Consider the following 54,824-nt stretch of genomic DNA (forward strand, 5'->3'; position numbering starts at 1 on the left):
CGCAGCAGCTCTCCATAGTGGACGGACGTCTTGGGCGCTCGGCGCGGCAGGCTGAAGCGCAGCGCCACGGCCAGGACCGCCATCAGTCCGGCGGAGATGAGGAACACGACCCGCCAGGTCGTGACTTCCGCCAGCAGGCTCGCCGCGACGCGCGAGAGCAGGATGCCGAACAGCAGCCCGCTCATGACGCGGCCGACGATGCGCCCACGCACCGCGTCGGGGGAGAGGTCGGCCGTGAGCGGGATCAGGATCTGCACCACCACCGACGTGGACCCGGCGATGAGCGAGGCGATGAGCAGCACGGAGAACTGCGGTGCCAGCCCCGTCGCCACCAGTCCGGCGCACGCGATGGCCAGCAGCAACGACACCAGGCTGCGGTTCTCGACGCGGTCGCCGAGCGGCACGATCAGCAGCATGCCGGCCGCGTACCCGATCTGCGTGGCGGTGACCACACCACCGGCCGCCGCCTCGCCCACGCCGAAGGTGCCGCGCAGTTCGTTGAGCAAGGGCTGGGCGTAGTACAGGTTCGCCACCGTCAGCCCGCACGACACGGCGAGCAACAGCACGAGCCACGAGGGCGGCGCCTGCTTCGGCACGGCGGGGGACGCGGTCTCGGCTTCGGGCTGGGTCACGGGTACCTCGTTCTCGACAACCGGAACAACCGGTTTCGAGCCTAACAGCGGGTCAGCGGGTGGCCGGGGTGATCTTCACGACCCGGCCACGGTGGCGGTACGCCGGATTTCGGGCGGGGTGTCGGGGTCATCCGGAGCCTGGTCCGGCCACTGTGGACAGTGTGTCTCCCGCGCGGCCGGTACGGCGACTCGCCAGCGGTCCGCCTCAACCATGCCGACCGGAAAAGAAAAGCTCCGTGGGGGACAGGAATTCCCCCACGGAGCCACCAGCGCGGCGGGGCCTCAGGCTCCGGCCTCACCACGGCAACCGAAGCGGCGGCAGGAAAGCGCCCCCGCTCCGGCGAGCTCAGGCGAGTGCCGCGTCCATCGTGATCGTGGTGCCGGCCAGCGCCTTGGTGACCGGGCAGGTCTTCTCGGCGGTCTCGGCGAGCTCCGCGAACTGCTCGGGCGTCACGCCGTCGAGCTTGGCGCGCAGCGTGATCGCGATGCCGCTGATCTCGAAGCCGCCGCCCTTCGCCGGGCCGAGGGTGACCTCGGCGGAGACGTCGATGGACTCCGCCTCGAGCTGCTGGGCCTCGAGCACACCCGAGAGGTTCATCGCGAGGCACGAGGAGTGCGCGGCGGCGATGAGCTCTTCGGGGCTGGTCTGGCCGTCGGGGTTGCCCGAGCGGGTCGGGAACGACACGTCGAACGTGCCGGCGTTGGACGAGTCGAGCGTGACCTCGCCCTTGCCCTTCTGCAATCCGCCGGTCCAGTGGGTCGTCGCGTCACGGCTGGGCACAACTGCCTCCTCGGTGCTGGATCCCCGGGGGCGGGGATCGCTTCTGAGGACAAACATAGTGCGCAATGAGATTGCGCGCAACCTATCTGCGAAAAAAGTTGCCGGGTGCGGAAGGCTGCCCCCATGACGACCCCGCCCGAACGCCCCGAACCGCCCAAGGACGCCGACGAGCGCACGCAACTCACGACGTTCCTCGACTTCCTGCGCGCCAGTGTCGTCTGGAAGTGCGGTGGCCTCACCGACGAGCAGGCCCGCCGCCGGCATCTGCCCAGTGAGCTCACCACCATCGCCGGGCTGCTCGGGCACCTCGTGCTCGTGGAGAACTTCTGGTTCCGCGTGGTCCTCGACGGCCGGCCCGACGTGTGGGAGGAGGCTCTGGAGCTCGACCCCGACGCCGAGTTCCGCGCGGCGCTGACCACACCGATCGAGCAGCTCATCGCCGACTACGAGGCCGAGGTCGCGCTCTGCCGCGAGGTCGTGGCGGCGCGCGAGTTCACCGACACCGCGCCCTACAGGGACGGGCGGATCACCGTGCGCTGGGTCGTCGCGCACATGATCGAGGAGACCGCCCGCCACCTCGGCCACCTCGACCTGCTGCGCGAGCTGACCGACGGCCTCACCGGCGAGTGAGCCGCTTCGGCGGCAGCGGCACGAACCCGCTCGTGCGCTCCACGTACGTGGCGTAGCCCGGCCGCGTGCGCGCCATGCCCTTCTCCAGCATGGGTTTCCCGGTGCCGCGCGCGAGGGTGTAGGTCATGGCGACGGGCGACAGGATCGTCGCGGCGCCGGGCCACGTCGAGCAGGCCAGCAGGTACAGGCCCCACCACACGCAGGCGTCGCCGAAGTAGTTCGGGTGCCGCGTATAGCGCCAGAGCCCGGTGTCGAGCACCTTGCCGTGGTTGTCCGGGTCGGCGCGGAAGCGGCTGAGCTGGGCGTCGCCGACGGACTCGAACGTGAAGCCGAGCAGCCACACGGCGACGCCGATCCAGCCGAGCACGCCGAGCCCGGTGCCGTACATCGCGAATTGCACCGGCAGCGACACGAACCACAGGATCACGGCCTGGACCAGGTAGACGCGCACGAAGATCCGCGCGCCGGGATTGTCCCCGGCGCGGTCGACCATCCGCTGGTAGCGCGGGTCCTCCGGCTTGCCGTGGTTGCGCACGTGCAGGTGGACGGCCAGCCGCACGCCCCACACCACCGTGAGCGCCGCGGTGACCAGGCGCAGTGACAGCGGCCCGGAACCGAAGGGGAACGCGACCACGGCGACGAGCGCGAAACCGAGTCCCCAGAACGTGTCGATGGTGTCGTAGCGGCCGCGCAACCGGGCGATCCCGAACGTCGCCGTCACTGCCACCAGCACGGCCCCCGCGGTGAGCCCGACGAGCGGGCCGAGGCCGATCACGCCCACTCCCGCGTGGCCGGCAGCCCGGAGGCGCCGCCCTCGGCCGGCCGCACGGCCAGGACCTGGTCCACACCCATGCGGTTCTCCTCGAACGCCAGCGCCCCGCCGACCAGGTAGAGCCGCCACACGCGAGCCTCGGCCTCGCCGACCAGCGCGACGGCCTCGGCCCAGTGGAACTCCAGCGTCTCGGCCCACTCGCGCACGGTCGTCACGTAGTGCTCGCGCAGCGCGTGCACGTCGCGGATCTCGAACCCGGCCGTCTCGAGGTGCCCGAGCGTGCGGCTCAGCGGCCGCATCGTCATGTCCGGCGCGATGTAGCGCTCGATGAACGGCCCGCCGCCGGGCGCGGTGTCGCCCGCGCGCCCGCGTGACATCTGTTGCAGCACGAGCCGGCCGGCCGGGTGGAGCATGCGGAAGAGCGTAGCGGCGTACGTCGGATAGTTCTCCTCGCCGACGTGCTCGCCCATCTCGACGGACGCGACGGCGTCGAACGGCGCGTCGGCCAGCTCCCGGTAGTCCTGCCGGCGCACCTCGACGCGGTCCTCGAGATCGTGCTGCTTCAGCCGGGCCCGCACGTGCTGCACTTGCTGGGCCGAGAGTGTGACCCCGACCGCGTGCACGCCGTGGTGCTTCGCCGCGTGCACCAGCAGCGACCCCCAGCCGCAGCCGACGTCGAGCAGCCGCAAGCCGGGGCGCAGGCCGAGCTTGCGGCAGATCAGCTCGAGCTTGTCGTGCTGGGCCTGCGCGAGACCGTAACCCTTGGCGTCGGAGGTCCAGTACGCCGACGAGTAGGCCATCGAGTCGTCGAGCAGCAGCTGGTAGAACGCGTTGGACAGGTCGTAGTGGTGGGCGATGGCCGAGCGGTCGCGCCGCTTGCTGTGCAGCGCGCCGGTCAGCCGCGCCTCCTCGGCGGGCGGTTTCGGCGGCGGTCCCAGCACACCCAGCCGCGCGGCCAGCGACGCCGCTTCGGCCCAATCCCGCGGGCCGAGTTTCACCCCGCTCAGCTCACCGGAGCGGGTCAGCGCCCAGATCCGCCGGAACCCGTCGGCGAGGTCGCCTTCCACGTCGAGGTCGCCCGACACGTACGCGCGCGCCAAGCCGAGCTCGCCCGGTGCGTAGAGCAGCCGGCGCAGTGCACGGCGGTTGTTCAGGACGACGGTCGGGCCCTCGGGCCCCACGCGGTCGCCGTCCCACGTGCGGACGGCGATCGGCAGCGGCGCGCCGAGGAGGCGTTCGACGAAGGTGGCCAGGCGGCCGGCGGTGGTGTTCGGCATGACCGGTGTTCGGAGCCGGTGCGGCGGCGGATGGGTCTCGTCAATTCCCCCTTCCGCCCGTTCGCCCGCACGAGCGACCAATCCGGGTCGGAAGCGGTGCCGAATCCCCGCCGTGCACCAGACCACGGGACACCACCCCAGCCGGCACCGCATCGCCGTCATCGGCAGCGGTGTCGCCGGCCTCACCGCCGCCTACCTGCTGCAGCGCCGCCACGAAGTGCTGCTGTTCGAAGCCGACTCGCGGCTCGGCGGGCACGCCCACACCCACGACGTGCCGAGCGCGCACGGCGGCACGATCGGCGTGGACTCCGGCTTCATCGTCCACAACGAACGGACCTACCCGACGCTGCTGCGCTTGTTCGGCGAGCTCGGCGTGCGCACGCGCGAGACCGAGATGTCGATGAGCATCCACTGCGAGGGCTGCGGCCTCGAGTACGCCGGGGCGAAGGGGCTGAGCGGCCTGTTCGCGCAGTGGCGCAACGCCACCGACCACCGCTACCTGCGGATGCTCGCCGAGGTCAAGCGCTTCCACCGGCACGCGGGCCGGCTGCTGCAGCGTGAGGAAGCCGGCGACGTCGGGCTCGGCGCGTTCCTCGCCATCGGCGGTTACTCGCGCTACTTCGTGGACCACTTCGTGCTGCCGCTCGTGTCCACGGTCTGGTCGGCCGACCGCACGGACACCTTGAAGTACCCCGCGCGCTACCTGTTCGAGTTCCTGCGCAACCACGGCATGCTCACGGTGAAGAACTCGCCGGTCTGGCGGACGGTCGAAGGCGGCTCGCGCGAGTACGTGGAGCGGGCCGCCAAGCAGCTCACCGCCGTGCACCTGTCGACCCCGGTCCGTTCGGTGCGGCGGACCGCGCGCGGCGCCGAGGTCCGCGACGACGCCGACACCCCCCACCGCGTCGACCGGGTCGTGATCGCCACCCACGCCGACCAGGCGCTGCGCCTGCTGGCCGGCCCGACACCGGCCGAGCGCGAGGTGCTCGGCGCGTTCCGCTACTCCCGCAACGACGCCTGGCTGCACACCGACACGAGCGTGCTGCCCACGGCCGCGGCCGCGCGGTCCGGGTGGAACTACCGCACACCCGTGTGCGGCGCCGGCAGCGACGCCGTGCAGGTCAGCTACGACATGAACCGCCTGATGCGCCTGGCAGAGCCCACTGGTTACGTCGTCACGCTCAACCCGCGCGACGAGCCCGACGCCGCGTCCGTGGTGGCGAAGATGACCTACGAGCACCCGGTGTACACGCCGGAATCCGTGGCCGCGCAACGGAAACTGGCGACGCTCAACGACGGGGTCATGGCCTACGCCGGCGCCTACCACGGCTGGGGTTTCCACGAGGACGGCTGCTCGTCGGGCGTCCGCGCGGCCGAGAGCTTCGGGGTGAGCTGGTGACCGCCGCCCTGTACGACGCCACGGTCGGCCACGTGCGCCGCGCCGATCCGCCGCACGCGTTCGTGCACAAGCTCTACGTGTGGGTCACGGAGCTGCCGCGGGACGGCGAGGCCCCGCGGCTGCCGTGGTGGCTGCGGCCGTTCGCGGGTTTCGACGGCCGCGACCACTTCGAGCCCGGCGTCGCCGGTCCCATCCGGTCCAAACTGGACCGCTGGCTCGCGCACCGCGGAGTGGATCTGCGCGGCGGGCCGGTGACGATGCTCGCCTCGGCGCGCGTGCTCGGGTACGTGTTCAACCCGATCACGGTCTACTGGTGCCACACCCCCGACGGCGCGCTCGACTGCGTGGTCGCCGAAGTCCACAACACCTACGGCGGGCGGCACGCGTACCTGCTGCGCCCCGACGAGGCCGGTCGGTCGCGGGCCGAGAAGGAGTTCTACGTGTCGCCGTTCCAGGAGATGACGGGGGAGTACCGCATGCGGCTGCCGCGCCCGGACGCGCTGCTCGACCTCACCGTCGTCCTGCACCACGGCGCCGGCCGGGATGCCGGTCCGGATGTCGCGGTGCCGCTGCTCGCTACGCTGAGGGGAGTCCGGCGGCCGGCGGGAGCACGGTCGTTCGCACGGCTCGTGCTCGGCCGGCCGCTGCAGCCGCAGCGGGTGGCTGCGCTGATCCGCCGCCACGGCGTGGCGCTGTGGCTGCGCAAGGCCCCCGTCGCGGCCCGGACCCCGCAGAACTCGTCAGGAGCGCTCCATGGATGAGACCGCCCGGCCCCGCCCCGTCGCGGCCGTTCCGGTGGGCGACGAGCACGCGCCGCCCACGGCCGAGGATCTCATGGCCCAGGTGGCCAAGGGCGACGAGCGTGCGTTCGAGCTGCTCTACGACCAGCTCGCCGGCCCCGTCTACGGCCTGGTGCGGCGCATCGTGCGCGACGCGGCGCAGTCGGAGGAGGTGGCGCAGGAGGTGCTCGTGGAGCTGTGGCGCACCGCCACGCGCTACTCGCCGGAGAAGGGCAGTGCGCTCAACTGGGCGATGACGCTGGCCCACCGCCGGGCCGTCGACCGCGTGCGGTCCGCGCGGGCCGGCACCGAGCGCGAGCGCAAGGCGACCTTCGAGGCCGCGCGCGGCCGGCCGTTCGACGAGGTGGCCGAATCGGTCACCGCCCGGCTGGAGCGCTCGCAGGTGCGCCGCTGCCTCAAGACGCTCACGGAGCTGCAGCGCGAATCGGTGCTGCTGGCCTACTACCAGGGCTACACCTACCGCGAGGTCGCCGACGTGCTGGCGACCCCGCAGGGGACGATCAAGACGAGAGTGCGCGACGGGTTGATCCGGCTGCGTGACTGCCTGGGGGTGACCGCGTGAACTCACCGGAGATGCACACGTTGACGGGTGCGTACGCGCTGGACGCCCTGTCGGAGACCGAGCGCGCCCTGTTCCGCCGGCACCTCGAGCAGTGCGAGGCCTGCGCCCAGGAGGTCCGCGAGCTGCGGGCCACCGCGGCCCGGCTCGGCGTGGCGATGGGCGAGGAGCCACCTGAATCGCTGAAGCAGCGCGTGCTGGCCGAGATGCGCTCGACGCGGCAGCTGCCGCCGCTGACCGGACCCGAGCCGGGCGAACGCTCGCGCGGCCGGCGCCGCTGGCCGCTGATCGTGACCTCGGCCGCCGCGGTGGTGGGCCTCGCGCTCGCCGGTGTGTTCGGCGGCCTCGCCTCGACCACGCAGGGCCGGCTCGACGCTGCGCAGTCGCAGCTGGACCAGGCCCGCCTGCGCTACCAGCCCGTGGCCGACATCCTGGCCGCGCCCGACGCGCAGGCGATCCACGGCACCGCCCCCGGCGGGGGCGGCGGCACGGTGGTCGTGTCGAAGCAGCTCGACCGCATGATGTTCATGGAGTCGAACCTGCCGCCCTACCCGGCCGGGCACGTCTACCAGGCGTGGCTGATGGGACCGAACCTCCCGCCGCGCCCGGCCGGGCTGTTGCCGGGCGGGCCCGCGGGTTCGCTGGTGGTGGCCGACGGGCTGGCGGGCGCCGACCAGTTCGCGATCAGCGTCGAGCAGGCGGGCGGCTCGCCGACCGGAAAGCCTTCCGACGACGTGGTTCTCGTGATGTCGATGCCGGCCTGAGCGGCGGCACCGGTTCCTTCCTGGCGGGTTTTCCCAGCGTCATAGCAGACGATTGGATCACCGGGCGATCGGGTTCCCGCTCTTGCGCACGCGTTCGCGTTGTGGCAAAACACCTTTGCCGCACACGGCGTGGCTACTGGATTCGAGCCTGCCCGGTGCCTACCGTCCTGCTCTAACGCCGGTGGTTGACATAACTCTCATTCTCGGGTTGAGGGTGAGGGTTGCGGCCCCGGAGGGCAGCACGAGCACATCACGATCAGGAAGGCGGCCACGATGACGCCCCCGCACAACTACCTTGCGGTGATCAAGGTCGTCGGCATCGGCGGCGGCGGCGTGAACGCCGTGAACCGGATGATCGAGGTCGGCCTCAAGGGTGTCGAGTTCATCGCGGTGAACACCGACGCGCAGGCACTGCTCATGTCCGACGCCGACGTCAAGCTCGACATCGGCCGGGAGCTCACGCGAGGTCTCGGCGCCGGCGCCGCCCCCGAGGTGGGGCAGAAGGCGGCCGAGGACCACCGCGAAGAGATCGAAGAGGTCATCAAGGGCGCCGACATGGTGTTCGTGACCGCCGGCGAGGGTGGTGGCACCGGCACCGGTGGCGCCCCCGTGGTCGCGCAGATCGCCCGCAAGCTGGGCGCGCTGACCATCGGCGTGGTGACCCGCCCGTTCACCTTCGAGGGCAAGCGCCGCGGCAAGCAGGCCGAGGACGGGATCCAGCAGCTGCGCAACGAGTGCGACACGCTGATCGTGATCCCGAACGACCGGCTGCTGCAGCTCGGCGACATCGGCGTGTCCCTCATGGACGCGTTCCGCTCCGCCGACGAGGTGCTGCTGTCCGGTGTCCAGGGCATCACCGATCTGATCACGACCCCCGGTCTGATCAACCTCGACTTCGCCGACGTGAAGAGCGTGATGTCCGGCGCGGGCTCCGCGCTCATGGGCATCGGCTCGGCGCGCGGGGAGGGCCGGGCCATCCAGGCGGCGGAGAAGGCGATCAACTCGCCGCTGCTGGAGGCGTCGATGGACGGCGCCCACGGCGCGCTGCTCTCGATCGCGGGCGGGTCGGACCTCGGCCTGTTCGAGATCAACGAGGCCGCGTCCCTGGTGCAGGAGTCGGCGCACCCTGACGCCAACATCATCTTCGGCACGATCATCGACGACTCCCTCGGCGACGAGGTGCGGGTCACGGTGATCGCCGCCGGCTTCGACGCCGGCGCGCCCACGCACAAGAAGCTCGACCCGCCGGCCTTCGGCTCGCGCTCGGGGGGCACCACGGCTTCGGCCGCCGCCGGGCACGTCGGTGGCTCGCAGCCGTCGACGCCGACCGGAGGGGCCACGCCGGTGCCGCCGGCGAGCAGCTCGGGCTACCCGGTGGCGCCGCCGCGCACGCAGCCGCCGCTGCCGCAGCCCGGCACCCCGCCGGGCGGCCTGCCCCAGCCGGGCGGCGGCTCGCGCGGCTACTCGCCGATCGGCTCCGGGCCCACGACCGGCAGTCTGCCGAGCCGGCCCGCCACGGTGCACGACGACCCGTCGGACGACGAGGTCGACGTGCCGCCGTTCATGCGCCGCTAGCGGATCCGCTTCCGAAGGCCACCCCGACCCCGCTTGAGTTCACGGGGGTCGAGGTGGCCTTCGGCGTGTTTTCGCGGGTTTTGGAAGGATGGCCGGGTGCGAGTACGACGAGTCGTGACGACCAGGGCGGGCGGGGCTTCCCGGCCGCCGTACGACAGCTTCAACCTCGGTGACCACGTCGGGGACGAAGAAGGCAACGTCTTCGCGAACCGCAGGCGGCTGGCTTCCGAGCTCGGCCTCGCGGAAGAGCGGCTGGCGTGGATGGAGCAGGTGCACGGCCGCACGGCCACCGTGGTGGACGGCACCGAGACCCGGGCGGCCGAGGCCACCGACGCGCTGGTCACGGACAAGCCCGGCGTGGCGCTTGTGGTCCTCGTCGCCGACTGCGTGCCGCTGCTGATGGCCGACCCCGGGGCCGGCGTGGTCGCGGCGGTGCACGCCGGGCGCGTGGGCGCGCGCGTCGGCGTGGTGCCGGCGGCCGTGGCGGCCATGCGCGACCTGGGCGCCGAACCGGCCCGCATCGAGGCGCTGCTCGGCCCGGCGATCTGCGGCGAGTGTTACGAGGTGCCCGCCGCCATGGCGGCCGATGTCGAGAAGCATGTGCCCGGCAGCGCGTGCAAGACCCGCCAGGGCACGTCGGGGCTCGACCTGCGCGCCGGGCTCTGGCAGCAGCTCGCGGGGCTCGGTGTCGGGCGCATCGGCGTCGACCCGCGCTGCACGGCGGAGGACAAGACGTTGTTCAGCTACCGCCGCGACGGGACCACAGGCCGGCTCGCCGGGATCACGTGGCTGGAGCAGGAGTGAGCGACGAGCGGCGCGAAGAGCTGGCGGCCTCGCTCGCCGGGATCGAGGAGCGGATCGCCACGGCGTGCGCGGCCGCGGGGCGCGCGCGTGACGAGGTGCGGTTGCTGGGGGTCACCAAGACCTTCCCGGCGTCCGACGCCGCGCTCCTGGTCGATCTGGGGCTGGCGAACCTGGCGGAGAACCGCGACCAGGAGGCGGGCCCGAAGGCCGCGGAGGTGCCGGGCGCGCGCTGGCACATGGTCGGCAGCCTCCAGCGCAACAAGGCGCGTTCGGTCGTGCGCTGGGCGGCCGAGGTCCAGTCGGTCGACTCCGCGCGGCTGGCCGACGCGCTGGGCCGCGCCACCGGCGCCGCGCGGGAGGCGGGGGAGCGGGCCGAACCGCTCGACGTGCTGATCCAGGTGAGCCTCGACGGCGATCCGGCACGCGGCGGCACCCCACTGACCGAGGTGGCGGGGCTGGCCGAGCACATCACTCACGTGGGTGAGCTGAGGTTGCGTGGGGTGATGGCTGTCGCACCTCGGGAGGAAGAACCGGGCAGGGCCTTTGCCCTGCTTGCCCAGGTCGCGGAGCGTCTTCGCAAAGATCACCCGAATGCCGCAGAAGTCTCCGCCGGGATGAGCCATGATCTCGAACAGGCGATCACGCACGGCTCGACCTGTGTGCGTGTCGGAACCGCGCTGCTCGGCGGGCGCGGTTTAGCCTCGCCGTAGGGAGTCCGGTCGGCCGTCACGTTTCGTGTTCGGCCGGGTGGGGTAGCACGGTGCGGGAGCGGCTAGGGCTAGGGAGAGGCATGAGCGCGCTGCAGAAGCTGAAGGCCTACTTCGGGATGGTGCCCGCTGACGAAGACGGCTATGACGTCGAGGACGAGGACTACCGGCGTGACTACGACGACGAGTACGACTCCTACGAAGAGCCGCCGGCGCGTTCGCGCACACGGTACCGCGACGTGGACGACACGTACGACGAGCCCGCTCCGCGAGCCCGGTCACGGTCGGTCACCGCTGCGGAGCCGACCACGCACGGTGCACTCGCCGTGGACCGCCAGCCCGAGCCCGTCGCCCGGCTGCGGCCGGTCACCGAGCCCGTGCGCGCACCGTCTCGCGATCCGTTGAGCCGCATCACCACGCTCCACCCGACGAGCTACGTCGAGGCGCGGGCGATCGGCGAGCACTACCGCGAGGGCATCCCCGTGATCATCAACCTCACGGAGATGGAGAACGCGGACGCGAAGCGGCTCGTGGACTTCGCCGCGGGTCTGGCGTTCGCGCTGCGCGGGTCGATGGACAAGGTCACCAACAAGGTGTTCCTTCTCTCACCGCCCGATGTGGACGTGACCGCGGAGGACCGTCGGCGGATCGCCGAGGGCGGGCTTTTCCTCCGCGGCTGAAGTGCGGCCGAAGTCCGGCGGACCGCTGGGCGCAGCCAGACGTGATTTTGTCGACTCGGCGCCACGCCGGGCCTGCTGGCTGCGGCTTCCCCCGGCGTCCCCCGCTAGAGTGGTCGCGTGAATGCTGTGTGGCTGGTGATCTGGTACGTGCTGTTCGCCTTCTGGCTTCTGTTGACGGCGCGTATCGTGATCGAGCTCGTGCGGACCTTCGCACGGGAGTGGCGTCCCGCCGGAGGGGTTGCGGTGACGCTCGAGACCATCTACACAGTGACCGACCCGCCGGTTCGTCTGTTCAGACGAATGATCCCGATGGTTCGGATCGGCGGGATGGGACTGGACTTATCGATTATGGTGCTGCTGTTGGTTGTGTTCTTCGCGATGCAACTGGCAACTCCCAGGTGATCGGGGAAACTTGGGTGGACCCTGCAGGCCATGGAGTGCGTGAGGTGATCTGATGTCGTTGACCCCCGCTGACGTGCACAACGTCGCGTTCAGCAAGCCGCCCATCGGCAAGAGGGGCTACAACGAGGACGAGGTGGACGCGTTCCTCGACCTGGTGGAGACCGAGCTTGCCCGGTTGATCGAGGACAACAACGAGCTGCGTCAGCAGGTCGAACAGCTCGACAACGAGCTCGAGTCGACCCGCGGTGAGCTCGAGAACGCGAAGGTGAGCGGTCCTCCGCCGGTGCGGGACGAGCCGTCCCGCCGCCTGGCGCCCGTGCCGCCGCCGGCCTCGGCGATGGAGCAGACGCAGGCTCACTCGATGGTCGGTGACAGTGGCGAGCCGAACGTGCAGGCCGCCAAGGTCCTCGGCCTGGCCCAGGAGATGGCCGACCGGCTCACCGCCGAGGCCAAGACCGAGTCCGACGGCATGCTGGCGGAGGCGCGGACCAAGTCCGAGCAGCTGCTTTCCGACGCCCGGGCGAAGTCCGACTCCATGGTCAACGAGGCGCGCACGCGTGCCGAGACCATGCTGAACGACGCGCGCACGCGTGCCGAGACGCTCGAGCGCCAGGCCCGCGACAAGGCGACCACCATGGAACGCGAGTCGCAGCGCAAGTACACCGAGACGATGAACAACCTGAATGCCGAGAAGGGTTCGCTGGGCAAGAAGATCGAAGAACTGCGCACCATCGAGCGCGAGTACCGCACTCGCCTGCGCGGCTTCCTCGAGTCCCAGCTGCGCGAACTCGACGACCGCGGCTCCGCGGCTCCGGCCTCGGCGTCGTCGAACACGAGCCAGTCCTCCGCCTCCACCGGCGGCCAGGGCTACTCCTTCGGTCCGCGCGCCGAAGCCGGCTGAGGTTCTTCGCTCGGCTCTTCGTGGCTCTGACGCCCCGCCGGATCCTCTCCCCGAGGATCCGGCGGGGCGTCGTCATGCCCGATTGCGGAGTAGGGCTTGCTGCGGTTTTCGCAGTTTCTGTAGTCGGGCGGTGGCAATTCGTGATCGGTTTATCGGCCGAGTGGGTAATGGCCCCTTCGCATTCGGTGAGGGAATGCGCACGGAATGTCGTGGTGGGGAATTCGGTAGTGGGTGATCGGGCCGTGAAAGTGCCCGTTCGGGCCGATCTGGATCACGAGTTTTTCCTGAGGTGGCCTGGTGATGTTCCGGCTGCTGCCGGGGGTGGTGCACACGGAGCGCGCCCGGCTGCTCGCGGACTGCGAGGACCATGACGGCTGCCGTCTGGTGAGGTGAGGCCGCGCGCCGGCCGGTCTTGCCGTCGGAGTCAGGTGCCTGCGTGATCGCTCGTGGCCGATGGGGGTGCGTGGCTTCGGGGTGACCCCCGGAGGGCTCCATCGCCGGGCAGTGCCGAAGGCCGGTCGCGGGTGCGATGGGGGTGTGCCGGGTCGGCCTGAGTGGTCGTGGCTCGAAGTGGCCGGAGTGTGTCGGGTCTTGGGGGAGTGAGTGGTCGATTTGGGTGTTTCGGCGCAGTGATCGACCGCTCGGCGATGTGCCCCGGAGCCGGGCCGGCCGGTGGGTTGATCTTCGGCGGCGGACCCCGAGGGAAGTGGCCACGGAATGCAGCCGGTGCGGTACCCGGCGTGGGCGGGTCGTGACCCGGGATCCGGGTTTCACGTGCTGTAATTCAGCGTGCTCTACATCGTCCTCGTACTGGTGGTGGCGGCGCTCGCGCTGCTCGTCACCGCGCTCATCACGGCCGGCCCGCTGTGGGCGTGGGTCTCGATCGGTCTATCGGTGGTCGCCGGCCTGATCCTGCTCGTGGATTGGCTGCGGAGGCGGAACCGGCCGGACGCTGGGGAAGCCAAGCCGGCCGGTGGGGAAGCCGCGGGCGCGGCGACGGCCGAGGAGCTCGACGCCGAGCAGACCGCTCTGCTGCCGTCGAGGGGGGAGCTCGGGGATCCGGCCGACGTGCCCGAGCCGGAGATCGAGCCGGAACCCGCGGCCGGGACCGAAACGAAGACCGAGGCCGGCACCGCCGCGGCGAAGGAGTCGCCGGCGGGCGGCACCGTCGTGGCTGCCGGTGCCGGGCAGGCCGCGGACAAAGCCGTTACCACCGAATCCGCGGAGAAGGCCCCGCCCGTCAGGGAGACGCCGCCGGCGGAGGAGGAGACGAGCGCGGAGGACCTGGCGGTCGTCAAGGAACTCGACGACCAGGTGGTCGTGGTCGACGAGTACCCGCGCTACCACCTGGTCGATTGCCCCTGGCTCTCCGGGCGCGACACGATCCCCATCGGGGTCGGCGAGGCGCGCCAGCTCGGCTTCACGCCGTGCGCGCGCTGCGGGCCCGACGCCGTGCTCGCCGCGGCGCACCGCTAGAGCCCGAGGACCTCGCCCAGCGCCGCGCGCCCCGAGTCGGTCAAGCGCACGGCGCGGTGGGCGCGGGCGCGGCGGCGCAACCAGCCGGCGTCGAGAAAACTGCTGGTGACGGCCGCGCCGAGCGCCTCCGCCAAGTGGTGGCGCTGCTCGCTCCACTCGAGACGGAAGCGCAGCAACGGCCGGCGCGCCGAGGACACCGCGGCCAGGTCGACGCCCAGCGCCGCGAACACCCGTGGCGGCGGGGCCCAGCGCGTACGGATGATCCTGCAGCTGCGCGGAAATCCGGTCACCGGGGCGGCGCGCGGTGGTCGGGTCACCGTCCACAGTGATCAGTGCGCCGCGGGAAACGAGGGCGGCGGTGACGGCGACGCCGAGCTGTCCGGCGACGTGGTCGTACTGTGCCGATCGTTCTGTGCCGATCGTTGCCAATTCGACCACAGTCACGGCCGAATGAACTTCGCGGCAACGGTCACTTGCCAGGTGGGGGTCGGCCTGCTTTTGGTCGGATTGGCCGCATGTGCGCGCCGTACACAGGGCTTCCGCGCGCGTGCCTTCGCGCAGCGAACGGACCGGTTGCGCCGGGGAGAACCGCGCGAGCGTCTCCAGCAGCTCGGGCGCCGCGCCGGCGAGGCGGTAGAAGCGGTGCCGTCCGGAGCTTTCCGCGGTGACGACGCCCGCCGCCGGCAGCTTGGCCAGGTGCGCACTCGTGCCCTGCGCCGAAAGACCCGCCTCGGCGGCCGGCACCGAGGCCGCCGGCGCCCGGCCGTCGCCGAGGGCCATCAGCACCCGCACGCGCGCCGGATCGGCGAACAGGGCCGCGGTCGCGGCGATGTCGGCGTCGCCCTTCGGACCGCCCACGCCGTCGGGGGTGCACCCACCACACTTCCACCGCGACCGAACCGTCCCCGGGGTTCACTGGGGACCATGAGACCGGCCCTCCTGATCACCCTGTGCACCGGGATGTTCCTGGTACAGCTCGACGTGACCGTCGTGAACGTCGCCCTGCCCACGCTCGGCACCCAGCTGCACGCGGGCCTCACCGCGCTGCAGTGGGTCGTCGACGGCTACTCGGTCGTCCTCGCCGCGCTGCTGCTGGCGGGTGGCGCGCTCGGTGATGTCCTCGGCCACCGCGGTGTGGTGCTCACCGGGCTGGCCGTGTTCGGCGCCGCGTCCGCCGCGTGCGGCCTCGCGCAGACGGCGAGCTGGCTGAGCGCCGCCCGTGCGGCGCAGGGGATCGGCGCCGCGCTGCTGCTGCCCGGCACGCTCGCCGTGATCAACCGGCAGTGCCCCGACCCCGCCACCCGCGCCCGTGCGCTGGGCGTGTGGGCCGGGGTGTCGGCGCTCGCGCTGCCGGCCGGCCCGTTGCTCGGCGGGCTGCTCGTGTCCTTCGCCGGCTGGCGGCCGGTGTTCCTGCTCAACGTCCCAGTCACCCTCGTCGCCGCGGTCGCGATCCACCGGCTCCTCGGCCCGAGCCTCCGCACCCCCGGCCGGGTCGACCTGCCCGGCGCCGCCACCGCCGCGCTCGCCCTCGGCGCCGGTGTCTACGCCGTGATCGGGCGCCAGCCCCTCGTCGCGCTGCTCGCCGCGGCGGCCGCGGTGGCGTTCGTGGTGATCGAGCACCGCGCCGCCGACCCGATGCTGCCGCTGTCGGTGCTGTGCCGTCGGCGCACCGCCGGTGCCACCGTGATCTGCGCGGTCATGAACTTCGCCGGCCTCGGCTCGGTGCTCGTGTTCACGCTCTACCTGCAGGGTGTGCTCCACCTGTCACCGCTGGAAGCCGGCCTGGCGATGCTGCCGCTGTTCCTGCCCCTGGTCCTGCTGAGCCCGCTCAGCGGCCGCCTCGCCGCGCGCCGCCCGCGGCCGCCGATCCTCGCCGGGCTGCTGCTCGGCGCGCTGGGCCTGACCGGGCTCCTGCGGGTGGACGCGACCACGGGCTACGCGACCCTGCTGCCCGCGTTCCTCGTGTTCGGCACCGGCATGGGCCTGCTCACCGCCGCCGTCGTCACGGCCGCGGTCGCCGACGCGCCGCCGGAGCGCGCGGGCATCGCCGGCGGCGTCAACAACGCCGCGCGCCAGGCCGCCGGCGCGCTCGGTGTCGCGGTTTTCGGTGCTGTGGCAGGGGATCCGGCCCAGCGCGACGGTTTCGTCCACGGCCTGCACACGCTCGGTCTCGTCGCAGCGGGGCTGTGGGTCGCGGCCGCGGCCCTCGCCGTCGTCACGACGGGTCGCCGGGTCACCGCGAACTCGGTTGCGCACCCGGGCTAACCTGGTACCAGCAAGGCGTCGATCCGGCCATCACCGGGGAGCCTCCGGAAGAACAGGGCGCGTGCGTCCCCAGTAGACCCGGACGGGGCGGCCCGTCACAGCCGACGAACGAGTGGCCCGGCGAGCACCAAGCCGGGCAAGCGGGGTGGTACCGCGTGACGCGCGAGCGTCTCGTCCCCGTGTGGGTGACCGGTAGGCGCCGGTCGTCCGTACGCGAGCGACGAACGCAAGGAGCGCACCCCGATGTACCCGAAGGCCCAGGTGGACGGCGAGGAGTCAGTCCCCGCCCAGCCGTCGTTCCCCGCGCTGGAGCAGCGCGTGCTCGAGTACTGGGAGACCGACCGGACGTTCCAGGCCTCGATCGACGCGCGCCCGGCCGGGGCGAACGGCGACAACGAGTACGTGTTCTACGACGGCCCGCCGTTCGCCAACGGCCTGCCGCACTACGGGCACCTGCTCACCGGGTACGTGAAGGACATCGTCCCGCGCTACCAGACGATGAAGGGCAAGCACGTCGAGCGCCGGTTCGGGTGGGACACCCACGGCCTGCCCGCGGAGCTCGAGGCGATGCGCCAGCTCGGCATCACGGAGAAGGAAGAGATCGAGGCGATGGGGGTCGCCAAGTTCAACGAGGCCTCCCGCGAATCCGTGCTGCGCTACACCAAGGAGTGGGAGGAGTACGTCACCCGCCAGGCGCGCTGGGTCGACTTCGACCACGACTACAAGACGCTCGACCTGTCCTACATGGAGTCGGTCATCTGGGCGTTCAAGCAGCTGTGGGACAAGGGCCTGGTGTACGAGGGCTACCGCGTGCTGCCCTACTGCTGGCGTGACGAGACGCCGCTGTCCAACCACGAGCTGCGGATGGACGACGATGTCTACCGCACGCGCCAGGACCCGGCCGTCACCGTCGGGTTCCGCTTGGAGGGCAACGGAACCGAGCTCGACGGCACGTACCTGCTCATCTGGACGACCACGCCGTGGACGCTGCCGTCGAACCTCGCCACGGCCGTGCACCCCGAGGTGCGCTACGTCGTGGTGGAGAGCGAGAACTTCCCCGGCAAGCGGTTCCTGCTCGCGGAAGCCCGCGTCGGCGCGTACGCGCGTGAGCTCGGCGAAGAGCCGACCGTCGTGGCGCACTACACGGGTGAGCAGCTGCTCGGAAACCGTTACGCCCCACCGTTCCCGTACTTCCTCGGCCGTGAGAACGCGCACCGGGTCCTCTCGGCCGACTACGTGACGACCGAGGACGGCACCGGCGTCGTGCACATCGCGCCCGCCTACGGTGAAGAGGACAAGGTCGTCACCGACGCCGCGGGCATCACGCCGGCCACCCCGGTCGACGCGCGCGGCCGCTTCGACGCGACCGTGCCCGACTACGAGGGCCAGCAGGTGTTCGAGGCCAACCCGAACATCATCCGCGACCTCAAGAACGGCACGGGTTCCGCCGCTCAGCAGGGTCCGATCCTGCTGCGCCACGAGACCTACGAGCACCCGTACCCGCACTGCTGGCGCTGCCGCAACCCGCTGATCTACCGCGCGGTGTCGTCGTGGTTCGTCGCGGTGACGCAGTTCAAGGACCGCATGGTCGAGCTCAACCAGCAGATCACGTGGTACCCGGACAACGTCAAGGACGGCCAGTTCGGCAAGTGGCTGGAGAACGCCCGCGACTGGTCGATCTCCCGCAACCGCTACTGGGGTTCGCCGATCCCGGTGTGGCAGTCGGACGACCCGACCTACCCGCGCACGGACGTCTACGGTTCGCTCGACGAGCTGGAGCGCGATTTCGGCGTGCGGCTGGACAACCTGCACCGCCCCTACATCGATGAGCTGACCCGGCCGAACCCGGACGACCCGACCGGCAAGTCGGTGATGCGCCGCGTGCCCGAGGTGCTCGACGTGTGGTTCGACTCGGGCTCGATGCCGTACGCCCAGGTGCACTACCCGTTCGAGAACGCCGAGTGGTTCGAGCACCACTACCCGAGCGACTTCATCGTGGAGTACATCGGGCAGACGCGCGGCTGGTTCTACCTGCTGCACGTGCTCGCGACGGCGCTGTTCGACCGGCCGGCGTTCCGCACCTGCATCAGCCACGGCATCGTGCTCGGCTCCGACGGGCAGAAGATGTCGAAGTCGCTGCGGAACTACCCGGACGTGACCGAGGTGTTCGACCGCGACGGGTCCGACGCCATGCGGTGGTACCTCATGGCGAGCCCGATCCTGCGCGGCGGCAACCTCGTCGTCACCGACCGGGGCATCCGCGACGCCGTGCGCCAGGCCGTGCTGCCGCTGTGGAACTCGTACTACTTCCTCGCCCTCTACGCCAACGCCGAGGGCGTGGAAGGCAAGTGGCGTACGGATTCGCGGCACCTGCTCGACCGGTACGTGCTCGCGAAGACCCACGAGCTCGTGACCGACGTCGAGTACGGGCTGGACAACTACGACATCGCCGGCGCGTGCCAGACCGTGCGCGACTTCCTCGAGGTCCTCACGAACTGGTACGTGCGCCGGTCGCGCGACCGCTTCTGGGCGGGTGACCAGGACGCGATCGACACGCTGCACACGGTGCTGGAGGTGACCTCGCGCGTCGTCGCGCCGCTGCTGCCGCTCACGACCGAGACGGTGTGGCGTGGCCTCACGGGCGGCCGTTCGGTGCACCTGACCGACTGGCCGAGCTCGCTCGACCTGCCGGCCGACGCGGCGCTGGTCACGGCCATGGACCGGGTGCGGCAGGTGGCGTCGACGGCGCTGTCGCTGCGCAAGGCCAACAAGCTGCGCGTTCGCCTGCCGCTCGCGAAGCTGCTGGTGGCGGCCGAGGACGTGGAGGCACTGCGCGAGTTCACCGACATCCTGCGCGACGAGGTGAACGTGAAGTCGGTGGAGCTGACCACCGACGTCGCGGCGCACGGCTCGTTCGAGGTCGCGGTGAACGCACGGGCGGCCGGGCCGCGGTTGGGCAAGGACGTGCAGAAGGTCATCAAGGCCGTGAAGGCCGGCGACTGGACCACGAACCCGGGCGGGGTCGTGGTGGCGGCGGGCGTGGAGCTGCTCGACGGCGAGTACGAGCGGCGCCTCGTGGCCAAGGACGGCGGCGCGGCGGCCGAGCTGCCGGGCGGGTCCGGGCTGGTGCAGCTCGACACCGAGGTCACCGACGACCTCAACGACGAGGGTGTGGCCCGGGACCTGGTGCGCGTGGTGCAGCAGGCCCGGCGCGAGGCCGGACTCGACGTGTCCGACCGGATCGCGCTGACGGTCGACGCGCCGGAGAACGTGGTGGCGGCGGTGAAGAAGTTCGAGGAGTTCGTGGCCTCGGAGACGCTGGCCACGTCGGTGGCCTACGGCTCCGTGAGCGCGGGCTTCGAGGGCACGGTCGGCGACGGCGTGAAGGTCCGCGCGGCGGTCGAGAAGGCGTAGTGCTCCGGCCGTCCCGGCGTTGAGCACGAATCGGCGTCGGGACGGCCGCTTTCTCACGTGTAACGCTCCTTGTCCGTCAGCGATGGGCAAGCTGGGCCGAGTGCGCGCACGCCGCACAGGCCTGGGGGAGAGTCGCAAGTGAGTCCTGCCGGTAAGAGAGCCGTTCTGATCGGGGGCGCGGTCGCGATGGTCGCGATCGTCGCGGCGGCGGTGGTGCTGCTGACCGGCGGTTCCGCGCCCGTGGCGAAGGCGGACGATCCGATCCAGACCACGGTCGCCGCGGGACCGACCGCTCCCGACCCGACGTCGGCGGCGCAGCTGTACCTGAACGACTTCGCGGGCCACAACACCGACGACGCGAGCCTGATCACCGACGACCCGCACGGCTCGGCCGCCGCGCTGCGCGACGCCTGGAACACGCTCAAGCCGGTCGGGCTGCAGGCCAAGCTGGGCAAGGTCGCCGACCCGGCCGCGACCGGGTCGAAGACGACCGCCGCGTACACCCTGACCTGGGACCTCGGCCCCGGACACGTGTGGTCCTACGACGGCAGCCTCGACCTCGTGCACGCCGGCGACAGCTGGCGGGTGCACTGGGTGCCGACCGCGCTGCACCCGAAGCTGCAAGCCGGCCAGCGGCTCGTGATCGCGACCGCCGCGGCCGACGAGGCGGCGGTGGTCGACCGCGACGGCAAACCGGTGGTCATCGCCGGCCCCGGCGGCACCCACCTCGACCCGGCCGCGAAGTTCCCGCTGCTCACGCAGGCGCTGACCGGACAGGGCACCGCGAAGCCGTCCGACACCTTCGCCGTGCAGCGCGTGGACACCGCCGGCAAGGTGCTCGAAACGCTCTTCGGCAAGGTCGAGGACGGGCAGGCGGCGGTGAAGTCCACGGTGAGCATCGCCGTGCAGAACGCGGCCCAGTCGGCCGTCGACTCCTACCGCGGCAAGGCCGTGATCGTGGCGGTCCAGCCGTCGACGGGCGGGGTGCTCGCGGTGGCGCAGAACGCGGCGGCGGGCACCAGCCCCTCGGCCCTCAACGGCCTGTACGCGCCGGGCTCGACGTTCAAGATCGTGACCGCGACCGCGGCGCTGGAAGCCGGCGTCGTGACCAAGGATTCGCAGGTGCCGTGCCCGCTCACCGCGCGGATCGGCACCCGCACGATCTCCAACGAGGGGTTCGACCTCGGCACCACCACCGTGCACCGGGCGTTCGCGCACTCGTGCAACACCTCGTTCGGCCGGCTCGCTTCGCAGCTGCCGCCCGACGCGCTCGCGAACGCCGCCAACCAGTACGGCCTCAACGCCGACTTCGAGATCCCCGGCCTGACCACCGAACTGGGCAAGGTCGGCCCCGCCGGCAGCGCCGACGAGCAGGTGGAGGACGGCATCGGCCAGGGCACCGTGCAGGTGAGCCCGTTCGGCGAGGCGCTGATGGCCGCGACGGTGGCCGCGGGCAAGGCGGTGACGCCGAAGCTGTGGCAGGGCGACGACGGCGCGACCACGGTGAACTACGGCTACCACGCGCCGTCGGCGAGTGTGCTGGCCTCGCTGCGCACGATGATGCGCGAGGTCGTCACCGGAGGCACCGCCACCGGACTGGCGCGCTCGGGCACCGTGTTCGGCAAGACCGGCACCGCGCAGTTCGGCGACGGCGCCGAGGCGCACGGCTGGTTCGTGGGCTACCGCGGTGACGTCGCGTTCTGCGTGTTCCTGGAAGGCGGCAACGACTCCGGCCCGGCCGTGACGCTCGGGGCGAAGTTCCTCGCCGGCGTGAAGTAGCACTTCGGGCGTGACGTTTCGGCGGCGGCCGAAGCTTCGGGCTCCTACCGTGGAGGCATGGAGACCGTCGCGCTGGCCGAGGTGGCCGCGGTGCTCGCCGACCCGAGCCGGGCGACGATGTGCCTCGCCCTGCTGGACGGGCGCGCCTGGACGGTCGGCGAGCTGGCCGCGGCGGCGCGGGTCGCGGTGTCGACCGCGAGCGAGCACGTGACGAAGCTGCACGACGCGGGGTTCGTCGCGCGGGTGAAGCAGGGCCGTCACGCGTACGTCCGCATCGCCGACCCGCGCGTGGCCGAGCTGATCGAGCGCCTGGCGCAGCACGCCGAGCACCGCGAACCGGTGGGGCTGAAGGCGTCCCTGCGCACGCAGCGCCTGAGTTTCGCGCGCAGCTGCTACGACCACCTCGCCGGCACCGTCGGCGTCGCGCTGCGCGAAGGCCTGATCGCGAGCGGGATCGTCGGCACCGGCGACGGGCTCACGCTCACCCCGGCCGGGCGCGAGGTGCTCGGCGAGCTCGGCGTCGCCGTGCCGGAGCACGGCCGGCGCCCGCTACTGCGCGACTGTCTGGATTGGACGGAGCGGCGCGACCACCTCGCCGGCGCCGTGCCCGCCGCGATCCTGGCGCGCGCGGTCGACGCGGGATGGGTCACGCGTGATCGGCAACGCGCGGTGCGCCTGCGGCCTTCGGCGGCGCGGCCGTTTGCCGCGCTCGGTGTCGATCTGGCAACCCTGGGTGGCTCTCCCGCGGCCTAACACACCTCTTTGCCCGAGTTGTCCGGTGGTGCACGAACGAGTGAGCGCCTCCGTTTCTCTATTCTGGAAGCCCACGGTGACCGGAGGGGGGCGGAGATGGACCAGCTTCCCCTGCTGCTCGGGATCGGCGGAGTGGTGCTGCTCGCGTCGGTGGTCGCCGTGCGCGTGTCGATCCGGCTGGGCCTGCCCTCGCTGCTGCTGTACCTCGGCATCGGCGTGGCGCTGGGCGAATCGGGCTTCGGCATCCGGTTCGACAACCCCGGCCTCACCCAGTCACTCGGGCTGGCCGCGCTCGTCATGATCCTCACCGAAGGCGGGCTCACGACGCGGTGGCAGGCCGTGAAACCCGCGCTGGGGCTGGGGATCCTTTTGTCCACAGTGGCCGTGGCCGTGAGCATCGCGGTCACCGGCGCGGCGCTGCACTGGCTGCTCGGCCTCGACTGGCGGCTCGCGCTGCTGTGGGGTTCGGTGCTCGCCTCGACCGACGCCGCGGCGGTGTTCTCGGTGCTGCGGAGGGTGGGGGTGCGGCCGAAGCTCGTCGGCGCGCTCGAGCTGGAGTCGGGCATCAACGACGCGCCCGCGTACATCGCGGTGATCGTGCTCGCGTCGACCGATGCGGTGGACTGGACCCTGCCGCTGTTGGTCGTTTACGAACTCGCCGCCGGCCTGGCGATCGGCCTGCTCTTCGGCTGGCTGGGCGCGATGGCGCTGCGCCGGGCCGCGCTGCCGGCCACCGGTCTCTACCCCCTGGCGACGGTGGCGGTGTGCATCCTCGCGTACTCCTCGGGGCAGCTGGCGCACGCGTCGGGGCTGCTCGCCACCTACGTCGCCGGGCTGGTGCTGGGCAACTCGAAGCTGCCGCACCGGTCCGACACGCTCTCGTTCGCCGAAGGCCTCGGCTGGATCGCGCAGATCGGACTGTTCGTGCTGCTCGGGCTCTTCGCCTCGCCGAGCCGGCTGCTGGAGACGGTGGTGCCCGGCCTCGTCGCGGGCGCGGTGGTGCTGCTGCTCGCGCGGCCGCTGTCGGTGGTGATCGCCCTGCTGCCGTTCCGGCTGCCCTGGCGCGAACAGACGTTCCTCTCGTGGGCGGGCCTGCGCGGGGCCGTGCCGATCGTGCTCGCGATGATCCCGCTCTCGCAGGGCCTGCCGGGCGCGGGGCAGCTGGTCGACGCCGTGTTCGTGCTGGTCATCGTGCTCACGCTGCTGCAGGGGGCCACGCTCGGGCCGTTCGCGCGGCTTCTGGGCCTCGCGAAGACCTCCGAGGCCCAGGAGATCGAGGTGGACGCCGCGCCGCTGGACGAGCTGGGCGCCGAGCTGCTGCAGGTGCGGATCCAGAAGGGCTCGAAGCTGCACGGCGTGTACATCTCCGAGCTCGGCCTGCCCCCAGGCGCCACCGTGAGCCTCGTGGTCCGCCGCGGCGCCGGCTTCACCCCGCAGAAGACCAGCCGGCTCCAGGAGGACGACCAGCTGCTGGTCGTCACCACGGCGCGGGACCGCGACGCGACCGAACGCCGCCTCCGCGCGGTCGACCGGGCCGGGCGGCTGGCCCGGTGGCGGGGCGAGCTGGGTCGCTGACGTTCGCCGGCGGCGGGGCGTCATGCTGTGAGCGCCGTCTCAGATCACGGGACGGGGGTTTCTCCCGGGGCCCGGAATCGGTTACCTTCGAGCACAGGTCATGAGTGCCAGCGCGAAGCCCCGGCTTGCTGGCCGGCAACCCTCCTACCGCGGTGGGGTGCCCCGGGTGAGGACCGGGCCGGTCGCGATGTGCGGCGGGCAAGCGCGGGCCCCTCGCCGGGGGTCCCCCGGACTGCCGAGGAGGCACCGCCATGACTCTCGCCCTGGATCGTACCGAAACCCCCGCCGAAACCCTTGCCGCGCAAGAAGTTCCGGCGGTCGCGGGGGCGGCGCTGCACGTGCCGCTGGTGACCGGTGACGAGATCGGCTACGCGAACCTCGACCACGCGGCGAGCGCGCCCTGTCTCGACGCGGTGCGTTCGGCCGTCGACGAGTTCCTGCCCTGGTACGCGAGCGTGCACCGTGGCGCCGGCTTCGCGTCGCAGGTGTCCACCCGGCTTTACGAGCGCACGCGCGACATCCTGCGCCGGTTCGTCGACGCGCGTACCACCGACACCGTCGTGTTCACCCGCAACACCACCGATTCCTTCAACCTGCTGGCCCGCTCGCTGCCGCGGCGCACGTCGGTGGTCGTGTTCGACACCGAGCACCACGCCGCACTTTTGCCGTGGCGGGGCCCGAACGTGCGGCGCGTGCAGCTGCCGCGCACGCGCCTGGCCGCGGTGTCCGTTGTGGACGAAGCGCTCGCCGCCTGCCCGGAAGGTCCGCGGCTGGTGGTGGTCGCCGGCGCGTCGAACGTGACCGGCGAGCTGCTGCCCGTGGCCGAGATCGCCGCCGTGGCGCGGAAACACGGCGCGCGCGTGGCGCTGGACGCCGCGCAGCTCGCGCCGCACCGCCGGATTTCGCTGCGGGAGCTGGACGTCGACTACGTCGCGCTCTCGGGGCACAAGCTGTACGCGCCCTTCGGCGCCGGTGCGCTGATCGGCCGGTCCGACTGGCTGCGCGCCTCCGAGCCGTACCTCGCCGGCGGGGGCGCGACGAAGCTCGTGACCGAGGAAGCCGTCGTGTGGAACACGGGTGCCGAACGGCACGAGGCCGGTTCGCCCAACACTGTCGGCGTGTACGCGCTCGGCGTGGCGTGCGAGCGGCTGGCCGCGAACTGGACCGCGATCGGCGAGCACGAGGCCGCGCTGCTGGAGCGCCTGCGCAAGGGCCTGGCCGGCATCCCGGGCTGCGCCGAGCTGCGCCTGTTCGACGCGCCGGTCGACCGCGTCGGCACGGTGAGCTTCGTCGTCGACGGTTTCGAACCCGGCTGGCTCGCCGCGGTCCTCTCGGCCGAGTACGGCATCGGCGTGCGCGACGGCGCGTTCTGCGCCCACGTCGCCACCAAGCGCCTCATCGGCACGACCGGCCGCGAAGGACAGCAGGCCGTGCGCGTGAGCCTCGGCCTGGGCAGCACCGAAGAGCACGTGGACCGCGTCGTGCTGGCGCTGCGCCAGATCGTCGCCCGGGGTGCGCGCTGGGAGTACACGAAGGTCGACGGCCGCTGGGCGCCGGTCGGGGACCCGCGGGAGCTTCCGCCGTTCTGCGCCTGATCGCTGTGTTGGGCGTGTGGGAAGATCTTGGGGTTTCCGGGTTCCGCCGGCACTGCTGGGCTTCGCCGAACTGATCCTGGCCGCCGTTGCGGCTCGCGGCGGGGTCCGGCTCGGCGGCCGGTGAGTTCGTGAACCTCTCGGCGGTGCCGATGAAGCACGTCTACCTGGACTACTTCGGCACGACCGTGGGCGGCGAGCAGTTCCTGAGCCGGGACCCGCCGACCTGCACCTCGGCTCTGGACCGGCCCATCGCGCTCGCAGTGGTGGTGGCGATCGTCGTCGCCGGCTACGCCCGCGCCGGCGCGAAACCCGCGCGTCTCGCCCTGGCCCTCGCTGGTGGTGTGCCGGGAGTGCCGGTGCTCGACTTGGCCGGGTACGCGCAGTTCGGCCTGGCCGCCGAGACCCGCGGTCGCGTGCCGCCCGCGGTGGGGCTGGTGGTGCTCGCGGGGTACGAGCGCACCCTGCGGCTCCTCGCCGTCGGGGTGGTGTTCGTGGCGGCGGCGGTGCTGCTGCCCGGGCTCGCCGGGGTGGTTTCGTCGGCGGTGGTGCTGCTGGCGGTGGCGTTCGTGGTGGTGGCCGGGCCCGCGAAGGGACGCTCCCGGCCTGCCGCCGCGATCGGCTGAGACGCGGGCGTGGACAATGGGGGTGTGAGCACCGAGTCCTCCTCGTCCGAACACGATCTGTCCGAACACGATCTGTCCGAGCCCGGTTCGCCCGAACCCGGCCGGCCCGAAGGCACGCCCGCCGTCGAACCGGTGGCGGCCGGCGACGCGGCCCCCGCGGCCTCGGACGAGCCCGAAGCACCCGTCCGGTTGCCGAAGCGCCGGGTCGGCCTGGTGTTCGCGGTCGCGGCGCTGATCTGGGTGATCGACCTCGTGTCGAAGAACCTCGTGGCGGCCAACCTCGAGGGCAAGGAGCCGGTGCGCATCCTCGGCGGGCTCATCTACCTGCAGGTGATCCGCAACCCCGGCGCGGCCTTCTCGATGGCCACCGGCATGACGTGGGTGCTCGCGCTGGTCGCGGCGGCCGTGGCGGTCGCGATCATCTGGCTGTCGCGGCGACTGCGCAGCGTGGGCTGGGCCATCGGCCTCGGCCTGGTGCTCGCGGGCGCCCTCGGCAACCTCACCGATCGCATCTTCCGCGCCCCCGGTCCGCTGCGCGGCCACGTCATCGACTTCATCTCGGCGTTCGCTCCCAACGGCGAGGGGTTCGCGATCTTCAACATCGCCGACTCCGCGATCTGCGTCGGCGGTGTGCTCATCGTGCTGCTGTCGCTGCTGGGCAAGGACTACGACGGCACGTCCACGCGCGACAAGAAGGAGAAGGCCGCGTGACCGGACGCCTGCTGCCCGTCCCCGACGGGCTCGACGGCATGCGCGTCGACGCCGGCCTCGCCAAACTGCTGGGCCTGTCGCGCACGGTCGTGGCCGAGCTGGCCGAGGCCGGCGACGTGCTGGTGGACGGCCGGCCCGCGGGCAAGTCCGACCGCCTCACCGCCGGCGGCCTGCTCGAAGTCACGCTGCCGGAGCCGGCGTCACCGGTGCAGATCGTCGCCGAGCCGGTGGCGGGCATGAAGATCCTCCACGACGACGACGACATCGTGGTGATCTCCAAGCCCGTGGGCGTCGCCGTGCACCCGAGCCCGGGCTGGACCGGGCCCACGGTCGTCGGTGGCCTCGCCGCCGCGGGCCTGCGCATCTCGACGTCGGGCGCGGCCGAGCGCCAGGGTGTGGTGCACCGGCTCGACGCCGGCACCACCGGCGTGATGGTCGTGGCCAAGAGCGAGCACGCGTACACGGTCCTGAAGCGGGCGTTCAAGGAGCGCACCGTGGACAAGGGCTACCACGCCGTGGTGCAGGGCCATCCCGACCCGACGCGAGGCACCATCGACGCACCGATCGACCGCCACCCGCGCCACGACTACAAGTTCGCCGTGGTCGCGGGCGGGCGCCCGAGCGTGACGCACTACGAGGTGGTGGAGGCGTTCCGCGCCGCGTCACTGGCGCACGTGAAGCTGGAGACCGGCCGTACGCACCAGATCCGCGTGCACTTCTCGGCGCTGCGCCACCCGTGCGTGGGTGACCTGACCTACGGCGCCGACCCGGTGCTGGCACGCCACCTCGGCCTCACACGGCAGTGGCTGCACGCCCGCACGCTCGGTTTCGCGCACCCGGCCGACGGCCGCTGGGTCGAGTTCGAGGCGGAGTACCCCGACGACCTCGCCCGCGCGCTGGAGATCCTGCGCGAGGAGAGCTACTAGCCCTCGACCGTCCAGGTCAGCGTGCGGTCGTCCGGCTCCGGGCGTGGGCTCCAGCGGACCGAGACCACCCGCGTCGTGTCCGGGAGGACGTAGACGGTGTGGCCGCCGAGCGTCTCGCCGGGCCGCACGCCGATCCTGTGCGGCGGTCGCGAGGTCAACGACACGGGTGCCTTGGCGACCGTCGTGCCGTCGGCCGTCACGAGCTCGAGGTAGTTGTCGGGCAGCGACGCGAACGGCACGGCGCCGCGGTTGGTGATCTCGGTGTGCACGACCACGGCCCGCTCGCCCGCGTCGAGGCGGTAGCCGGCGGCGCCGAACAGGTAGTCGGCCGGGTCCTGCACCTCGAGCAGCTGCACGGTGAGCTGCTCGCCTTCGAGTCCTTGCGTCGCCATCGTCTCGCCGATGCGACCGTGCCGGCCGCCGTCGGCGCCCTGGCGGCGGGGCTCGTCGCCGCGGGCCCAGGACGCCGTCTGCGGCACGCCCCAGGTGCTCAGCACGGGGTCGAGCGGCGGCGGTCCCGGATGGGCGCCCGAGGGCACGCCGTAGGCACCCGAGGGCACTCCGTACGCTCCGGACGGTCCACCGTGGACGGACGGCGCGCCCGGCCCGGGTGGCATTCCGGGCGCGTTTCCGGGGCGCGGAACGGGTGCGCTCGGCGGGCCGGCGGCCGGAAACCCTTGTCCCGTCGGCATCCCCGCCGCCACGCCCGGCCCCGGCCGGCCGGGCGGCACGGCGACGGGCATCGGCCCCGACGGCGGCTGAGCGGGCTGCTGCTGCCACGACGGCGGTGCCGCCGCGATCGCCGCGCGCAGGCCGGCGGGGTCGCTCTCCACGCCCACGAGCAGCGGCAACCCGCTGCCGGACAAGGCAACCAGCCGGTAGGCGACCTCACGCGGGTCCATGCCCACTTTGGCCGCGAGGTCGTGGACGGCCGTTTTGCCCAGCTCGGCGAGGGCGGCGAGCAGGCGGACATCGGCGGGATCGGTCACGGCCACTCGGGCAACGCTACCGTCCGGGCCGCGGCTGACGCGGCAAGGCCGGGACCGCGTCGCCCGGTCCGGTGGCGCGCAGGCGCTCCGGTGGCGCTGCGTACTGGTTCCGGCGAGAAATGACCGTTCACAGTGGGTGAACGGGACGCTCGTGCCGGAACGCCACTCGCGGCCCCGGATCTCCATTAGGGTCGGCAGCACACGGCACCACCGAACCCCGGGAGTCCGCACCCATGACCGTCGTCACCGATCTCGCCGACGAGCTCGTCGGCGAGATGTTCGGCTTCGAACCGCTCTCCGCCGCGATCCTGGGCATCAAGCCCGACGCGCCGGGACTCGGCGACCCGAGCGCCGCCGCCGAGGCCGCGTACCGCGAGCGGCTCGCCGGGCTGCTGGCGCGGGCGCGGGAGGTCGAGCCGGCCGGTCTCGACGCCACCGACCGGGTCACCCGGCAGGTGGTGATCAGCTCGATCGAGGGCAAGCTCGACCTCATCGACAGCCGCTTCGGCGAGTTCACCGTGACCGACCTGTTCGTCGGGCCGGCCGCGGGCCTGCTCTCGGCGCTCCCGATGGTGCCCGTGCTGCCGGGTGAGAAGGCTCAGGTGCACCTCGACCGGCTCGCCGGGATCCCGGCGTACCTGCGCGCGGTCGCCGTGCGCCACCGCGAGGGCGTCGAAGCCGGGCTGGTGCCCGTCGAGCGGCTGGTGAAGGCCGCGATCGCCCACGTCGACCGCTACCTGGCCGCGCCGGGCAGCGACCCCCTGCTGCGCCAGCCGGCTCCCGACGAGGCGTTCGCGAGCCGGCGCGAGGAGCTGCTGCGCGACGTCGTGCGCCCGGCGTTCAAGGAGTACCGCGACTTCCTCGAAGCCGAGGTCCTCGCCCACGGCCGGCCCGACGACCGCGCCGGCGTGTCGTGGCTGCCCGGCGGCGACGAGATCTACGCCCGGCTCGCCCGCATGCACACGACCACGGACCGCACGCCCCAGGACCTGCACGACACGGGCCTGGCCGTGATCGCGGGCCAGGTCGAGCAGTACCGGGAGCTGGGCGAGCGCGTGTTCGGCACCCGCGATCTGCAGGAGATCTTCGAACGGCTGCGCACCGATGCGAAGCTGCGCTGGACGAGCGCCGAGGAGCTGCTCGACACCGCGCGCTCGGCCATCACCCGCGCGGCCGCCGAGGCGCCGAAGTGGTTCGGCACGATCCCCGAGCAGCCCTGGACCGTCGAAGCCGTGCCGGAGGACTCCGCGCCCGGCGCGCCGCCCGCGTACTTCATGCCGCCGGCCGCCGACGGCTCGCGCCCGGGCACCTACTTCGCCAACACCTACGAGGCCACCGAGCGGTTCCGGCACACAGCCGAGGTCACGGCGTTCCACGAGGCCATCCCCGGTCACCACTTCCAGCTCAGCACCGCGCTCGGGCTCACCGAGCTGCCGCTGCTGCGGCGCCTGGGCGATTTCAACGCCTACGTGGAGGGCTGGGGTCTCTACACCGAGCGCCTCGCCGACGAGATGGGCCTGTACTCCGACGACGTGGCGCTGCTCGGCATGCTCACGCTCGAGTCGATGCGGGCCGGGCGGCTCGTGGTCGACACCGGGCTGCACGCGCTGGGCTGGAGCCGGCAGCAGGCCATCGACTACCTCGTCGGGAACACGCCGATGGGCAAGCTGGAGATCGAGGCGGAGATCGACCGCTACATCGGCTACCCGGGCCAGGCGCTCGCGTACCTGGTGGGGCGCCTGGAGATCCAGCGGATCCGCGCGGTGGCCGAAACCCGGCTGGGCAGCGCGTTCGACATCCGCGCGTTCCACGACGTCGTGCTCTCGGGCGGGGCGCTGCCGCTGTCGGTGCTCGACTCGGTGGTCGGGGAGTGGATCGCCGGCCACGGCGATACCGTCGACGGGCTCGCCGCGGACCTGCTGGAGCTGGAGTTCGAGCGCGAGCCGCTCGAACGCACGATGCTGGGACTGCCGGGTGACCACGGCGCGCTGCCCGACCCGAGCCTGGCCGCGAAGGAGCGCTTCCGGGCCCGCTACACCGACTTGGCCGACCGCGCCGAGGCCATCGACCGGGCCGGGCTGTCGGCCACCGACGTCGTGACCCGCGACGTGGTCATCGCCCGCGCCCGTGGTGTGGTCGACACGCTCGACTCGCGGCTGTCCGGGTTCGCGGTGAGCGACGGGTTCAGCTCGCCTGCCCTGAACCTGGTGAACCTCCTCGGGGCGATGGTGCCCGACGACGAGGAGAAGGCGCGAGGGTACCTGCGGCGGCTCGCGGGCTACGGCGACTACCTCGACGCGGTGATCGAGGCACAGCGCGCCACGGTGGCCGACGGGTTCGCGCCGCCGGATTTCCTGGTGCGCGTGGGCATCGGGTACGTCGAGCGCTACCTCGCGGCCGAGGACACCGACCCGATGCGAGTCACGCCGTCCGTCGAGATCGCCGGGTTCGCCGAGGAACGCGACGGGCTGCTGGCCGAGGTCGTGCGCCCGGCCTACGCTCGCTACCGCGCGTTCCTGGCCGACGAGGTGGCGCCGGTCGCCAAGCCCGAGTCGCAGCCGGGCATCGGGCACCTGCCGGGCGGGCAGGAGAAGTACCAGGGCCTGATCCGCGCCGAGACGACCACCGACCGCACGGCGCAGGACCTGCACGAGGAGGGCCTGCGGATCGCGGAGCAGCTGGCAGGGGAGTACCGCGAGCTGGGCTCGAAGGTGTTCGGCACCGAGGACCTCGCCGAGATCTTCGAGCACCTGCGCAGCGACCCCGAGCTGCGCTGGCGCGACGGCGAGGAACTGCTGGCCGGCGCTCGCGCGGCCATCACGCGGGCGGAAGCCGTTGCCCCGCAGTGGTTCTCTCGCGTGCCCGCGGCGAAGTGCGTGGTGGCTCCGGTGCCCGAGGCCGACGCGGCGAGCGGCACCATCGCCTACTACCTGCCCGCGGCGCTCGACGGCTCACGGCCGGGCACGTACTACGCCAACACCCACGAGGCGAGCTCACGGCCGCGCTTCACCAGTGAGGGCATCGCGTTCCACGAAGCAGTGCCGGGGCACCATTTCCAGCTGTCGTTCGCGCAGGAGCTCACGGAGCTGCCGATGCTGCGGCGGCTGGTGCCGTTCAACGCCTACATCGAAGGCTGGGGCCTCTACTCCGAGCGCCTGGCCGACGAGATGGGCCTGTACTCCGACGACGTCACGCGCCTGGGCATGCTCACGCAGGACTCGATGCGCGCGGCCCGGCTCGTGGTCGACACCGGCCTGCACGCGCTGGGCTGGACGCGACAGCAGGCCGTGGACTACGCGGTGGCCAACACCCCGATGGCGCGGCTCGAGATCGAGGCGGAGATCGACCGGTACGTGGCGAACCCGGGCCAGGCACTCGGGTACATGGTGGGGCGCCTGGAGATCGAGCGGGTGCGCGCGGCGGCCGAGGAAGCGCTGGGCGGCGACTTCGACATCCGCGGGTTCCACGACGTGGTGCTGGGCAACGGAAACCTCCCACTGTCCACACTGGACACACTGGTCACCGAGTGGATCGCCGCCCGGCGGGCGGAGGGCGCGCGGTGAGCTGGCTCGACCTGCCCGAGGGTACGGACTTCGGGCTCGCCAACCTGCCCTACGGCGTGTTCTCACGGGGCGGCGCGCCCGAGCGGCGCGTCGGAGTGGCGGTGGGCGAGCACGTGCTCGACCTCTCGGCGGCGGCCGAGGAGGCGGCGGCGCCGTTCGCGCCGCTGCTCACGAGCGGGGTGCTCAACCCGCTGTTGGCGGCGGGGCCCGCGACGTGGCACGACGTGCGCGAGCAGACGCGCGAGTGGCTCACCGAGGTGCGCTACGCCGACCAGCTGCGCCCGCACCTGGTGTCGCGCACGGAGCTGACACACCACCTGCCGTTCGAGGTCGCGGACTACGTCGACTTCTATTCGAGCGAGCAGCACGCGATCAACGCCGGGCGGATCTTCCGCGGTGCCGACGACGAGCTGATGCCGAACTGGAAACACCTGCCGATCGGCTACCACGGGCGGGCCGGCACGGTGGTGGTGTCGGGCACGCCGGTCGTGCGGCCGTCGGGGCAGCGCAAGCCGCGGGGCGCCGACGAGCCGTCGTTCGGGGTGTCGCAGCTGCTCGACATCGAGGCGGAGGTCGGCTTCGTGGTCGGCACGCCTTCGACGCTGGGCAAGCCCGTGCCGGTCGAGGACTTCGCGAAGCACGTGTTCGGCGTGTGCCTGGTCAACGACTGGTCGGCACGCGACCTCCAGGGATGGGAGTCGCAGCCGCTGGGGCCGTTCCTGGGGAAGTCGTTCGCGACGTCGGTGACGCCGTGGATCGTGCCGCTCGCGGCGCTGGAGCACGCGCGCGTGCCGCAGCCGCCGCAGAACCCCGAGCCGTTCGAGTACTTGCGCACCACCGAGCCGTGGGGGCTGGACCTGACGCTGGAGATCCGGATCAACGGGCACCTGGTGTCGAGCCCGCCGTTCGCCACGCAGTACTGGACGGCGCCGCAGCAGCTGGCGCACCTGACCGTGAACGGTGCGAGCCTGCGGACCGGCGATCTGTTCGCCTCGGGCACCGTGACCGGCCCGGGGAAGGAACAACGCGGGTCGCTGCTGGAGCTGAGCTGGGGCGGGCGGGAGCCGTTCGCGCTGGGGGACGGCGACACCCGCACGTTCCTCCGGGACGGCGACGAGGTCTCGATCACCGCGACGGCGCCGGGACCGGGTGGCAGCCGGATCGGCTTCGGGGCGGTGGCCGGGCGGGTCGTGCCCCGCTAGACTAAGCGCACGCTTAGCCGGGTGCGGGAACGCCGTGGTCCGGCCGCAGGAACGAAGGAGCGCGATGAGGATCGGCATGGGGCTCAACTACTCGGGCGGGTTCGCCGACAGCGTGGCGGACATCGTCGAGCTGGAGAAGGTGGGGCTCGACATCGCGTTCGTGCCGGAGGCCTACAGCTTCGACGCGGTGAGCCAGCTGGGGTTCCTGGCGGCCAAGACCGAACGCGTGCAGCTGGCGTCGGGGATCTTCCAGATCTACACCCGCACGCCGAGCCTCACGGCGATGACCGCGGCTGGTCTGGACTTCGTGTCCGGCGGCCGCTTCACGCTCGGGCTGGGCGCGTCGGGACCGCAGGTGATCGAGGGCTTCCACGGTGTGAAGTACGACGCACCGCTGGCCCGCACGCGCGAGATCGTCGAAATCTGCCGCCAGGTGTGGCGGCGCGAACCGGTGGTGCACGAGGGCAAGCACTACTCGATCCCGCTGCCGCCGGGCGAGGGCACGGGGCTGGGCAAGCCGCTGAAGCTCATCAACCACCCGGTGCGCGAGCGGATCCCGATCCTGCTGGCGGCGCTGGGGCCCAAGAACGTCGCGCTGACCGCGGAGCTGGCCGAGGGCTGGGAGCCGATCTTCTTCCACCCGGAGAAGGCCGGCGAGGTCTGGGGTGCGGCGCTGGCCGAGGGCAAGGCCAAGCGCGACCCGGCACTGGGCGAGCTGGACGTGTTCGCCGGCCCGGCGCTGGCGATCGGCGACGACGTCGAGCACCTGCTCGACCAGGTGCGCCCGCACCTGGCGCTCTACCTCGGCGGGATGGGCGCGCGCGGCAAGAACTTCTACAACACCCTTGCCCAGAAGTACGGTTTCGAGGCCGAGGCGAAAGAAATTCAAGATCTTTATCTCGACGGCAAGAAAAAGGAAGCCGCGGCCGCCGTGCCCCTGGAATTGCTGCGCGCGATCTCGCTCGTGGGCCCGGCGTCCTACGTCGAGGAGCGCGTTGCCGCATTCGCGGAGGCGGGGGTGACCACGCTCGTGGTCAGTTCTCTGCAGCCCGGCCGGGAAGCCCGGGTCGCCGCGGTGGCGAAATTGAAGGAGATCATCGGCTGACCAGGGCCGACGCGCCGGAGAGCGGGACGAACCGAGCTCGCACACGCGTTCGGTTTATGATGTCGTGATCCGGGTGTGAAGAAGCCGCACCCCGGGCACGCGCCACGGTGTACGAGCGCCGTTGGAGATCCGTCGTAGACGAGCACTGTGGTGGCAGGAAACCGTAAATCTTGCTCTGCTGGGTCACATCAGGTGTAGGAACGGTCTTCCGGGGGAACACGACGGCGAGGCGAAAGCGAGGTGGGCCTGACTGTGCGCGAATTCGCGGGGCCGGCTGCGGGGGTTCTGGACGTCGGATCGTTCAGCGCTCGCCTTGTCGTGCTCGAGCCCGGGGGCACCCCGCTGGAGCCGGCCTTGACCCACCAGACGCGGCTGCGCCTCGACCGCGAGCTCGACGACGAGTGCCGCCTGAGCCCACGCGGCATCGCCGCCATCTCCGCGGCGGTGGCCGACGGTGTGGCCGTGGCCGAGAAGCACGGCGTGCGCGAGGTGTTCCCGCTGGCCACCTCGTCGATCCGCGACGCGGCCAACGCCGACGAGGTGGTGTGCCGCGTCCGCCGCGACACGGGCGTGGAGCTGCAGTTCCTCTCGGGTCGCCGGGAGGCCGAACTGACCTACGTGGGCGCCCGCCGCTGGTACGGCGCGTCCGCCGGTCCGCTGCTGGTGCTCGACATCGGCGGCGGCACGGTGGAACTGTCGGCCGGTCGCGGCTCGCAGGCCGAGTTCGCCCGGTCGCTGCCGCTGGGTGCCCGCTCGGTCACGCGCGACTGGTTGCCGGCCGAACCGCCGGTGCGCTCGAAGAAGGTCCGCGCGCTGCGCGACCACGTGCTCGAGGCGGTGTCCGGCGCGCTGGGCGACGCGACGGAGCACATCGCCGGTCACCGCGTCGTCGGCTGTTCGAAGGTGCTGCGCCAGCTGGCCCGCCTCGCCGGCGACCGCCCCGGCAAGGGCCGCGAGCTGCACCTCGACGACCTGCGCGTCTGGGTCCCGCGCCTGGCCGCGATGCCGTCGGCCAAACGCGCCGAACTGCCCGGCATCTCCCGCCAGCGCGCCCAGCAGGCCCTCGGCGGCGCCGTGGTGGCGGAAGCCCTGCTGACCCTCACGGGCGGCCCCATTTCCATCTGCCCCTGGTCCACCCGCGACGGCCTGCTGCTCACCCTCCTCGACGGCCTCGCCGCGGCCCCCGACGTGGCCATGGCCGGCGCCACGGCCGGAGCCACCGCCGGCGCCGACTCGCGTCCGGCCGCGTGACATCCCTGGTGCGACCCCGCTCCGACGGGGTATCCCGGACCCATGACACGTGAGCTCTTCCCCCGCGACCACCGCGACCACGCCGAGGACGACGAAGACGACCTCACCCTGCCCGACCCCGGCCACGTGCGCTCCGAGGTGCCCAGCGCCCCGAACCCGGACCTGACGCCGAGCCACACGAAGGACGTCGAACCCCCGCCCGGCACGGACGAGCCGGCCGACGGCTGAGCCGGCCGGCCCCGCGGACGCCCGAAAGCCGCCCGCGGGATCACGACCTCAGTCCTGCGCAGCCACGAACTTGCGCAGCTTCGAGGCGTCCCGGCGCTGCGGTGCGCGGCCGTGGGGCTGGACCGGCGGGTCGCCCGGGTCGACGTCCTCGATGGGCAGCGTCACGGGTTCCGTGGTCACCGTGAAGCGTTCGCCGTGGTGCACCAGGTCCAGGGGTGCGCCGTCGAGGACGTGGTAGGTGGCCTCGCCCGGGCGGATGGCGACCTGGAAGCGGGTGCCGCGGAAGGCCAGGCGGAAGGTGATGCCGCCGAGCTGCCGGGGCAGGCGCGGGGCGAACGACAACTGGCCGCCGTGGTCGCGCAGGCCGCCGAAGCCGGCGACGGTGCCCTGCCAGGCGCCGGCGAGGGATGCCATGTGCAGGCCGTTGCGCACGTTGTTGTGCACGTCCTGCAGGTCGGTCAGCGCGGCCTCGGCCAGGTAGTCGTAGGCGAGGTCGAGGTGGCCCACCTCGGCCGCGATCACGGCCTGCGTGCCGGCCGACAGCGACGAGTCGCGGACCGTGCGGGCCTCGTAGTAGGCGAAGTCGCGGGCCTTCTCCTCGGGGCTGAAGGAGTCGCCGCACAGGTGCAGGGCCAGCACGAGGTCGGCCTGCTTCACGACCTGCTTGCGGTAGAGGTCGAAGTACGGGTAGTTCAGCAGCAGCGGGTAGAACGCCGGGTCGGTGCCCTTGTAGTCCCACTCGTCGTGTTCGAGGAAGCCCTCGGACTGCGGGTGCACGCCCAGTTCCTGGTTGTACGGCAGGAACATCGCGTCGGCGGCGGCGCGCCAGCTGTCGAGCTCGGCAGTGTCCACTTCGAACTGGTGCACGATCTCGGGGTACTTCTCGCACACCTGCGCGGCCGCCAGCAGGTTCCTGCGGGCCATCAGGTTGGTGTAGACGTTGTTGTCCGCCACGGCCGAGTACTCGTCGGGGCCGGTCACGCCGTCGATGCGGAAGTGGCCGTGCCGGTCGTGGTGGCCGAGTGAGGCCCACAGCCGCGCCGTTTCCACGAGCAGCTCGGCGCCGCAGCCGCTTTCGAACTCCTCGTCGCCGGTGGCGTTGACGTAGCGCAGCACCGCGTCGGCGATGTCGGCGCTCACGTGGAACGCCGCGGTGCCCGCGGGCCAGTAGGCCGAGCACTCGGCGCCGGTGATGGAGCGCCACGGGAAAGCCGCGCCGCGCAGGCCGAGCTGTTTCGCGCGTTCCCTGGCTTTGTCCATGGTGGAGTGCCGCCAGCGGAGGGCGTCGCGGGCCGCGTCGGGGATCGTGTAGGTGAGCACCGGCAGGACGAAGGTTTCGGTGTCCCAGAAGGCGTGCCCGTCGTAGCCGGGGCCGGTGAGGCCCTTGCCCGCGATGGCGCGCGTCTCGCCGCGGGCCCCGGCCTGCAGGAGGTGGAACAACGCGAAGCGCACGGCCTGCTGCAGCTCGGGGTCGCCGTCGATCTCGATGTCGGAGGTGGCCCAGAAATCGTCGAGGTACTGGCGCTGCTCGGCGATCAGGCCCTTCCAGCCGGTCTGGCGCGCGCCGGCCAGCGCCGCCTCGACCTGCGCGCGCAGGGCGGGCACGGACCGCTGCGCGGACCAGCCGTAGGCGAGGAACTTCGTGATCCGCAGGCGCCCGCCCTTCGGCACGTCGACGGCGACCGTGAGCCGTGCCAGGTCGTCCTCGCTGTGGATGCGGGTGCGGATGCCGTCCTCGACGTCGATCTTGTGGTCCATCGCCGCGGCCATGCGCAGGCCGGAGTTGCGGGTCTGGTGCACCAGCACGGCCTGGTAGTCGGCCGCGCGGTTGAACTGCGAGACCAGCGGCTGGTCGAGCGCCGCGGCGACGCGTGGGTCTCGGGTGTCGGACTCGATCGGCTCGTTGGCCAGCAGATCCGACTGCACCACGAGCTGCAGGTCCTCGTCGACCGGCTCCACCTCGTAGCGGATCGCCGCGATCGCGCGTTGCGTGAACGACACCAGCCGCTCGGTCCGCACCCGCACGCGGCGGCCGGTGGGGGAGGACCACTCGGTGGTGCGGCGCAGGGTGCCGCTGCGGAAGTCGAGCACGCGGTCGTGTTCGATCGCGGCGCCGTAGCGCATGTCGAGCGGCTCGTCCTCCACGAGCAGGCGGAGGATCTTGCCGTCGGTCACGTTGACCACGGTCTGGCCCTCTTCGGGGTAGCCGTAGCCGCCTTCGGCGTAGGGGAGCCCGTGCTGCTCGTAGAAGCCGTTGAGGTAGGTGCCCGGCAGGCCGCGCGGCTCGGCCTCCTCGAGGGTGCCGCGCAGGCCGAGGTGGCCGTTGGACACCGCGAACGCCGACTCCGTGCGCTGCAGCGCGTCGACGTCGAGGCCGCGCCAGCGCAGCGCCCACGGCGAGCATTCGTAGCCGAACTCGGTCTCGGTCATGCGTTCTCCAGAAGATCGGCGAGGTCGTCGACCACGACATCGGCGCCGTGGGTTTTCAGTTCGTCGGCCTGGTCGGCGCGGTTCACGCCCACCACGAAGCCGAAGTCGCCGGCGCGCCCGGCCTGCACGCCCGAGAGCGCGTCTTCGAACACGGCCGCGTGCGCGGGCTCGACACCGAGCGCCTTCGCGCCGGCGAGGAAGGAATCGGGGGCGGGCTTGCCCTTGAGGTTGTCGCGCCGGATCACCAGGCCGTCGACCCGGGCCTCGACGAACTTCGTGAGGTCCGCGGCGTCGAGCACCTTCGCGCCGTTGGCCGACGACGTCACCACGGCGATGCGCAGACCGGCTGCTTTCGCCGCTTCGAGGTACCGCACGGAGCCGGGATAGGGGTTCACGCCCTGTTCTTCGATGATCTTCAGGACGAGCTCGTTCTTGCGGTTGCCGATGCCGTTCACGGTCGGCTCGTCGACCCCGTCCTCCGGGGTGCCCTCGGGCAGCTGGATATCGCGGGAGCGCAGGAACTCGCGCACGCCGTCGGCGCGCGGGCGGCCGTCGACGAAGGCCGCGTAGTCGTGGTCGGTGAATTCGCGGAACGTTTCGCCGTCCCGGCCGCGAAGAAACTCGTCGAACGTCCGTTTCCACGCTTCCCGGTGGAGCACGGCCGTTCCGGTCAGCACGCCGTCGAGGTCGAACAGACAGGCGGTGATGGTGTCCGGCAGTCCGATCATGCGTGCAAACCTACCGGTCCGGAACCGCGTTCGCGGGACCTGAGTCGTGTGGGCGCACCCGGTGGATCAACTCGTGCACGGTGGCGTCGGCGAGGCGGTAGCGCACCACGCGCCCGTCGCGGTGCGCGGTCACCAACCCGTGGGCGCGCAACAGCCGCAGCGCCTGTGACACGGCGGTGTCGGTCATGCCCGTGGCCGCCGCGAGGTCGGTCACGCTGATCTCGCGCGCGTAGTGGATCGACACGAGCAGCGCCAGCCGCGACGGATCGGCCACCACGGCGAACCGCGCGGCCCACTCCTCGATGACCGCCCGGTCACCCAGCCCGGCGACAGCGGCGGCCACGCGCTCCGGGTCGATCAGACGCCGGTCGGGCTCGATGCTCACAGCGGTCGATGATTCCACTCCGGGCGGGCAGCGACTACCGCGGCCACGGCTCAGGTCGTGCCGACACGTCGTTCGAAGACCAGCCCCTCCGCGGCGCTGAGCCCCACGCTCATCGCGCCTGTCAGCACGCCGTCGTCGCCCAGTTCGCCCTGGACGACGGTGGGCACGAGTGGCGTGAAGGAGCGCAGGGCGCGGTCGATGGGGTCCAGCAGCAGGTCGGCGGCCGTGCCGATGCCGCCGCCCAGGACGATGAGCTCGGGGTCGACCACGGCGGCCACGGAGGCGACCGTGTAGGCGAGGCGGTCGGCTTCCGTGCGCACCGCGCGCTGCGCCAGTTCGTCGCCCTCACGGGCCAGGCGGAAGACCTCGCGCGCCGATTTCGCCGTGCCCAGGCCGAGTTCGCGCGCGCCGCGGACCACGGACTGGGCGGCCGTGGCCTCTTCGAGGTGGCCGCGGGCCGGGACCTCGCCACCGGACTGGGTGCGGCCGTAGGGGAGGTAGCCGATCTCGCCGGCGGCGCCCGTGGCGCCACGGAACACACGACCGTCGACCATGAGGCCCATGCCGACGCCGGTGCCGATCATGAGGCAGCCGACCACGGACGCGCCGCGCGCGGCCCCGCATTCCCACTCGCCGACGGCGGTGAGGTTGGCGTCGTTCTCCACGACCAGGTCGGGGCCCAGCACGGCCTCCAGGTCGTCGAGCAGGCCCGGTTTGCCCCACCCCGGCAGGTTCGGCGCGTGCCGGAAGCAGCGCTTCGCCGGGTCCGCGACGCCGGGGGAGCCCAGCACCCGCACGACGATGTCGGCGTCGGCGAGGCCGGCCTCGGCCACGATCTCGCGTGCCAGCCGGCCGACGGCAGCCACGAGCGCGCTGCCCGAGCGGGCGGTGTTGCGGGCGTCGCGGCGCGCCACCATAGTGCGGCCCAGGTCCGACACCGCGACGCGGATGTGCTCGCGCCCGATGTCGACGCCCAGCACGTACCCGGCGGTGGGGTCGGCCTCGTAGAGCACGGCCGAGCGGCCCGTGCCGGTGGACGTGTGCCCGGTCGCGCGCGCCAGCCCCGCGGCCTCCAGCGCCAGCAGCGCCTGGCTCACCGTCGGCTTCGACAGCCCGGTGTCCTTCGCGACCTGCGGTCGCGTGGCCGGCCCGCCGCGGCGCAGCAGGTCGAGCACCGCCCGCTGGTTGATCCTGCGCATCCCGGCCGGCGTGCCCACCGGCGGTGTCCCCGCGCCCACCACGTGCTCGTTCGCTCCCTGCTCGTCCCGATGTCTCCCCGCCAAGGTAACCGGCTTCGGCAGGGAACCTTCTTTTCACCCGTTCGGTGACCAGCGGCAGAGCGTTCAGCCGACGATACGGGCTGTCGGCGCCATCCCGGGGGAGGGCACGCCCACGCGGGTGCGCGCACGGCCATCCGGCGCAGTCCGCACTCACCCGTCGGCACGCCCGCGAACACCCGATCCGATCAGTCGTGGATGTGTCACGACGCACATTCGGAGGCGGTCGGCTGTTACCTCGTCACAGACATCAGTCGACACGACTACTGCGCGTTGCGTGGTTTCTGTCACGTGCTTAGCGTGGCGCGCCAGACGTCCCGTTCCACCCACCCCGCGTCACCCCCACCACCTCCCGGGCTGCACCGTCGCAGCGGCGCTCGCCCGGTCGCGCCCTGCACTGCCGGCGCGAGCGCCTCGAAGGGATTCCCGATGGCCAGCCCGACCACCAGCCCTGGACGACAGGGCGACAGCTCGCCGGACGACGACCCCCGCGTCGGCCGCCGCCGCTTCCTCACCTACCTCGTCGCCGCGCCGACGCTGACGCTGGCCACGAAGCTCTCGTTCGACACCCTCGCGCCCGCCACGGCCGAGGCCGTGGTGCCGACGCTGCCGCAGCCCGCGGAGATCCTCGACCTCGGCGACGTGCTCACGCTCTCCAACGCCCCGACCGCGGGCATGCTCGTGCTCGAGGTGACCACCGACGGCCGCGTGCGCCTGCAGCTGCCGCGCGCCGAGGTCGGCCAGGGCATCAACACGGCCACCGCGATGCTGGTCGCCGAAGAGCTCGACATGCCGCTCGACAAGGTCGACGTGGTCCTCGCCGACGCGCGCCCCGAGCTGCTGTTCAACCAGCTCACCGGCGGCTCGAACACCATGCGCTCGCTCTACGACCCGGTCCGCACCGCCGCCGCGACGGCCCGCGCCCGCATGGTGTCCGCCGCCAGTGCGCAGTGGAACGTGCCGGCCGCGCGGCTGTCCACTCGCGACGGTCTCGTGCACGCGCCGGACGGGCGCAAGGCTTCCTACGGCGTGCTCGCCGGCCCGGCGGCCCGCGCGGACCTGGCCACCACGGCCGTGAAGCCGAAGGCCGAGGCGGACCACACGCTGGTGGGCACGCCGACGTCGCGCAAGGACGCGCTCGCGATGGTCACCGGCAAACAGGTCTACACGCTCGACCTCGACATCCCCGGCGCGATGCCGGTGATGGTCCGCCGCCCGCCGACGATCAACGGCACGGTGAAGAAGGTCAACAACGAGGCCGCGGTGCGCGCGATGCCCGGCATCATCGACATCGCGGTGGTGCAGACCGGGGTCGCGGTGATGGCCGAGACCTTCGGCCAGGCCCTCGACGGCAAGAACGCCCTCGACGTGACCTGGAACGCCGGCACGGTCGACGGCGAGAACAACGCGTCGATCACGAAGAAGCTGCAGGCCGCCGCGCTGCCGTTCGTGGTGCCGCCGCTGCTGACGCAGTACGTGGACGGCGAGTTCGACTTCGCGTTCGTCAGCCACGCGCCGATGGAGTCGAACTCGGCGGTCGCCGACGTCCGCGAGGACAGCGCCACCATCTGGGCCGGGCTCAAGTCGCCGATCGTCGCGAAGCAGACCATCGCCCAGGAGCTGGGGCTGCCGGAGAACAAGGTCACCGTGCACGTGATCCAGGGCGGCGGCTCATTCGGCCGCCGGCTGTTCTTCGACGCCGCGCTCGAAGCCGCGCACATCTCGAAGGCGATGAAGAAGCCCGTGCGGCTCATGTGGAGCCGCATCGACGACATGCGCCACGGCCGTGCCCGCGCCGCGAGCCACCACAAGATCCGCGCGACCTTCGCGCTCGGCCAGGTGCTCACGTTCGAGCACCGCGTGGCCAGCGTCGAGACCGACTGGGGCCACGGCCTCGGCGAGATCCTCACCGCGTTCGCGGCGAAGCTGCCCGTGGGCGGCAACCTGAGCTTCGCGCAGACGGTGTTCCTGCTGACGGTGAAATCGCCCTACAACTACGGCGTCACCACGCAGCTGCTCAACGAGGTGCCGCTCAAGTTCCACACCTCGGCCTGGCGTTCGGTGTACTCCGCGAACACCCGCGGGGCCGAGGAGATCATGGCCGACGAGATCGCGGCCAAGCTCGGCAAGGACCCGCTGGAGTTCCGGCGCGAGTTCATCAAGGAGCCGCGCCAGAAGGCGGTGCTGGACAAGGTCGCCGAGCTCGGCGAGTGGGGCAAGAAGATGCCGAAGGGCTTCGCCCAGGGCATCGCGGTGCACGGCGAGTACAAGTCCTACACCGCGTGCCTGGTGGAATTGGACGCGCGCGACCCGAAGAACCCGCGCGTGACCAAGGCGACGATCGCGGTGGACGTCGGCAAGCCGGTGAACCCGCGCGGGCTGCAGTCGCAGATGCTCGGTGGCCTCACCGACGCCATCTCGACCACGCTCACCGCGGGCCTGCACATCGACAACGGCCTGCCGCTGGAAGGCAGCTACTCGCAGTTCCACTACGCGCGGCAGAAGAACGCGCCGATGGACGTGAACGTGTTCGTGATGCCGGCCAACGGCAGCGAGATCGGCGGCGCGGGCGAGCTCGGCCTGCCGGCCCCGGTGGGCGCGATCGCCAACGCCTACGCGCGGGCCACCGGCATCAAACCGCGCAGCTTCCCGATCAACTTCCCGGTCGACTTCGACCCGTTCCCCCGCTGATCTCCCCACCACCGCAAGGAGTTTCGCATGCCCAACTACACCTTCGTGGTGAACGGGAAGACCGTCACCGTCGACGCCCCCGCCAACCTGCCCCTGCTGTGGGCGCTGCGCGACAAGCTGAAAGTGCGCGGTCTCAAGTACGGCTGCGGCATCAACGTCTGCAAGGCGTGCACGAGCCACCTCGACGGCGAGGCGATCAACCCGTGCGTCACGCCGGTCTCCGAGTGCGAGGGCCGCGAGGTCACCACGATCGAGGGCCTCGCCGACGGCGACAACCTGCACCCGGTGCAGGAAGCGTGGCTGGAGCAGGACGTCGCGCAGTGCGGCTACTGCCAGCCGGGCCAGATCATGGCCGCCGTCGCGCTGCTGAAGAAGACCAAGAACCCCACCGACGCCGACATCGACAAGATCGAGAACGTGTGCCGCTGCGGTTCGTACTTCCGCATCCGCGAGGCGATCAAGGCGGCCGCGGCGAAGATGTGATCCGCGGATACGGACGTATGACACTGGTTTTGCCGCATCAGCGGCGAGTGTCACAAGTTCACCCGGCCGAGTGACCGGCCGTCGTGTTAGATGACCTTCCCGAGGGCTCACCGTGGAGTCCCCGTACGGTCACGGGCGAGGGGCGCGCGAGCGCCCTTCGCCCCGGCCCGGAGGGCGTTGATGCACTACCAGACTGTTCTGCGCGATGGGCTCGCCCCCGTGGTCTCGGCGTTGGCCGCCGAGGTCGACACCGCCATGCCCGAGCTGATCGAGGCCACGCTGCGCCAGATCCTCGAGCAGATGCCGGTCTATCGCGACGAGCGGTTCGTGACCCACGCCGAACTGCGCAACTCCGTGCGGGCCAACCTCGACTACGCCCTGGCCACCCTGCGTGGCGAGGACGTGCCCGACCTGTCGCAGGCCCGCGCCACCGGTCGCGCGCGGGCGCTGCAGGGCGCGCCGCTGCCCGAGGTGCTGCGGGCGTTCCGGATCGGGCTCACCGAGGTGTGGCACCGCTTCGTGCTGCTGACCGCGCGCGGCGAGAACCAGGACCTCGCCGGGCTGGTCGCCGCGACGTCCGCGGTGTGGGCGCTGGTCGACGACTACGCCGAGGCGCTGACTTCGTCCTACCGGGACGCCGCCGCCGAAGTCGTGGTGGCGCACCAGAACCGGCGTTCCGCCCTGGTCGAGGCGCTCTTCGCCGGCGGGGCCGCGACCGAGGGCACGCTGTGGGACATCGCGCGCGTGCTGGAGCTTTCCGTGGACGGCAGTTTCGTGGTGGTCGCGGCCGAGACGCCGCGGCTGGGTCACGAACCGCTGCCGAAGATCGAGCAACGCCTGCGCGAGGCCCAGCACGCGTCGGCGTGGCGGCTCACGCCCGACCTCCAGGTGGGCGTGGTGTCCCTGCGTGACCCGTCGGCGAGCAAGGTGACGATCGACCTGCTGCGCGAGGCCCCGGTGGGCCGCGTCGGCATGAGTCCCGTGTTCTCGGGGCTGGGCAACACTTCCCGGGCGCTGCACTTCGCGCGCGTCGCGCTCTCCAGCATGGCGCCCGGCTCCACGGGCCTGGTGCAGTTCACCGAGTCGCCGCTCGCGGGCCTCGTCGCCAGCGCGCCCGAGGCGTCGGTCCAGCTCGCCCACCACGTGCTGCGCCCGATCCTCGAGCTGCCCGGCGACGACCGCAACGTGCTGCTGCTGACGCTGCGCGCGTGGTTCGACTGCCAGGGCTCCACGAAACTTACGTCGGAACGCATGTTCTGCCACCCCAACACGATCCGCCACCGCCTGCGCCGCATCACCGACGAGCTCGGCCGGTCGCTCACGGACCCGGCCGACATCGCGGAACTGGGGGCGGCGTTGCGGGCCCTGCACCTGTTCCCGGACACTTCGCACCTGCCGGCGCCGAGGCCGACCCGGGCGAGCTGACCGGCCGACGGGGTCCACAGTGGCCGGTGGCGCGGAACACGCCACCGGTCACCCCGGACGTCAGCTGTCGCTGGAGTTCTTCCAGAGGTTGATGTCCGACTCGGTGGCGTAGCGGTCGATCTCGGCGAGTTCCTCGGCGGTGAAGCCGAGGTTGTCGAGGGCGGCCACGTTGTCCTCGAGCTGCTTGACACTGCTCGCGCCGATCACCAGCGACGTCATGCGCGGGTCGCGCAGGGCCCAGGCCAGCGCGAGCTGCGCCAGGGACTGGCCCCGGCGCGCGGCGATCTCGCCGAGGCCGCGGATCTTCGCCAGGCGGTCCTCGGTGATCGTGTCCGGGTCGAGGGACTTGCCCTGCGCCGCGCGGGAGTCGGCGGGGACGCCGCCCAGGTAGCGGTCGGTGAGCAGACCCTGGGCCAGCGGCGAGAAGGCGATGCAGCCGGCGCCGGCGTCTTCGAGCGTGTCGAGCAGGTGGTCGTCCTCGGTCCAGCGGTTGAACATGGAGTACGAGGGCTGGTGGATCAGCAGCGGCGTGCCCAGCTCGCGCAGCAGTCGCGCGGCCTCGGCGGTGCGCTCGGAGTTGTACGACGAAATGCCCACGTAGAGCGCCTTGCCCGAGCGAACGGCCGTGTCCAGCGCACCGACCGTCTCCTCCAGCGGCGTTTCCGGGTCGACGCGGTGGGAGTAGAAGATGTCGACGTAGTCCAGGCCCATGCGCCCCAGTGACTGGTCGAGCGAGGCCAGCAGGTACTTGCGCGAGCCCCAGTCGCCGTAGGGGCCCGGCCACATGTCGTAACCGGCCTTGCTGGAGATCACCAGCTCGTCTCGGTAAGGCTTGAAGTCGGTGGCGAGGACGCGGCCGAAGTTCGACTCGGCCGAGCCGTAGGGCGGGCCGTAGTTGTTGGCCAGGTCGAAGTGCGTGATGCCGAGGTCGAACGCGCGACGCAGGATGTCGCGCTGGACCTGCAGCGGGCGGTCGTCGCCGAAGTTGTGCCACAGGCCGAGGGAAATGGCGGGCAGCTTCAGTCCGCTGCGCCCGCAGCGCCGGTAGGGGATCGAGTCGTATCGGCTGGTCGCCGCAACGTAGGTCACGTGGGCAGATGCTAGCTCGCGAGCAGCCGTTCGGCTCCCTCGCCGTGCAGCCGGCCCACCGTCGCCGTCCGGCCGGCGGCGAGCATCGCAGCCCCACGACCGGTCCTTCGACGAGCGCACCCTCGCCGCCCGACAGGTCGGCGTCGTCGGCGACCAGGCGCGGACCGGCGAGGTGGCGCCGCGCGTGGAACGGGTAACCGCGCTCCCACACCCGCTCCAGCGCACCGGCCGCCGCGGCCTGCGGCACCGGCCGGTCGAGGCCGAGCGGGATCGCGATGTCCTGGCCGTGGATCACGACGTCGAGCAGCCGGTCGGCGGTGGTGGTGCCGATCGGGCGCTGCCGGGCCCCGACGCCGGCCCGCAGCGGCGCGACCAGCCCCGGTGGCGTTCGGCGCGATCGCCGACGTCGAGCGGCGGCCGGCGGCCGGGCTGGGGGAGGACACCGTGGCCGAGCTCGACCGCACGCTCGCGCGGATCGTGGAGACGGACTCAGTTCCGGCCAGTACAGTGCCAGGTGAGCATCTGCTTACCAAGCCGACCCAAAGCAGGCCGACCCCCTCGCGGTACGTAAGCATGGTCGCGAAGTCATTCGGCCGTGACTGTGGTCGGATGGGTAATGATGGCGCAGTGGAGGTCACGTGGGCACCGGGTTCTTCTCCTCCGTCGACGACGTGTCGGCACAGCTGGCCGAGGTCGGCTACCTCGCGTCGACGGCGGTGGCGACCACCGTGTTCCTCGCCGACCGGCTCGGCAAGCCGCTGCTGGTCGAGGGGCCGGCGGGCGTCGGCAAGACGGAGCTGGCCAAGGCCGTGGCCGCCGTCAGCGGGTCGCGGCTCGTGCGCCTGCAGTGCTACGAGGGCATCGACGAGGCCCGGGCGCTGTACGAGTGGAACCACGCCAAGCAGCTGCTGCGCATCACCGCCGGGCGCGACGAGACGTGGGAGGCGGCGCGCACCGACATCTTCGGCGAGGAGTTCCTGCTGCGCCGCCCGCTGCTGCAGGCGATCTCGGGCACCGAGCCGACAGTGCTGCTCGTCGACGAGACCGACAAGGCCGACGTCGAGGTCGAGGGCCTGCTGCTGGAGGTGCTCGGCGACTTCCAGGTCACCGTGCCCGAGCTGGGCACGATCACCGCCACCCGGGATCCGTTCGTGGTGCTCACGTCCAACGCCACGCGCGAGCTGTCGGAGGCGCTGCGGCGCCGCTGCCTGTTCCTGCACATCGACTTCCCCGACGCCGAGCTCGAACTGCGGATCGTGCAGCTGCGGGTACCGGGCATCGACGCCGCGCTGGCCGATTCGGTGGTCCGCGTGATCGCCGCGCTGCGCGCCATGGACCTGCGCAAGCTGCCGTCGGTGGCCGAGACCATCGACTGGGCGCGCACGCTGCTGGAGCTGGGTGCGGGCACCCTCGACGAGCGGATCGTGCGCGAGAGCCTCGGCGTGGTGCTCAAGCACCAGGACGACATCACCAAGGCCGGCGCGGGCCTCAAGCTCGACCGGGTGCTGGACGCGTCGTGAGCACGGCCGGGGTCACCGACCGGCTCACGGCGTTCGTGCGGGCGCTGCGGGCGCAGGGGATCCCGGCCGGCCCGGCGGAGACCGTCGACGCGGCGGCCGCGCTGGAGGTCCTGGGGTTCGAGGACCGCGAGCTGGTGCGCGAGGGCCTCGCGGCCGCGCTGGTGCGGCGCGGGGGCCAGCGGGCGGTGTTCGACGCCGCGTTCGACCTGTATTTCCCGGCCGGCGTGGGCGTGCCCGAGCTGGCACGCGACGACCGGCCGCGCGACCTCGACCAGCTGCGGGAAGCCCTCGCGGCCGCGTTGGCCGAGGGTGACCAGCAGGCGCTGGCGCAGCTCGCGGGTGTCGCGGTGGAGATGCTGGGCGCGTACGGCACGGGTTCCGGTGCCGGCGGCGGGTTCTCCGCGCACCAGACGCTCGACCGGCTGCAGCCCCAGACCTTGATCGTCCGGGTGCTCGCGGCGATCCGCGGCGGCGCCGGGGAACCGGCGGGCGACGAGTTCACCGACCGGCTCACGCGCGACGAGGTCCGCCGCCGCGTGGAGGACTTCCGCGGGCGCGTGCGCACGGAGGCCCGCCGGCGCGCGGCCGAGGTGCGGGGGCGTGACCGCGTGGCGAAGCACGCCATCGCGCCGGCCGCGGACCGCGTGGACTTCCTGATCGCGAGCCGGGCGCAGCTGGCCGAGCTGCGCCGGACGGTGCAGCCGTTGTCGCGCAAGCTCGCCACCCGCCTCGCCGCGCGCCGCAAGCGCACCACGCGTGGGCAGATCGACCTGCGGCGCACGTTGCGGCGGTCGCTGTCGACGGGTGGGGTGCCGGTGCGCCCGGCGTTGCGGCACCGGCGGCCCGGCCGGCCCGAGATCGTGCTGCTGTGCGACCTGTCGGGGTCGGTCGCCGGGTTCGCGAACTTCACGATGCTGCTGGTGCAGGCGCTGCGCGATCAGTTCAGCAAGGTCCGCGTGTTCGCGTTCGTCGACAGCACCGACGAGGTCACGCACCTGGTCACCGCCGGCGTGGCCGATCCCGAGCACCTGGGCGCGCGCATCCTCGAGGAAGCGGCCGTGGTCCGCTGGGACGGGCACAGCGACTACGGCGGCGCTCTGCGCGGGTTCACCGGCAAGTGGCTCGACGCCGTCGGCCCGCGCACGTCGGTGCTCGTCCTCGGCGACGCGCGCACCAACGGCGGCGACCCCAACCTCGACGCCGTCCGCGCGATCCGCGACCGCGCACGCCACGTCTACTGGCTCAACCCCGAACGCCGGGCCCTGTGGTCCACCGGCGACTCGGCGGCGCTGGCGTATGCGGAGCTGGTCGAGATGCACGAGTGCCGCAACGTGCAGCAGCTCGCCGCGCTCGTCACGCGTCTGCTGCCGACGTGAGCCACGCGGCGGTTTCCTTGCGCAGCAAGGTTTTCGTTGTTTCCGGGGCGAAGGACGCGGTGACGGCGGCTCCGGCCAGCGCCGCGAGTTCCTCGTCGTCGTAGCCGAACGTGTCGCGGGCGGCGGTGAACTCGTCGGTCAGCGTGGTGTGCGTGACCGAGGGGACGTCGGTGTTCAGCGTGACGGCGAGGCCCGCGTCGACCAGCCTGGGAAGCGGGTGCTCGGCGAGGCTCGGCACCAGGCCGAGCACGACGTTGGACGTCGGGCACACCTCGAGCGCGATGCCGCGGTCGCGGACCTCGGCCACCAGCTCGGGATCGTCCAGTACGCGGATGCCGTGGCCCAGGCGCTCAGTGCGGCCGACGTCGAGGGCTTCACGGATGCTCTCGGGCCCTGCGTCCTCGCCGGCGTGGTGCACGAGGTGGAGCCCGGCTTCGCGCGCCCGGGCGAAGATGCCGGCGAACGGGGCGAGCGAGTGGCGCTCCTCGCCGGCCACGCCGAGGCCCACCACCTCCTCGTGGGCGAGCGCGAGCTGCAGTGTGCGCTCGGCGCGCTCGACGGACCGTCGGCGCGAGTGATCGAGCAGCACCCGGGTTTCGAGATCGCTTTCGGACAGTCCTTTGAGGACGGCGGCGAGCGGCATCTCGAGGTCTCCCAGCCGCTCGCCGTGCGAGGCGGCCGTGAACGTCACCTCGGCGTACCGCGTGCCCTGCGCGGCTTCGTCCACGCAGAACTCCCGCGCGACGCGCTCGAAGTCCTCCGGGGTGCGCAGGCACGCGCGGATGAGCGAGTTGTGGTCGGCGAAGTCGCGGAACCCGGTGAAGGATCTCGATCCGACCGGAAACGGCACGCCGTTGGCGTCGGCCAGCTCACGCAGCGTGTCCGGCCGGACGGTGCTTTCGAGGTGGACGTGCAGGTGCGCCTTCGGGAGCGCCGCGAGATCTCGCATGGGGCCGATCTTGCCGTGTCCCGCGCGTTCGGTCGTGTCCTTTTCGGTGGGGCTGTCTGCGGTGGGGCGGTCTTGGATGGCGCACTGTCCGTGATGTTCGGTTCGGGGGAACTCCGGGTACTCCTCGTTGCGTTGAGGGGATGACGGGACACACGCGGGAGGACCCCATGGGAATGCTGAAAAAGCTCACCGTACTGGCCGGCGCGGCCGGTGCCGTCGGATCGTACGTGAAAAAGAACCCCGAAAAGGTGAACCAGGCCGTCGGCAAGGCCGCCCGGTTCGCCGACGAGAAGACCAAGGGCAAGTACCACGACAAGATCAACGGGGTGACGCAGAAGGTCTCCGACGCGACCAAACCGCGCCCGGCTCACTGACGTCCGGTCCGCCGAGGTCCCGGGGCACCCCTGTATCGGAGGTGCCCCGCGCCGCGAGTGCCTATTGTTCTGCGAGCGCGGCGAGCACGCTCTCGCCGTACTTCGCGAGCTTCGCCTCGCCCACACCGCTTACGGTGCCGAGGTCGGCCAGCGAACCCGGGCGCTCGGCGGCGATTTGCCGCAGCGTCGCGTCGTGGAAAATCACGTACGCGGGCACACCTTGGTCCTTGGCCGTCGCCGCGCGCCAGGCGCGCAGCCGCTCGAACAGCGGAGCCGCCTCGGCCGGCATCTCCACGGCCGCGGCTGCGCTCCGCCGCGACGTGCGCGCGGCCCGCGCCGGCCGTTCCGGCTCGCGCCGCAGCGAAACCGTGCGCGAGCCGTTGAGCACCGCCGTGCTGCCCTCGGTGAGCACGAGCGAGCCGTAGTCGCCTTCCACGGCAAGGAGGTTCTGCGCCAGCAGCTGCCGCACGACGGCCCGCCACTCCTGCTCGCGCAGCTCCGTGCCGACGCCGAACACCTTGAGCGTGTCGTGCTGGAACTGCGTGACCTTCGGCGTGGTCTTGCCCAGCAGGATGTCGATGATCTGGCCGGCGCCGAACTTCTGGCGGCGCTCGTTGCGCAGCCGCACGACGGTGGACAGCAGCTTCTGCGCGGGGACCGTGCCGTCGAAGCTTTCGGGCGGAGCCAGGCAGGTGTCGCAGTTGCCGCAGGGCGCGCCGCTCTGGCCGAAGTAGGCCAGGATCTGCGTGCGGCGGCACTCGACGGTCTCGCACAGCGCCAGCATCGCGTTGAGGTGCACGGCCTGGCGGCGGCGGTGGGCCTCGTCGCCCTCGCCGTTCTCGATCATCTTGCGTTGCTGCATCACGTCCTGCAGCCCGTAGGCGAGCCAGGCCGTGGACGGCAGGCCGTCGCGGCCCGCGCGGCCGGTTTCCTGGTAGTAGCCCTCCACGGACTTCGGCAGGTCGAGGTGCGCGACGAACCGCACGTCGGGTTTGTCGATGCCCATGCCGAACGCGATGGTGGCGACGACCACGAGCCCGTCCTCGCGCAGGAACCGCGACTGGTTCTGCGCGCGCGTGCGCTTGTCGAGCCCGGCGTGGTATGGCAGGGCGCGGATTCCGTTCTGCGTCAGGAACTCCGCGGTCTTCTCCACCGACGCGCGCGAGAGGCAGTAGACGATCCCCGCGTCGCCCTTGTGCTCGGTGCGCAGCAGTTCGAGCAGCTGCTTCTGCGGCGAGTTCTTGCCGACGATGCGGTACTGGATGTTGGGCCGGTCGAAGCTCGCGACGAAGTGGCGCGCGCCGTCGAGGTTGAGCCGCGCCGAGATCTCCTTGTGCGTGGTCTCGGTGGCCGTGGCGGTGAGCGCGATGCGCGGCACGTCGGGCCAGCGCTCATGCAGCGACGACAGCATGAGGTAGTCGGGCCGGAAGTCGTGGCCCCACTGCGACACGCAGTGCGCCTCGTCGATGGCGAACAGCGCGATCTTCCCGCGGTCGAGCAGCCGCACGGTCGACTCGACCGACAGCCGTTCCGGCGCCAGGTACAGCAGGTCGAGCTCACCCGCGACGAACGCCTCCTCCACGCGCCGGCGCTCCTCGAAGTCCTGCGTGGAGTTGAGGAAACCCGCGCGGACGCCGAGGTTGCGCAGGGCGTCGACCTGGTCCTGCATGAGCGCGATCAGCGGTGAGATCACCACGCCGACCCCGGGCCGCACGAGCGAGGGGATCTGGTAGCACAGGGATTTCCCGCCGCCGGTGGGCATCAGCACGAGGGCGTCGCCACCGGAGATCACGTGCTCGACGATGTCCGCCTGGTCGCCGCGGAACGCGTCGTAGCCGAACACGCGTTGCAGGGCTTCGACGGCGGGGGAGCGCTGGGCCTGGTCGGGGTGAGCCACCCGGCCGATTCTAGGCGCCACGACCGACCCGGGGGTGCCACCCCGGGGGACTCGGCGCGTTTCCGGCACGAGTGTCCCGCTCGTGCCGCGGTCGTCACGCTCGGTGTGATCCCGGCCCCGCCGGTGCGTCGTGCCGAAGCTGCGGGCGCAGAATGGCGGGGTGGACTTCGCGATCACCGACCTCGCCGCGTACTTCGCGGGCGCGTGGCGGCTCTCGCGCGACATCGTGGCCGCCGACGGCCAGCCGATGGGCGAGGTCACGGGCACGGCGACGTTCACCTGGGAAGACGCCGTGCTCGTGTACGCCGAGACCGGAGAGCTTCGGCTGAACGGCTACACGGGCCCGGTGAGCCGCACCTTGCTCTACCACCCGGACGGCGCCCGCGCCGCCGTGCACTTCGACCACGGCGGGTTCTTCCACGACCTCGACCTGGCCACCGGCCGCTGGCGCACCGACCACCCGTGCCGCGACGACCTCTACCGCGGCGAGTACCGCGTGCTCGACCCCGACCACTGGCGGCAGGAGTGGGTGGTCGCCGGTCCGGCGAAGGACCACGTGATCACCACACGCTTCACCCGCGCCTGAACCCCGGGTGCGCGGGCCGGCTCAGCGGCGGCGGTTGCGCACGATCAGCAGCAGCACCGCGAGCGCGGCGACGATGCACACCACGGCGAGCAACGTGCCCGCCCAGCCCGGAATGGGCACCCCGGCGATGGTGTCGGACCCGGACACGACACGGAGCGCGCCGGATGCGAGCCAGGTGGCTGCCATGCGCCCCTCCCGTCCCCGAGCGTGTGCCGCGCCGGTTTTGCCCGGTGTCGAAACCGTACCTCATCCGGCGGTACGAGCACCGCCACTCGGCCGAAAACGCGGTTCACCCGGCGGGTTTCGCGTTTCGCCGGGGCGAGGGCGGGCATCCCGATGGTACGGGGGGCTCGACAAAATCCGTGAAGGAGTTCGTGCGATGCCCACTTGGCTCATCGTCGTGATCGTGGTGGTCGCCGTGGTGGTGATCGGCGCCGTCGCGTGGCTCGTCGTCCAGGAGTCGCAACGGAAACGGCTGCGGCGCCGGTTCGGTCCGGAGTACTCGCGCGCGGTGGAGGAGAACGACAGTCCGCGTGCGGCACAACGGGAACTGGCCGAACGTGAACGCCGCCACCGCGACCTCGACATCCGGCCGCTGTCGGCTTCGGCCCGCGAGCGCTACGCCCAGCACTGGGGCCTGATCCAGGAGAAGTTCGTGGACCACCCGGCCGGCGCGCTCGACGAAGCCGACGACCTGCTCGTTGCCGTGATGGCCGAGCGCGGCTACCCGACCGAGGGCTACGACCAGCAGCTGTCCGATCTGTCCGTGCGCCACTCGCGCACGCTGGAGCACTACCGCGCGGCGCACGAGACGCACCGCCGGCACGCGGAAACCGCACTGTCCACAGAGGAGCTTCGCTCGGCGATGGTGCACTACCGCACCGTGTTCGAAGACCTGCTGACCGACGAGGCCGGCTCCGCGGCTGCGCGCCCCGAGCCCGAGCACACCGGCACGCGCGGCGGGAACCACCGCGGCGCCCCCGAACGGAACGGAGACCGCTGACATGACCGAGCAGCAGACCCGCGGCCTGACGACCGCCGACCTCGCGAGTGCCGCCGATCGTGAAGTGTCCGATGTGGACACCGGCGGACGCGGAACCGCCGCCCGTGCCGAAGCCGCGCCGCCGCTGTTCGCTGAGGGTGACGTCGACCGCTTCCGCGGCCGCTGGCAGCAAGTGCAGACCGGCTTCGTCGACGACCCGCGCCGCGCGGTGCACGACGCCGACGAGCTCGTCGCTTCGGTGATCAGCTCGCTGGCCCAGAACTTCGCCGAGCACAAGGGCGAGCTGGAAGGGCAGTGGCGCGAGGGCGAGCCCGCGACCGAGGACCTGCGGATCGCGCTGCGCCGCTACCGCGCGTTCTTCGACCGGCTGCTCGACGCCTAGAGCCTGTTTCAATGGCGTAGCCACTCGTTGATCGCCGCGACGTGCACGGTTGCCTCGTAGCGGACTGCGAGTTTGTCGAACCGTGTGGCGA

At 72.0% G+C, this 54,824-nt stretch carries 49 protein-coding genes and 1 riboswitch (1 of these 50 only partly in view); of the genes, 35 read left to right on the plus strand and 14 right to left on the minus strand.

The genetic code is table 11. The annotated features are described in order from the left end of the window. A protein-coding gene (locus ACWEOE_RS17355) for an MFS transporter (protein ID WP_452009851.1) crosses the window boundary here: on the minus strand, positions 1-632 show its 5' portion. It extends 577 nt beyond the left edge of the window; the window shows 632 of its 1,209 coding nt (coding positions 1-632); it begins with the start codon at positions 630-632; its stop codon lies off the left edge, out of view. Positions 633-978: 346 nt separating this feature from the next. Continuing rightward, positions 979-1,413, minus strand: a complete 435-nt coding sequence (locus ACWEOE_RS17360; RefSeq protein ID WP_452009854.1) for an OsmC family peroxiredoxin — start codon at positions 1,411-1,413, stop codon at positions 979-981. 123 nt (positions 1,414-1,536) lie between these two features. Here ACWEOE_RS17360 and ACWEOE_RS17365 point away from each other — a divergent pair, with 123 nt between their 5' ends. Further along, positions 1,537-2,043, plus strand: a complete 507-nt coding sequence (locus tag ACWEOE_RS17365) for a DinB family protein (RefSeq protein WP_452009858.1) — start codon at positions 1,537-1,539, stop codon at positions 2,041-2,043. Here the strand turns inward: ACWEOE_RS17365 and ACWEOE_RS17370 are convergent. Next, positions 2,030-2,815 (minus strand): DUF1295 domain-containing protein, encoded by a 786-nt coding sequence (locus ACWEOE_RS17370; RefSeq protein WP_452009975.1) that lies wholly within the window; start codon positions 2,813-2,815, stop codon positions 2,030-2,032. The genes ACWEOE_RS17365 and ACWEOE_RS17370 overlap by 14 nt on opposite strands. Beyond that, positions 2,815-4,092, minus strand: coding sequence for a class I SAM-dependent methyltransferase (locus tag ACWEOE_RS17375; protein ID WP_452009862.1), 1,278 nt, complete (start codon positions 4,090-4,092; stop codon positions 2,815-2,817). Before ACWEOE_RS17375 ends, ACWEOE_RS17370 begins: the two co-directional genes overlap by 1 nt. 112 nt (positions 4,093-4,204) lie before the next feature. On the opposite strand from ACWEOE_RS17375, the gene ACWEOE_RS17380 reads away from it, so the two are divergent. The 11 genes from ACWEOE_RS17380 (at position 4,205) to ACWEOE_RS17430 (ending at position 14,159) form a co-directional block, all read left to right on the plus strand. Next, a complete protein-coding gene (locus tag ACWEOE_RS17380) occupies positions 4,205-5,491 on the plus strand; it encodes an NAD(P)/FAD-dependent oxidoreductase (RefSeq protein ID WP_452009864.1) in 1,287 nt (428 codons plus the stop codon). Next, a complete protein-coding gene (locus ACWEOE_RS17385) occupies positions 5,485-6,252 on the plus strand; it encodes a DUF1365 domain-containing protein (RefSeq protein ID WP_452009978.1) in 768 nt (255 codons plus the stop codon). Before ACWEOE_RS17380 ends, ACWEOE_RS17385 begins: the two co-directional genes overlap by 7 nt. Then, the gene (sigK, locus tag ACWEOE_RS17390; RefSeq protein ID WP_452009866.1) at positions 6,245-6,853 is read left to right on the plus strand and encodes an ECF RNA polymerase sigma factor SigK; all 609 of its coding nucleotides are present in this window, start codon (positions 6,245-6,247) and stop codon (positions 6,851-6,853) included. Before ACWEOE_RS17385 ends, sigK begins: the two co-directional genes overlap by 8 nt. Then, positions 6,850-7,614, plus strand: coding sequence for an anti-sigma factor (locus tag ACWEOE_RS17395; protein WP_452009869.1), 765 nt, complete (start codon positions 6,850-6,852; stop codon positions 7,612-7,614). The genes sigK and ACWEOE_RS17395 overlap by 4 nt, the downstream gene beginning before the upstream one ends. 273 nt (positions 7,615-7,887) lie before the next feature. Continuing rightward, positions 7,888-9,189 carry a cell division protein FtsZ gene (gene ftsZ, locus ACWEOE_RS17400; RefSeq protein ID WP_452009872.1) on the plus strand — a complete coding sequence of 434 codons (1,302 nt, stop codon included), beginning with the start codon at positions 7,888-7,890 and terminating at the stop codon, positions 9,187-9,189. A 96-nt stretch (positions 9,190-9,285) separates the two neighbouring features. Further along, a complete protein-coding gene (pgeF, locus tag ACWEOE_RS17405; protein WP_452009875.1) occupies positions 9,286-9,993 on the plus strand; it encodes a peptidoglycan editing factor PgeF in 708 nt (235 codons plus the stop codon). Beyond that, a complete protein-coding gene (locus ACWEOE_RS17410; protein ID WP_452009878.1) occupies positions 9,990-10,703 on the plus strand; it encodes a YggS family pyridoxal phosphate-dependent enzyme in 714 nt (237 codons plus the stop codon). Before pgeF ends, ACWEOE_RS17410 begins: the two co-directional genes overlap by 4 nt. An 80-nt stretch (positions 10,704-10,783) precedes the next feature. After that, positions 10,784-11,380, plus strand: coding sequence for a cell division protein SepF (locus tag ACWEOE_RS17415; RefSeq protein WP_452009881.1), 597 nt, complete (start codon positions 10,784-10,786; stop codon positions 11,378-11,380). Positions 11,381-11,506: 126 nt separating this feature from the next. Beyond that, positions 11,507-11,782 carry a YggT family protein gene (locus ACWEOE_RS17420; protein WP_452009981.1) on the plus strand — a complete coding sequence of 92 codons (276 nt, stop codon included), beginning with the start codon at positions 11,507-11,509 and terminating at the stop codon, positions 11,780-11,782. Positions 11,783-11,834: 52 nt separating this feature from the next. Continuing rightward, positions 11,835-12,683: a DivIVA-like cell division protein Wag31 gene (gene wag31, locus ACWEOE_RS17425; RefSeq protein ID WP_452009884.1), complete on the plus strand. Its 849-nt coding sequence runs from the start codon at positions 11,835-11,837 to the stop codon at positions 12,681-12,683. A gap of 789 nt (positions 12,684-13,472) precedes the next feature. Then, on the plus strand, positions 13,473-14,159 hold the full coding sequence (locus tag ACWEOE_RS17430) for a hypothetical protein (RefSeq protein WP_452009887.1): 687 nt from the start codon (positions 13,473-13,475) through the stop codon (positions 14,157-14,159). Here the strand turns inward: ACWEOE_RS17430 and ACWEOE_RS17435 are convergent. Continuing rightward, on the minus strand, positions 14,156-14,476 hold the full coding sequence (locus tag ACWEOE_RS17435; protein ID WP_452009889.1) for a hypothetical protein: 321 nt from the start codon (positions 14,474-14,476) through the stop codon (positions 14,156-14,158). The genes ACWEOE_RS17430 and ACWEOE_RS17435 overlap by 4 nt on opposite strands. Before the next feature lie 607 nt (positions 14,477-15,083). On the opposite strand from ACWEOE_RS17435, the gene ACWEOE_RS17440 reads away from it, so the two are divergent. The 9 genes from ACWEOE_RS17440 to ACWEOE_RS17480 all read left to right on the plus strand — a co-directional run bounded on the left by ACWEOE_RS17440 (position 15,084) and on the right by ACWEOE_RS17480 (position 27,800). Next, positions 15,084-16,424, plus strand: coding sequence for an MFS transporter (locus ACWEOE_RS17440; protein ID WP_452009892.1), 1,341 nt, complete (start codon positions 15,084-15,086; stop codon positions 16,422-16,424). A 243-nt stretch (positions 16,425-16,667) separates the two neighbouring features. Further along, positions 16,668-19,838: an isoleucine--tRNA ligase gene (gene ileS, locus ACWEOE_RS17445; RefSeq protein WP_452009894.1), complete on the plus strand. Its 3,171-nt coding sequence runs from the start codon at positions 16,668-16,670 to the stop codon at positions 19,836-19,838. A gap of 138 nt (positions 19,839-19,976) precedes the next feature. Beyond that, positions 19,977-21,617 carry a penicillin-binding transpeptidase domain-containing protein gene (locus ACWEOE_RS17450; protein WP_452009897.1) on the plus strand — a complete coding sequence of 547 codons (1,641 nt, stop codon included), beginning with the start codon at positions 19,977-19,979 and terminating at the stop codon, positions 21,615-21,617. 57 nt (positions 21,618-21,674) lie between these two features. Continuing rightward, a complete protein-coding gene (locus ACWEOE_RS17455) occupies positions 21,675-22,370 on the plus strand; it encodes an ArsR/SmtB family transcription factor (RefSeq protein ID WP_452009900.1) in 696 nt (231 codons plus the stop codon). Between the two features lie 96 nt (positions 22,371-22,466). Next, positions 22,467-23,945 (plus strand): potassium/proton antiporter, encoded by a 1,479-nt coding sequence (locus ACWEOE_RS17460; protein ID WP_452009902.1) that lies wholly within the window; start codon positions 22,467-22,469, stop codon positions 23,943-23,945. 96 nt (positions 23,946-24,041) lie between these two features. Then, positions 24,042-24,156, plus strand: a riboswitch (SAM riboswitch). Between the two features lie 40 nt (positions 24,157-24,196). Beyond that, entirely contained in the window at positions 24,197-25,540 is a 1,344-nt protein-coding gene (locus ACWEOE_RS17465; RefSeq protein ID WP_452009905.1) for an aminotransferase class V-fold PLP-dependent enzyme, read from the plus strand. 86 nt (positions 25,541-25,626) lie between these two features. Then, positions 25,627-26,163 (plus strand): hypothetical protein, encoded by a 537-nt coding sequence (locus ACWEOE_RS17470; protein WP_452009907.1) that lies wholly within the window; start codon positions 25,627-25,629, stop codon positions 26,161-26,163. Between the two features lie 24 nt (positions 26,164-26,187). Then, entirely contained in the window at positions 26,188-26,874 is a 687-nt protein-coding gene (gene lspA / locus ACWEOE_RS17475) for a signal peptidase II (protein WP_452009910.1), read from the plus strand. Next, entirely contained in the window at positions 26,871-27,800 is a 930-nt protein-coding gene (locus tag ACWEOE_RS17480) for an RluA family pseudouridine synthase (protein WP_452009912.1), read from the plus strand. Before lspA ends, ACWEOE_RS17480 begins: the two co-directional genes overlap by 4 nt. Here ACWEOE_RS17480 and ACWEOE_RS17485 read toward each other — a convergent pair. Then, positions 27,797-28,795 (minus strand): AsnC family protein, encoded by a 999-nt coding sequence (locus ACWEOE_RS17485; RefSeq protein WP_452009914.1) that lies wholly within the window; start codon positions 28,793-28,795, stop codon positions 27,797-27,799. The genes ACWEOE_RS17480 and ACWEOE_RS17485 overlap by 4 nt on opposite strands. Positions 28,796-29,022: 227 nt before the next feature. Between ACWEOE_RS17485 and ACWEOE_RS17490 the strand changes: the two genes are divergently transcribed. From ACWEOE_RS17490 to ACWEOE_RS17510, 5 genes are all read left to right on the plus strand, one after another. Continuing rightward, positions 29,023-32,352, plus strand: coding sequence for a DUF885 domain-containing protein (locus ACWEOE_RS17490; RefSeq protein ID WP_452009916.1), 3,330 nt, complete (start codon positions 29,023-29,025; stop codon positions 32,350-32,352). Further along, positions 32,349-33,554, plus strand: coding sequence for a fumarylacetoacetase (fahA, locus tag ACWEOE_RS17495; protein ID WP_452009919.1), 1,206 nt, complete (start codon positions 32,349-32,351; stop codon positions 33,552-33,554). The genes ACWEOE_RS17490 and fahA overlap by 4 nt, the downstream gene beginning before the upstream one ends. Positions 33,555-33,618: 64 nt before the next feature. Then, a complete protein-coding gene (locus tag ACWEOE_RS17500; protein WP_452009921.1) occupies positions 33,619-34,659 on the plus strand; it encodes an LLM class F420-dependent oxidoreductase in 1,041 nt (346 codons plus the stop codon). A 252-nt stretch (positions 34,660-34,911) separates the two neighbouring features. After that, positions 34,912-35,910 (plus strand): Ppx/GppA phosphatase family protein, encoded by a 999-nt coding sequence (locus tag ACWEOE_RS17505; RefSeq protein ID WP_452009923.1) that lies wholly within the window; start codon positions 34,912-34,914, stop codon positions 35,908-35,910. A gap of 42 nt (positions 35,911-35,952) precedes the next feature. Then, positions 35,953-36,138, plus strand: a complete 186-nt coding sequence (locus tag ACWEOE_RS17510) for a hypothetical protein (protein ID WP_452009926.1) — start codon at positions 35,953-35,955, stop codon at positions 36,136-36,138. Positions 36,139-36,186: 48 nt separating this feature from the next. Here ACWEOE_RS17510 and ACWEOE_RS17515 read toward each other — a convergent pair whose 3' ends face one another. The 4 genes from ACWEOE_RS17515 to ACWEOE_RS17530 are packed head-to-tail and all read right to left on the minus strand — an operon-like array spanning position 36,187 to position 40,880. Next, the gene (locus ACWEOE_RS17515) at positions 36,187-38,568 is read right to left on the minus strand and encodes a glycoside hydrolase family 65 protein (protein ID WP_452009928.1); all 2,382 of its coding nucleotides are present in this window, start codon (positions 38,566-38,568) and stop codon (positions 36,187-36,189) included. Continuing rightward, positions 38,565-39,296, minus strand: coding sequence for an HAD family hydrolase (locus ACWEOE_RS17520; RefSeq protein WP_452009930.1), 732 nt, complete (start codon positions 39,294-39,296; stop codon positions 38,565-38,567). The genes ACWEOE_RS17515 and ACWEOE_RS17520 overlap by 4 nt, the downstream gene beginning before the upstream one ends. Before the next feature lie 10 nt (positions 39,297-39,306). Continuing rightward, on the minus strand, positions 39,307-39,675 hold the full coding sequence (locus tag ACWEOE_RS17525) for an ArsR/SmtB family transcription factor (RefSeq protein WP_452009983.1): 369 nt from the start codon (positions 39,673-39,675) through the stop codon (positions 39,307-39,309). A 56-nt stretch (positions 39,676-39,731) separates the two neighbouring features. Then, positions 39,732-40,880 (minus strand): ROK family protein, encoded by a 1,149-nt coding sequence (locus ACWEOE_RS17530; RefSeq protein ID WP_452009985.1) that lies wholly within the window; start codon positions 40,878-40,880, stop codon positions 39,732-39,734. Positions 40,881-41,387: 507 nt separating this feature from the next. On the opposite strand from ACWEOE_RS17530, the gene ACWEOE_RS17535 reads away from it, so the two are divergent. From ACWEOE_RS17535 to ACWEOE_RS17545, 3 genes are all read left to right on the plus strand, one after another. Then, on the plus strand, positions 41,388-43,649 hold the full coding sequence (locus ACWEOE_RS17535; protein WP_452009931.1) for a molybdopterin cofactor-binding domain-containing protein: 2,262 nt from the start codon (positions 41,388-41,390) through the stop codon (positions 43,647-43,649). Positions 43,650-43,676: 27 nt separating this feature from the next. After that, positions 43,677-44,132 (plus strand): (2Fe-2S)-binding protein, encoded by a 456-nt coding sequence (locus ACWEOE_RS17540; RefSeq protein WP_452009933.1) that lies wholly within the window; start codon positions 43,677-43,679, stop codon positions 44,130-44,132. 180 nt (positions 44,133-44,312) lie between these two features. Beyond that, positions 44,313-45,557, plus strand: a complete 1,245-nt coding sequence (locus ACWEOE_RS17545) for a PucR family transcriptional regulator (protein ID WP_452009935.1) — start codon at positions 44,313-44,315, stop codon at positions 45,555-45,557. A 60-nt stretch (positions 45,558-45,617) separates the two neighbouring features. On the opposite strand, the gene mgrA is transcribed toward ACWEOE_RS17545, so the two are convergent. Next, positions 45,618-46,646, minus strand: a complete 1,029-nt coding sequence (gene mgrA / locus ACWEOE_RS17550) for an L-glyceraldehyde 3-phosphate reductase (RefSeq protein WP_452009938.1) — start codon at positions 46,644-46,646, stop codon at positions 45,618-45,620. Positions 46,647-47,284: 638 nt separating this feature from the next. On the opposite strand from mgrA, the gene ACWEOE_RS17555 reads away from it, so the two are divergent. Both ACWEOE_RS17555 and ACWEOE_RS17560 read left to right on the plus strand, forming a co-directional pair. Beyond that, entirely contained in the window at positions 47,285-48,166 is an 882-nt protein-coding gene (locus ACWEOE_RS17555; RefSeq protein ID WP_452009941.1) for an AAA family ATPase, read from the plus strand. Continuing rightward, positions 48,163-49,542, plus strand: coding sequence for a vWA domain-containing protein (locus ACWEOE_RS17560; protein WP_452009943.1), 1,380 nt, complete (start codon positions 48,163-48,165; stop codon positions 49,540-49,542). The genes ACWEOE_RS17555 and ACWEOE_RS17560 overlap by 4 nt, the downstream gene beginning before the upstream one ends. Here ACWEOE_RS17560 and add read toward each other — a convergent pair. Further along, positions 49,520-50,491 (minus strand): adenosine deaminase, encoded by a 972-nt coding sequence (add, locus tag ACWEOE_RS17565; RefSeq protein WP_452009945.1) that lies wholly within the window; start codon positions 50,489-50,491, stop codon positions 49,520-49,522. The genes ACWEOE_RS17560 and add overlap by 23 nt on opposite strands. Positions 50,492-50,658: 167 nt before the next feature. On the opposite strand from add, the gene ACWEOE_RS17570 reads away from it, so the two are divergent. Further along, positions 50,659-50,865, plus strand: coding sequence for an antitoxin (locus ACWEOE_RS17570; protein ID WP_452009946.1), 207 nt, complete (start codon positions 50,659-50,661; stop codon positions 50,863-50,865). A 61-nt stretch (positions 50,866-50,926) separates the two neighbouring features. Here the strand turns inward: ACWEOE_RS17570 and recQ are convergent, their stop codons facing one another. Next, positions 50,927-52,762 (minus strand): DNA helicase RecQ, encoded by a 1,836-nt coding sequence (gene recQ, locus ACWEOE_RS17575; protein ID WP_452009948.1) that lies wholly within the window; start codon positions 52,760-52,762, stop codon positions 50,927-50,929. A gap of 160 nt (positions 52,763-52,922) precedes the next feature. Here recQ and ACWEOE_RS17580 point away from each other — a divergent pair, with 160 nt between their 5' ends. Then, positions 52,923-53,348: a DUF6314 family protein gene (locus ACWEOE_RS17580; RefSeq protein ID WP_452009950.1), complete on the plus strand. Its 426-nt coding sequence runs from the start codon at positions 52,923-52,925 to the stop codon at positions 53,346-53,348. Positions 53,349-53,369: 21 nt separating this feature from the next. Here ACWEOE_RS17580 and ACWEOE_RS17585 read toward each other — a convergent pair whose 3' ends face one another. After that, positions 53,370-53,534 (minus strand): hypothetical protein, encoded by a 165-nt coding sequence (locus ACWEOE_RS17585; RefSeq protein ID WP_452009952.1) that lies wholly within the window; start codon positions 53,532-53,534, stop codon positions 53,370-53,372. Positions 53,535-53,727: 193 nt separating this feature from the next. Between ACWEOE_RS17585 and ACWEOE_RS17590 the strand changes: the two genes are divergently transcribed. Together ACWEOE_RS17590 and ACWEOE_RS17595 are read left to right on the plus strand one after the other, a co-directional pair. Beyond that, positions 53,728-54,351 carry a hypothetical protein gene (locus ACWEOE_RS17590; protein WP_452009954.1) on the plus strand — a complete coding sequence of 208 codons (624 nt, stop codon included), beginning with the start codon at positions 53,728-53,730 and terminating at the stop codon, positions 54,349-54,351. A gap of 1 nt (position 54,352) precedes the next feature. Continuing rightward, positions 54,353-54,733, plus strand: coding sequence for a hypothetical protein (locus ACWEOE_RS17595; RefSeq protein WP_452009956.1), 381 nt, complete (start codon positions 54,353-54,355; stop codon positions 54,731-54,733). Positions 54,734-54,824 lie beyond the last annotated feature (91 nt).

Source organism: Amycolatopsis sp. NPDC004368 (assembly GCF_053602515.1).

Bases quoted from the DNA above. Each gene is read 5' to 3' on its own strand.
- ACWEOE_RS17365 (WP_452009858.1), top strand. From the start codon at position 1,537: ATGACGACCCCGCCCGAACGCCCCGAACCGCCCAAGGACGCCGACGAG.
- add (WP_452009945.1), bottom strand. From the start codon at position 50,491: ATGCGAGATCTCGCGGCGCTCCCGAAGGCGCACCTGCACGTCCACCTC.
- ACWEOE_RS17570 (WP_452009946.1), top strand. From the start codon at position 50,659: ATGGGAATGCTGAAAAAGCTCACCGTACTGGCCGGCGCGGCCGGTGCC.
- ACWEOE_RS17595 (WP_452009956.1), top strand. From the start codon at position 54,353: ATGACCGAGCAGCAGACCCGCGGCCTGACGACCGCCGACCTCGCGAGT.
- ACWEOE_RS17590 (WP_452009954.1), top strand. From the start codon at position 53,728: ATGCCCACTTGGCTCATCGTCGTGATCGTGGTGGTCGCCGTGGTGGTG.
- ftsZ (WP_452009872.1), top strand. From the start codon at position 7,888: ATGACGCCCCCGCACAACTACCTTGCGGTGATCAAGGTCGTCGGCATC.
- ACWEOE_RS17520 (WP_452009930.1), bottom strand. From the start codon at position 39,296: ATGATCGGACTGCCGGACACCATCACCGCCTGTCTGTTCGACCTCGAC.
- ACWEOE_RS17440 (WP_452009892.1), top strand. From the start codon at position 15,084: ATGAGACCGGCCCTCCTGATCACCCTGTGCACCGGGATGTTCCTGGTA.
- wag31 (WP_452009884.1), top strand. From the start codon at position 11,835: ATGTCGTTGACCCCCGCTGACGTGCACAACGTCGCGTTCAGCAAGCCG.
- ACWEOE_RS17465 (WP_452009905.1), top strand. From the start codon at position 24,197: ATGACTCTCGCCCTGGATCGTACCGAAACCCCCGCCGAAACCCTTGCC.
- ileS (WP_452009894.1), top strand. From the start codon at position 16,668: ATGTACCCGAAGGCCCAGGTGGACGGCGAGGAGTCAGTCCCCGCCCAG.
- ACWEOE_RS17535 (WP_452009931.1), top strand. From the start codon at position 41,388: ATGGCCAGCCCGACCACCAGCCCTGGACGACAGGGCGACAGCTCGCCG.
- ACWEOE_RS17530 (WP_452009985.1), bottom strand. From the start codon at position 40,880: ATGCGCAGGATCAACCAGCGGGCGGTGCTCGACCTGCTGCGCCGCGGC.
- ACWEOE_RS17490 (WP_452009916.1), top strand. From the start codon at position 29,023: ATGACCGTCGTCACCGATCTCGCCGACGAGCTCGTCGGCGAGATGTTC.
- ACWEOE_RS17455 (WP_452009900.1), top strand. From the start codon at position 21,675: ATGGAGACCGTCGCGCTGGCCGAGGTGGCCGCGGTGCTCGCCGACCCG.
- ACWEOE_RS17510 (WP_452009926.1), top strand. From the start codon at position 35,953: ATGACACGTGAGCTCTTCCCCCGCGACCACCGCGACCACGCCGAGGAC.
- ACWEOE_RS17460 (WP_452009902.1), top strand. From the start codon at position 22,467: ATGGACCAGCTTCCCCTGCTGCTCGGGATCGGCGGAGTGGTGCTGCTC.
- sigK (WP_452009866.1), top strand. From the start codon at position 6,245: ATGGATGAGACCGCCCGGCCCCGCCCCGTCGCGGCCGTTCCGGTGGGC.
- ACWEOE_RS17585 (WP_452009952.1), bottom strand. From the start codon at position 53,534: ATGGCAGCCACCTGGCTCGCATCCGGCGCGCTCCGTGTCGTGTCCGGG.
- ACWEOE_RS17540 (WP_452009933.1), top strand. From the start codon at position 43,677: ATGCCCAACTACACCTTCGTGGTGAACGGGAAGACCGTCACCGTCGAC.
- ACWEOE_RS17500 (WP_452009921.1), top strand. From the start codon at position 33,619: ATGAGGATCGGCATGGGGCTCAACTACTCGGGCGGGTTCGCCGACAGC.
- ACWEOE_RS17545 (WP_452009935.1), top strand. From the start codon at position 44,313: ATGCACTACCAGACTGTTCTGCGCGATGGGCTCGCCCCCGTGGTCTCG.
- ACWEOE_RS17415 (WP_452009881.1), top strand. From the start codon at position 10,784: ATGAGCGCGCTGCAGAAGCTGAAGGCCTACTTCGGGATGGTGCCCGCT.
- ACWEOE_RS17375 (WP_452009862.1), bottom strand. From the start codon at position 4,092: ATGCCGAACACCACCGCCGGCCGCCTGGCCACCTTCGTCGAACGCCTC.
- ACWEOE_RS17515 (WP_452009928.1), bottom strand. From the start codon at position 38,568: ATGACCGAGACCGAGTTCGGCTACGAATGCTCGCCGTGGGCGCTGCGC.